This window comes from Amycolatopsis sp. NBC_00438 (genome assembly GCF_036026695.1).
Classification (GTDB): domain Bacteria; phylum Actinomycetota; class Actinomycetes; order Mycobacteriales; family Pseudonocardiaceae; genus Amycolatopsis.
The window spans coordinates 2,895,590-2,953,260 of sequence record NZ_CP107923.1; the positions used below are offsets into that span (position 1 = coordinate 2,895,590).

Annotated in this window: 46 protein-coding genes and 1 pseudogene (2 of these 47 running past the window's edge); 18 read left to right on the forward strand and 29 right to left on the reverse strand. The window is 71.7% G+C overall.

Annotation, left to right across the window (positions count from 1 at the left end; genetic code table 11):
- From OG494_RS13395 to OG494_RS13410, 4 genes are all read left to right on the forward strand, one after another.
- Positions 1-2,191, forward strand: partial view of a hypothetical protein gene (locus OG494_RS13395; RefSeq protein ID WP_328455464.1) — the 3' portion only. The gene continues 995 nt to the left of window position 1, outside the view; only the last 2,191 of its 3,186 coding nucleotides appear in the window; the start codon falls outside the window, past its left edge; the stop codon is at positions 2,189-2,191.
- On the forward strand, positions 2,188-7,419 hold the full coding sequence (locus tag OG494_RS13400; protein WP_328455466.1) for a hypothetical protein: 5,232 nt from the start codon (positions 2,188-2,190) through the stop codon (positions 7,417-7,419). The genes OG494_RS13395 and OG494_RS13400 overlap by 4 nt, the downstream gene beginning before the upstream one ends.
- Positions 7,412-9,178: a hypothetical protein gene (locus OG494_RS13405; protein WP_328455467.1), complete on the forward strand. Its 1,767-nt coding sequence runs from the start codon at positions 7,412-7,414 to the stop codon at positions 9,176-9,178. Before OG494_RS13400 ends, OG494_RS13405 begins: the two co-directional genes overlap by 8 nt.
- Before the next feature lie 147 nt (positions 9,179-9,325).
- Complete coding sequence (locus OG494_RS13410) at positions 9,326-10,114, forward strand: SGNH/GDSL hydrolase family protein (RefSeq protein WP_328455469.1); 789 nt, start codon at positions 9,326-9,328, stop codon at positions 10,112-10,114.
- Here OG494_RS13410 and OG494_RS13415 read toward each other — a convergent pair.
- The 6 genes from OG494_RS13415 to OG494_RS13440 all read right to left on the reverse strand — a co-directional run bounded on the left by OG494_RS13415 (position 10,094) and on the right by OG494_RS13440 (position 13,875).
- Entirely contained in the window at positions 10,094-10,708 is a 615-nt protein-coding gene (locus OG494_RS13415) for a TetR/AcrR family transcriptional regulator (RefSeq protein ID WP_328455471.1), read from the reverse strand. The two genes, OG494_RS13410 and OG494_RS13415, sit on opposite strands and share 21 nt — an antisense overlap.
- Positions 10,689-11,165, reverse strand: a complete 477-nt coding sequence (locus OG494_RS13420; protein WP_328455473.1) for an SRPBCC family protein — start codon at positions 11,163-11,165, stop codon at positions 10,689-10,691. The genes OG494_RS13415 and OG494_RS13420 overlap by 20 nt, the downstream gene beginning before the upstream one ends.
- Positions 11,162-11,482: a metalloregulator ArsR/SmtB family transcription factor gene (locus OG494_RS13425; RefSeq protein ID WP_328455475.1), complete on the reverse strand. Its 321-nt coding sequence runs from the start codon at positions 11,480-11,482 to the stop codon at positions 11,162-11,164. Before OG494_RS13425 ends, OG494_RS13420 begins: the two co-directional genes overlap by 4 nt.
- Positions 11,482-11,625, reverse strand: coding sequence for a hypothetical protein (locus OG494_RS13430; RefSeq protein ID WP_328455477.1), 144 nt, complete (start codon positions 11,623-11,625; stop codon positions 11,482-11,484). The genes OG494_RS13425 and OG494_RS13430 overlap by 1 nt, the downstream gene beginning before the upstream one ends.
- A gap of 26 nt (positions 11,626-11,651) precedes the next feature.
- A complete protein-coding gene (locus OG494_RS13435; protein ID WP_328455479.1) occupies positions 11,652-13,178 on the reverse strand; it encodes an FAD-dependent monooxygenase in 1,527 nt (508 codons plus the stop codon).
- A gap of 82 nt (positions 13,179-13,260) precedes the next feature.
- Positions 13,261-13,875 carry an acyl-CoA-like ligand-binding transcription factor gene (locus OG494_RS13440; protein WP_328455481.1) on the reverse strand — a complete coding sequence of 205 codons (615 nt, stop codon included), beginning with the start codon at positions 13,873-13,875 and terminating at the stop codon, positions 13,261-13,263.
- A 79-nt stretch (positions 13,876-13,954) separates the two neighbouring features.
- On the opposite strand from OG494_RS13440, the gene OG494_RS13445 reads away from it, so the two are divergent.
- Both OG494_RS13445 and OG494_RS13450 read left to right on the forward strand, forming a co-directional pair.
- Positions 13,955-15,190: an epoxide hydrolase family protein gene (locus tag OG494_RS13445; RefSeq protein WP_328455483.1), complete on the forward strand. Its 1,236-nt coding sequence runs from the start codon at positions 13,955-13,957 to the stop codon at positions 15,188-15,190.
- A 171-nt stretch (positions 15,191-15,361) separates the two neighbouring features.
- Complete coding sequence (locus tag OG494_RS13450) at positions 15,362-16,708, forward strand: MFS transporter (RefSeq protein ID WP_328455485.1); 1,347 nt, start codon at positions 15,362-15,364, stop codon at positions 16,706-16,708.
- Between the two features lie 64 nt (positions 16,709-16,772).
- Here OG494_RS13450 and OG494_RS13455 read toward each other — a convergent pair whose 3' ends face one another.
- From OG494_RS13455 to OG494_RS13485, 7 genes are all read right to left on the reverse strand, one after another.
- Complete coding sequence (locus OG494_RS13455) at positions 16,773-18,143, reverse strand: SPFH domain-containing protein (RefSeq protein WP_442874478.1); 1,371 nt, start codon at positions 18,141-18,143, stop codon at positions 16,773-16,775.
- Positions 18,144-18,231: 88 nt separating this feature from the next.
- Positions 18,232-18,705 carry an SPFH domain-containing protein gene (locus tag OG494_RS13460; RefSeq protein ID WP_328455489.1) on the reverse strand — a complete coding sequence of 158 codons (474 nt, stop codon included), beginning with the start codon at positions 18,703-18,705 and terminating at the stop codon, positions 18,232-18,234.
- A gap of 11 nt (positions 18,706-18,716) precedes the next feature.
- On the reverse strand, positions 18,717-19,151 hold the full coding sequence (locus tag OG494_RS13465; protein WP_328455491.1) for an NfeD family protein: 435 nt from the start codon (positions 19,149-19,151) through the stop codon (positions 18,717-18,719).
- 84 nt (positions 19,152-19,235) lie between these two features.
- Entirely contained in the window at positions 19,236-20,048 is an 813-nt protein-coding gene (locus OG494_RS13470; RefSeq protein WP_328455493.1) for a DUF3097 domain-containing protein, read from the reverse strand.
- Positions 20,049-20,099: 51 nt separating this feature from the next.
- A complete protein-coding gene (locus OG494_RS13475; protein ID WP_328455495.1) occupies positions 20,100-20,987 on the reverse strand; it encodes an aminoglycoside phosphotransferase family protein in 888 nt (295 codons plus the stop codon).
- A complete protein-coding gene (locus OG494_RS13480; RefSeq protein WP_328455496.1) occupies positions 20,987-21,802 on the reverse strand; it encodes an SCO1664 family protein in 816 nt (271 codons plus the stop codon). Before OG494_RS13480 ends, OG494_RS13475 begins: the two co-directional genes overlap by 1 nt.
- Before the next feature lie 2 nt (positions 21,803-21,804).
- On the reverse strand, positions 21,805-22,380 hold the full coding sequence (locus OG494_RS13485) for a DUF3090 domain-containing protein (RefSeq protein WP_328455497.1): 576 nt from the start codon (positions 22,378-22,380) through the stop codon (positions 21,805-21,807).
- Positions 22,381-22,456: 76 nt separating this feature from the next.
- Here OG494_RS13485 and OG494_RS13490 point away from each other — a divergent pair, with 76 nt between their 5' ends.
- The 3 genes from OG494_RS13490 to OG494_RS13500 are packed head-to-tail and all read left to right on the forward strand — an operon-like array spanning position 22,457 to position 25,694.
- Positions 22,457-24,382, forward strand: coding sequence for a prolyl oligopeptidase family serine peptidase (locus OG494_RS13490; protein ID WP_328455499.1), 1,926 nt, complete (start codon positions 22,457-22,459; stop codon positions 24,380-24,382).
- Positions 24,379-25,284, forward strand: coding sequence for a S66 peptidase family protein (locus OG494_RS13495; RefSeq protein WP_328455501.1), 906 nt, complete (start codon positions 24,379-24,381; stop codon positions 25,282-25,284). Before OG494_RS13490 ends, OG494_RS13495 begins: the two co-directional genes overlap by 4 nt.
- Entirely contained in the window at positions 25,281-25,694 is a 414-nt protein-coding gene (locus OG494_RS13500) for a TIGR03668 family PPOX class F420-dependent oxidoreductase (RefSeq protein WP_328455503.1), read from the forward strand. Before OG494_RS13495 ends, OG494_RS13500 begins: the two co-directional genes overlap by 4 nt.
- A gap of 24 nt (positions 25,695-25,718) precedes the next feature.
- On the opposite strand, the gene mptB is transcribed toward OG494_RS13500, so the two are convergent.
- The 5 genes from mptB to OG494_RS13525 form a co-directional block, all read right to left on the reverse strand.
- Positions 25,719-27,254, reverse strand: a complete 1,536-nt coding sequence (gene mptB / locus OG494_RS13505) for a polyprenol phosphomannose-dependent alpha 1,6 mannosyltransferase MptB (RefSeq protein WP_328455505.1) — start codon at positions 27,252-27,254, stop codon at positions 25,719-25,721.
- Positions 27,255-27,335: 81 nt separating this feature from the next.
- Positions 27,336-28,985, reverse strand: a complete 1,650-nt coding sequence (locus OG494_RS13510; protein ID WP_328455507.1) for an ABC transporter ATP-binding protein — start codon at positions 28,983-28,985, stop codon at positions 27,336-27,338.
- On the reverse strand, positions 28,982-29,884 hold the full coding sequence (locus OG494_RS13515; RefSeq protein WP_328455509.1) for an ABC transporter permease: 903 nt from the start codon (positions 29,882-29,884) through the stop codon (positions 28,982-28,984). The genes OG494_RS13510 and OG494_RS13515 overlap by 4 nt, the downstream gene beginning before the upstream one ends.
- A complete protein-coding gene (locus tag OG494_RS13520; RefSeq protein ID WP_328455510.1) occupies positions 29,881-30,900 on the reverse strand; it encodes an ABC transporter permease in 1,020 nt (339 codons plus the stop codon). Before OG494_RS13520 ends, OG494_RS13515 begins: the two co-directional genes overlap by 4 nt.
- A 2-nt stretch (positions 30,901-30,902) precedes the next feature.
- Entirely contained in the window at positions 30,903-32,735 is a 1,833-nt protein-coding gene (locus OG494_RS13525) for an ABC transporter substrate-binding protein (protein WP_328455511.1), read from the reverse strand.
- A 179-nt stretch (positions 32,736-32,914) separates the two neighbouring features.
- Here OG494_RS13525 and OG494_RS13530 point away from each other — a divergent pair, with 179 nt between their 5' ends.
- Together OG494_RS13530 and OG494_RS13535 are read left to right on the forward strand one after the other, a co-directional pair.
- Complete coding sequence (locus tag OG494_RS13530; RefSeq protein ID WP_328455513.1) at positions 32,915-33,742, forward strand: M55 family metallopeptidase; 828 nt, start codon at positions 32,915-32,917, stop codon at positions 33,740-33,742.
- Positions 33,735-35,042: a M20/M25/M40 family metallo-hydrolase gene (locus OG494_RS13535; RefSeq protein ID WP_328455515.1), complete on the forward strand. Its 1,308-nt coding sequence runs from the start codon at positions 33,735-33,737 to the stop codon at positions 35,040-35,042. The genes OG494_RS13530 and OG494_RS13535 overlap by 8 nt, the downstream gene beginning before the upstream one ends.
- Here the strand turns inward: OG494_RS13535 and OG494_RS13540 are convergent.
- Complete coding sequence (locus OG494_RS13540; protein WP_328455517.1) at positions 35,039-35,311, reverse strand: hypothetical protein; 273 nt, start codon at positions 35,309-35,311, stop codon at positions 35,039-35,041. The two genes, OG494_RS13535 and OG494_RS13540, sit on opposite strands and share 4 nt — an antisense overlap.
- Before the next feature lie 30 nt (positions 35,312-35,341).
- Entirely contained in the window at positions 35,342-35,989 is a 648-nt protein-coding gene (locus OG494_RS13545) for a bifunctional class I SAM-dependent methyltransferase/NUDIX hydrolase (RefSeq protein WP_328455519.1), read from the reverse strand.
- Between the two features lie 448 nt (positions 35,990-36,437).
- Between OG494_RS13545 and OG494_RS13550 the strand changes: the two genes are divergently transcribed.
- Together OG494_RS13550 and OG494_RS13555 are read left to right on the forward strand one after the other, a co-directional pair.
- A complete protein-coding gene (locus tag OG494_RS13550) occupies positions 36,438-40,748 on the forward strand; it encodes a GH92 family glycosyl hydrolase (protein WP_328458935.1) in 4,311 nt (1,436 codons plus the stop codon).
- Between the two features lie 92 nt (positions 40,749-40,840).
- Positions 40,841-41,380 carry a YciI family protein gene (locus tag OG494_RS13555; protein ID WP_328455521.1) on the forward strand — a complete coding sequence of 180 codons (540 nt, stop codon included), beginning with the start codon at positions 40,841-40,843 and terminating at the stop codon, positions 41,378-41,380.
- A 5-nt stretch (positions 41,381-41,385) separates the two neighbouring features.
- Here OG494_RS13555 and OG494_RS13560 read toward each other — a convergent pair whose 3' ends face one another.
- On the reverse strand, positions 41,386-42,159 hold the full coding sequence (locus tag OG494_RS13560) for an alpha/beta fold hydrolase (RefSeq protein WP_328455523.1): 774 nt from the start codon (positions 42,157-42,159) through the stop codon (positions 41,386-41,388).
- A 67-nt stretch (positions 42,160-42,226) separates the two neighbouring features.
- On the opposite strand from OG494_RS13560, the gene OG494_RS13565 reads away from it, so the two are divergent.
- Entirely contained in the window at positions 42,227-45,349 is a 3,123-nt protein-coding gene (locus OG494_RS13565) for a GH92 family glycosyl hydrolase (RefSeq protein WP_328455525.1), read from the forward strand.
- Positions 45,346-47,433: an FUSC family protein gene (locus OG494_RS13570; protein ID WP_328455527.1), complete on the forward strand. Its 2,088-nt coding sequence runs from the start codon at positions 45,346-45,348 to the stop codon at positions 47,431-47,433. The genes OG494_RS13565 and OG494_RS13570 overlap by 4 nt, the downstream gene beginning before the upstream one ends.
- A gap of 51 nt (positions 47,434-47,484) precedes the next feature.
- Here OG494_RS13570 and OG494_RS13575 read toward each other — a convergent pair whose 3' ends face one another.
- The 3 genes and pseudogenes from OG494_RS13575 to OG494_RS13585 all read right to left on the reverse strand — a co-directional run bounded on the left by OG494_RS13575 (position 47,485) and on the right by OG494_RS13585 (position 49,717).
- Positions 47,485-48,114: a DUF4360 domain-containing protein gene (locus OG494_RS13575; protein WP_328455530.1), complete on the reverse strand. Its 630-nt coding sequence runs from the start codon at positions 48,112-48,114 to the stop codon at positions 47,485-47,487.
- Positions 48,115-48,356: 242 nt separating this feature from the next.
- Positions 48,357-49,200 (reverse strand): annotated as a pseudogene (locus tag OG494_RS13580) (TIGR03560 family F420-dependent LLM class oxidoreductase).
- Between the two features lie 115 nt (positions 49,201-49,315).
- Positions 49,316-49,717: a nuclear transport factor 2 family protein gene (locus OG494_RS13585; protein ID WP_328455532.1), complete on the reverse strand. Its 402-nt coding sequence runs from the start codon at positions 49,715-49,717 to the stop codon at positions 49,316-49,318.
- A 104-nt stretch (positions 49,718-49,821) separates the two neighbouring features.
- On the opposite strand from OG494_RS13585, the gene OG494_RS13590 reads away from it, so the two are divergent.
- Together OG494_RS13590 and OG494_RS13595 are read left to right on the forward strand one after the other, a co-directional pair.
- Positions 49,822-50,262 (forward strand): MarR family winged helix-turn-helix transcriptional regulator, encoded by a 441-nt coding sequence (locus OG494_RS13590; protein ID WP_328455534.1) that lies wholly within the window; start codon positions 49,822-49,824, stop codon positions 50,260-50,262.
- Between the two features lie 99 nt (positions 50,263-50,361).
- Positions 50,362-51,342 (forward strand): malate dehydrogenase, encoded by a 981-nt coding sequence (locus tag OG494_RS13595; protein WP_328455536.1) that lies wholly within the window; start codon positions 50,362-50,364, stop codon positions 51,340-51,342.
- Between the two features lie 57 nt (positions 51,343-51,399).
- Here OG494_RS13595 and OG494_RS13600 read toward each other — a convergent pair whose 3' ends face one another.
- Positions 51,400-52,263 carry a Vgb family protein gene (locus tag OG494_RS13600; protein WP_328455538.1) on the reverse strand — a complete coding sequence of 288 codons (864 nt, stop codon included), beginning with the start codon at positions 52,261-52,263 and terminating at the stop codon, positions 51,400-51,402.
- A 121-nt stretch (positions 52,264-52,384) separates the two neighbouring features.
- Between OG494_RS13600 and OG494_RS13605 the strand changes: the two genes are divergently transcribed.
- Positions 52,385-52,954, forward strand: coding sequence for a ClpP family protease (locus OG494_RS13605; RefSeq protein WP_442874479.1), 570 nt, complete (start codon positions 52,385-52,387; stop codon positions 52,952-52,954).
- A gap of 131 nt (positions 52,955-53,085) precedes the next feature.
- Here OG494_RS13605 and OG494_RS13610 read toward each other — a convergent pair whose 3' ends face one another.
- From OG494_RS13610 to OG494_RS13625, 4 genes are all read right to left on the reverse strand, one after another.
- On the reverse strand, positions 53,086-55,140 hold the full coding sequence (locus OG494_RS13610) for a M3 family metallopeptidase (RefSeq protein WP_328455542.1): 2,055 nt from the start codon (positions 55,138-55,140) through the stop codon (positions 53,086-53,088).
- 93 nt (positions 55,141-55,233) lie between these two features.
- Positions 55,234-55,953, reverse strand: a complete 720-nt coding sequence (locus OG494_RS13615) for a histidine phosphatase family protein (protein ID WP_328455544.1) — start codon at positions 55,951-55,953, stop codon at positions 55,234-55,236.
- A 293-nt stretch (positions 55,954-56,246) separates the two neighbouring features.
- Positions 56,247-57,089: an undecaprenyl-diphosphate phosphatase gene (locus OG494_RS13620; RefSeq protein ID WP_328455546.1), complete on the reverse strand. Its 843-nt coding sequence runs from the start codon at positions 57,087-57,089 to the stop codon at positions 56,247-56,249.
- Between the two features lies 1 nt (position 57,090).
- On the reverse strand, positions 57,091-57,671 hold the 3' portion of the coding sequence (locus OG494_RS13625; RefSeq protein WP_328455548.1) for an LLM class F420-dependent oxidoreductase. The gene runs 457 nt beyond the window's last position; 581 of the gene's 1,038 nt are visible here — the last part of the coding sequence; its start codon lies off the right edge, out of view — the gene reads right to left on this strand; its stop codon occupies positions 57,091-57,093.

Consider the following 57,671-nt stretch of genomic DNA (forward strand, 5'->3'; position numbering starts at 1 on the left):
CCCGGCGGACAACTGGGACCACTTCGTCGACACCGGAGAAGCCCCGCCCTACCCGCACCCGTTCGAGCAGGCCATGGCCGGCCTGCTCAACCTGGCCGACGACTACCAGCGCCACGAGCCGGAGGCGGCCCACGCCGCGAGCCTCGCGGCGACCGCCGGCCCGGACCCGGTGATCACGCCGCCGCTGTACGGACGCTGGCACGCGCTGACCACCCGGCTGCTGGACGACGAGGACGGCAACCCGGTCTCGCCGGAGGTCCTGCGCGGCTGGCTGCACCGGCTCAACCTCGACCCGCGCTTCCGGATCGCGGCGAACCTCGGCACCCAGGTCGTGCGCGCCCGCGACGAGGAGCTGATGGCCGCGGCCTGGGCCCAGGTCGGCGACGTCCTGGTCGCGAACGGCCGGATCCGGGCCGCCCAGCTCGCCCGCGAGGTCGGGAACGTGTTGCAGGCCAAGCACATCGACCCGCCTTCGGGTGGTGGGCCTGCGGCGCTCGCGGCCGCGCCGGCTTCGGCGCCGGGCCGGTCGCTGACGCTCACCGCGCCCGCGCATTCCCGGGTGACGACCGCGGCGAGCAGCGGAAACTTCGCCGCCGCCGCCGCGGGCGAGGCCGGCCTCGTCGCCGATCCGGCGAACCAGGTCGCCGTCGGGTTCCGGGTGGCCAGCAGCCGGGTCGCGACCGCGCCCGTGTCGCCCGCGATGCGCCGCATCACCCGGCCCGGCTCGCGGCTGATGCGCACCCTGCCCTTCCCCGGCCAGTCCGCGGCCGCGCTGCTGTCCAGAATGGACGCTCCCGTCGACCCGGTCGTCGCGGCGCCGGTCAAGGTCACCCCCGGTGCGCTCGTCACGCCCCGGGACCTGGTGGCCACCCTGCACCCGACCCGGCCACCCGACGCGGATCCCGTCGGTTCGCTGCCGCTCAGCCCGGACTTCGTGCTGCGCGGTATCGGTACCGGGCCCACGCCGCACGCCGGTACCGCCGACAGCGCCGAGGCGCAGCGGTTCAAGGCCGCGCTGCGCGAACTCCACCAGGGCTTCGACGCGGGCGTCGCGGTCGGCCACGTCAAACCCGCGCCGCCGCTGGACCTCGTCGAGACGACCACCTCGGTGCTCAGTGGGCTGCGCGCCGACGAGACCGTGCCTCGCGCGCTGCTCGAAGGTTCGGTCAGCCTGCCCGAGCGGCTCCGGCCGTTCGCCGCCGCGTTCATCGAGGCGATGGCCTATCCGGTGTTCGACGTGCCCACCTACCGGACGCTGCTGGACACCTCGGTCGACAGCCTCGTCCCGAACCTGAGCCTGCTGCCGCCGAACTCGATCACGCTGCTGGCGAACAACCGCGAGTTCATCGAGTCCTTCCTCGTCGGCCTCAACCACGAGATGGCCCGCGAACTGCTGTGGCGGGAGTACCCGACCGACCAGCGCGGGACGCCGTTCCGGCAGTTCTGGGACCCGGTCGCGACGCTGCCCGTACCGGACGAGACCGCCGGGCAGCGGCGGGAGCGGGGCTACGACATCCCGCCGATCCACGAGTGGCCGCCCACGACCCCGTTGGGGGACAACGAAAACCGGCGGCCGGACGACCCGCGCCCCGGTGGCCCGCAACGCGACGACCTCGTCCTGGTCGTGCGCGGCGAGCTGCTCAAGAAGTACCCGACGGCCGCGATCTACGCGCAGCGCGCGCAGTTCCCCGGGAACGACCCGAGCCGGCCCCGGGAGCTGGTGGACCTGCCGGCCGGCGGCCTGCCGTCGCCGGAACAGGTCCGGCTGCCCCGGTACGAGGCGAAGGTCGAGCCGGACATCTACCTGCTCGGCTTCGACCTCGACGCCGACGAGGCGCTGGGCACGCCGGGCGTCGACCCCGGCTGGTTCTTCGTGCTGAAGGAACGCCCCGGCGACCCGCGCTTCGGCGTCGACGACGGGCCGCCCACCCACGTCGAGGTGTGGAACGACCTCACCTGGGACGACGTCGACCCCGGCCGGAGCGGGTTCCTCGAGCTGGACCCGGCCGTCCAGGTCGCCCTCGGCGACTTCGACCACTCGGGCGACGACCGCGAGAAGCAGGACCAGCGCGCCGAAGACGAGAACCTGCCGCTGTGGTTCTCGGGCCTCGGTTCGGCCGACCTCGCCTACATCCTTTTCCAGGTCCCCGTGATGGTGGCCGTGCACGCACAGGAGATGTTGCCGCGATGACCGCCTTGAGTGACGACTTCCCGGTCCTGCTCGGGCCGGTCCGGCTCGAAACCCGGTTCACGCCGACCGAGCTGCTGGTCCGGGTGTTCCCCGACGAGTGGTCGGTGGACAAGTTCGAAACGAAGCCGACGGCAGCCGAGATCGGCGCGGTCGACGCCTACTGGACCGCCCGGTGGGCCGCCGCGAAACGGCCGGTCCCGCTGGACGCCGCGTGGCGGGAGCTGACCGGGCGGGTGGCCGCGGGGCGCGCCGCCTGGCTGCTGACCACCCGGGTTCCCGCCAACCCCGCCGACGAGCCGAGCGGGCTTCCCGCCACCACGGTCGTGCTCGTCGTCCGGAGCACGGCCGCGGTGGCCACGAACGACCGAGCACCGACCGTCGCCTACTGGACCGCGGTGTGGCGCGCCCACGGCGACCGGCTGCTGCTGCGGCAGGCCGACGCCGCCCTGCGCGTCGCGGTCGGCGGCAACGACACCCGGGCGAACGCGATCCGCGCCCGCCGTCCGTCCGGAGTGGACGGTGCGCCGGTGACCCCGGGCGACGACGTGTCGGTCGCGTTCCTCGTGCTTGCGGCGCCCGCCGCGAACAGCACCGCGGCGGATTCGTGGACCCAGCCGGCGCGGGCCGGGCTGCTGCCGGACCGCTTCCAGGTGCGCGGGTACCTCGGGGGCCGTCAGGTCGTTTCGGTCACGGGGGCGGCGGTGCCGGCGACGCTGCCGGTCAGCCCGGACCCGCGCGCCACCGCCGCCGCCGACCAGATCAGCGTGAACGAGCAGACCGGGGCCCTGCACGTCCCGGACGAGCTGCGCTGGCTGACCGAGTTCGACCGCGCGGTCGCGGTCGGGATGGGCGTGCGGATCCCGCTCACCGACGAGATCCGCGGCGGGCTCGACCGGCTCGTCGCGTTCGGGCTGCGCGAGCAGTCGACACCGGTCAAGACCGCGACCGACCTGGCCGAGCTCATCAAGCGGCAGCTGCGCAGCCCGGACGGGTTCAGCCTGCTGCCGCAGGGCACGCCGACGAACAACACCGACGCGCTCGACGCCGGGCAGGACGCGGAAGACGAGGCCGCCGCGGCGCTGCGCAGCACGACCGGCGCGGCCGCGGCGGCGGCAGCGGACTGGACGACCCGGACCGACGGCCGGGTGTTCGCCGACCTGCTCGGCCTCGACGCGGGCGTGCTCACCGGGATGCCGAACGCGGACGGCACCGACCAGCGCGACGCGCGGGCCGCCAACACCGCGCTGTGGCCGGCGACCTGGGGCTACTTCCTGCAGACCGCGCTGAACCCGCTGCTCGGCCCGGCCGCGGTCGCCGCCACCCGTGACTTCTTCCTGAAGTACGTCTCCGGCCGCGGCCCGCTGCCGGCCGTCAAGATCGGGCGGCAGCCCTACGGCATCCTGCCGACGACGGTGTTCTCCAAGCTCGCCTACCCCGACTCCGCCACCCACCGCCGTGGGCTCAACAAGGTGCTGACCGCGGTGGGCGTGGACTGGACGGCGGCCGTCGAGCGGGTGCCGCGGCTGGACCCGGACGCGGCCGACCCGCACCAGCGGTTGCTGGACCTCCTGGCGCTGCACCCGACCTCGGCCGAGTACCACCAGCGGTACGCCCAGAGCGTCGAGGACCTCTTCAACCGGGAGAACCTCGGCGGGCTGGGCTCGACCGTGCTGCCGGCGCTCGACGCGCTGGGCCTGCCGGGCCCGGTACGCGCGCTGCTCGCGCGGTTCGGCGAGAGCACCGGCCGGGACCCGGACCTGCTGCGCCGGCTGTTCACCGACTTCCAGCAGCCGATCCTGGCCCCGCTCGTCGACGACCGACCGCTGTCGGAGACCGACCCGATCCGGGACTACACCCCCGACCACAAGAACTACGTGCGCTGGCTGGCCGACCTGGCCGGCGGCGACCCGGCGGCCACCGACCTCGACGCGATCCGGCTGGAGCTCGGTTTCACCGACGACACCCCGCCGGCGGCGTTGCTCTACCTGTTGCTGCGGCACGCGGTCCTGCTCGGCTGGGACGACGCGGCCCGGGCCCTCGCGGCCGCGGCCGGCGTGCCCGATCTGTCCACAGCGGACTCGCCGTTCGTGCACGTCCACCTCCCGGCGGACGGCGAGCCGACGGCCAGCGAAAGCCGGTTCCGGCTGCTGTACTCCCCCGCGCCCGCCGTCACCGGCGACCAGCAGCAGCTGCTCGTCGACTTCATCCCGGGTGTCCTGCACCAGCCCGGGCCGACCGCCGCGCTGGCCGAGCAGGTCACCGCGCTCGGACTGCTGGCCGGCCTGCCGACGGCCAAGCTGGAGCGGGTGCTCGCCGAGCACCTCGACCTGGCCGCCTACCGCCTCGACGCCTGGCGGCTGGGGCTGGCCACCGAACGGCTGGCCGAGCTGCGGTTCGGGCCTGGCGGCACCGGCACCGCGAAGCCGGGGCTGCACCTCGGCGCGTACGGCTGGCTGGAAGACGTCCGCCCGAGCACGGACCCGCTCACCCCGGTCACCCTCACCGGCCCGCTCGCCACGGTGTTCGCCGGCGGGAAACCGTTGCTGCACGACGAAAAGAACGAAGGCTTCGTGCACACGCCGTCGCCGGGACACGCCCGGACCGCGGCCGTGCTGCGCGCCGGCTACGCCGCCAACCGCACCCCCGAAAACCCCGGCACGTTCGCGGTGAACCTCGGTTCCGGACGTGTCCGCGTCGCGCTCGGCATCCTCGCCGGGATGCGGCAAGGCCAGTCGCTGGGCGCGCTGCTCGGCTACCGGTTCGAGCGCGGCCTGCACGACCGCCACCCCGAAGCCGAGGTCGACAAGTTCATCGCCGGGCTGCGGCTGAAGTTCCCGCTGCGCGCGGGGAAGATCACCGAGACCGCGGCCGAGCCGGACAAGATCACCCAGGTCGAGGCCGGGAACGTCGTCGACGGTCTCGCGCTGGTGCGGCACCTGGCCGGCGCCGGGGTGTCGCAGACCTACCCGTTCGACCTCGGCGGCCTGCTCGAGGCGAACGCCGACCAGGCGAAGGCGATCAGCGACGAAGCGGCCCTGCTGCTGCAGGCCAACGACGCGGTCGCCGACCTCGCCGTCGCCGAGTCCGCCCACCAGGCGCTCGCCGGCAACGTCGAACGGGCCTCGGCGACCCTCGACGCCTACGCCAAGGACGGCCTGCCGCCCGAGCCCACGGTGATCGAGACGCCGCGCAGCGGCACGACCCTCACCCACCGGTTCGGCCTGCGGCTCAAGACCGGCCTCAACCCCGGCGGCGGGGACTCGCCCCGCGCCAAGGCCGAGCCGGCGGTCGACGACTGGCTGCCCAGCCTGCTGCCCCCGTCGCGGTCCGTCGCCGCGCGGGTCACCTGGACCGACGTCAAGGGGAACCCGCACCACCACGACGTCACCCAGGACGAGCTCGACCTGTCCCCGATCGACCTGCTCTGGGTGGTGCGGCCCACCGGCGACCCGGCCATGGCCGAACTCGACGACCGGATCATCGGGGTCGTCGTCGACCGGGAGCACCCGAGCGCGGACGCCGAGCTGACCATCCGCTACACCGAGCGGATCGACGGGAAGATCACGTTCTTCGAGCTGTCCCCGCTGATCACCGCCCTGCGGACGCTGCTGACGACCGGACGGCCGCTGCGCCCGACCGACCTCGTGCCGGCGGCCGGAACCGCCGCGGTGGACCGGAGCCTCGACGACGCCGTCACGGTGCCGAAGAAGCGGCCGGAAGCGGTGCAGGACGCGCTCGACGATCTCGTCGACGACGTGGCCGACTACATCGACGACGTGGCCCGGCTGTACCCGCCGGCGCCCGCGCAACCGCGACGCGCCGAGGTGCTCGATCGCATCGACACGCTGCTCACCCGGTACGCCGGGCTGGTCACCACCGCGGCGGGCTTCGGCGTGGTCCGCAGCGGCTGGGGTGAGCTGATCGCCTGGCGGCGCGGGGTGGCCACGGCGGTGCTGGCCGCGGTGACCGCGACCACCGACCGGATGGCCGGAGCGCTCGCCGCGGCCAACACCCTGCTCACCGCGTACGACGCGCTGCCGAAGTCCACTTCGGACACCGAGCGGATCCGGGTGCTGCGGCAGGCGGAACGGCTGGTCGTCACGACGCCGGCCCTGGATCCGAAGACACCGCCCGAGTTCCGCACGGCGGTCCGCAGGAAGCGGGACGACTTCGCCGAGCGGCTCAAGGACCTGAAGGCGATCCCCGCGGCCGAGCGGCCGACGCTGAGCGAACTGCTCGACGACGTCGGCGACCTGCTGCCGCTGACCGCCTTCGACCCCACCGGGCTCGACCTGACCGCCACCCGGGACCGGGTGGTCGAGTTCGGCCGGGAACTGCTCACCCGGGCTCGCGCGCTGCGCACCGAGATCACCGGCCGGCTGACGGCGGCGGACGCGGCGCTCACCGCGTTCGACCACGCCGAGACCGCGCCGGACCACGCCAAGGCCGCCACCGAGGCGCTGCAGGCGATGCTCGGCACCGACGTCCTCGTGGTGCCCGAGTACGCGCTCCCGAAACAGCTGGCCGAGGACCTGCACGACGCCCTCGACGACAGTGACGACCTGGTCAAGCACCTGACGCAGGCGCCGGTCAACCGGGACTTCCCGGTGGACGACTGGCTGCACGGCATCGCCCGGGTCCGCGACCTGCCCCGGCTCTGGGAACGCGTGGTCCTGCTCAGTGACGCGCTGCGCGGCGACGACGGCCTGCTCGGTGGCAACGCCGACAAGGACGAGGAAACGCGCCTGCAGCCGATCCAGCTGCCGCGGCGGTCCGGCGACCACTGGCTCGGCATGGAGTTCGCGACCGGTGCCGACCTCTCCGAAGACCGGTTGCTGTTCACGGCGCACTACGCGACCGAGCCGTCGCGCAACGCCGGCAGCGAGTGCGGCCTGCTCTTCGACGAGTGGACCGAGGTGATCCCCGCCGAGCGGGAGACCACGAGCATCGCCGTCCACGCGGACAGCCCGGATTCCGAGCCGCCGCAGGCGATGCTGCTGGTGACCCCGCCGGTGAAGACCGGGACCTGGGCCGCCGACGACCTCGTGGCCGCCGTCAACGAAACCTTCGACCTGGCCAAGACGCGGCTGGTCGAACCGGCGCACCTGGACGACACCGGGTACGCGCAGCTCCTGCCGGCCACGGTGCTGTCGGCCACCCGGCAGCCGATCACGATCAGCACCGACCTGGCGATCGCCAACTCCCGCTGGAAGGCAGACCATGAGTGAGCCCCGTATCGCCGATCTCGCCGGCGCGCTGACCCGCCGCGAAAACCCGACGGTCGGGGTCTGGAACCGGCTGGAAGGCCGGCCGCGCACGACCGACTTCTCCCGGGCGTTGCGGGCCGAAGTGCGTGACCCGCTGTGGCTGCTGGCCCGGCAGTGGCAGCTCGGCGAGTTCCAGGGCAGCGACGCCGGTTCACCGGTGACCGCCACCTACTCGGTCACCGCGAGCGCGCCGGGCCGGTTCCGCTCCGACGTCACGCCGGACGGGTCACCGGGCCCGCTGCCGCCGGACCGTCCACTGGAGACGGTCGCGGAGCGCCGGCCGCTACCGTTCGCGTTCGGCGCCGAGCCGATCTCGTTCGACCTGCGCCTGGCGCTGGGCCGCCGGTGGCTGCGGCTGCTCGCCCGGTCGTCGTCGGGGCTGCGGGACTCCGCCGGGCAGTTCGTCACGCTGTACCCGATCGCGGCGCCCGGCCCGGACGACGCCGCGCTGCTCGCCCACCCCGAGGTCTGGGCGGCGACGCTGGCGGTGGCCGGCCGCCGCCTGGACGGTTACCTGCTCTACCAGCACGTCAAGGGAGGCGGACGCGCCTCCGACGGGGTCCGGCGGCTCTCGCCCCAGGAGCGGACCCAGCTGGACGCGCTGGGCTCCCGGCTGACCGGCTGGTTCGACGACCTCATCGACCAGCCCGGCGGCATCAAGCCGGACCGGCCGTCGGGCGATTCGGCGTGGGACCCCCGGCGGCTGGAGCACCGGTTCTCGATCGCCGCCGGCGGTCAGGTGCTGTCCGCGGCGGAGTACCCCGGCGGGGAGCTCGACTGGCACGCGTTCTCCGCCGCGCCGGGGTCGCTGGGCAGCACGCCGGCGCCGGTCACGCTCAACCGGACCGTGTTCCCTTCGCCGGTGCGCTATTCGGGCATGCCGCTGCCCCGCTGGTGGGCGGTGGAGGACGGCAAGACGAACTTCGCCGCGGTCACCCCGGACAGCACCGACCTGGCCCGGCTGATCTTCCTCGAGTTCGCGCTGGTGTTCAGCAACGACTGGTACCAGCTGCCGTGCGACCTGCCGGCCGGCACGCTCGCGTCGGTCCAGGGCCTGTGCGTGACCGACGTGTTCGGCGAGCGGCGCTGGATCACCCCGGCCGGCGCCGCCGAGCACTGGTCGATGTACACCCTCGGCGGCGGCCCCGGCATCCTGCTGCCGCCCGGCACCCCGAAGGTGGCGACCGGCCCGGCGCTCGAGGACGTCGCCCTGGTCCGCGACGAGAGCGCCAACCTGGTGTGGGGCATCGAGCAGACCGTCCGCACGACGACCGGCGAAGGCCGGGCGGGCGACGAGATGGCGGCCGAATCACTCGCGTTCCGCCGCCGGCAGCACCAAGCTCCGGCCACGGACGACGCGCGCGCGCCGATCGCGTACGAGGCGATGAGCTCGGTGCCGGAGAACTGGATCCCGTTCATCCCGGTCCACGTACCCGGGGACAGCCGGGCCGTCCAGCTGCAGCGCGCGGCGATGCCGAGTGAGGTGGACGCGAGCCTGATCCGCCCGAGAACGGCGTTGCTGCGCGAGGGTTTCGACCACGGCGACTCGTACTTCGTCAACGAGGAGGAGGTCCCGAGGACGGGCACCCGCCTGACGGTGGCGTACAACCGGACCCGCACGAAGACCGGCCGGGTGGCGCTCTGGCTGAGCGTCCGCCGCGACGTCGGCCGCGGTGAACGCTCGAGCGGCCTGTCGTTCGACCTGGCGAAAGGAACGTGACCGGGCAACACGGGAGGTCCCGGTCGCGCACGCGGCCGGGACCCGCTCCGGGTCACCGCCGGCTTCGCGACCCGGCGGAGGTTCCGCTCAGGCAGGACCGGCGCACCGGGAAAATCCGGGAAGGCGGGGTTGCTTAGACTGGATCACATGAGCAAGCGCTTAGTAGCCCGTTTCGTAGCACTGGGGGACTCGTTCACCGAAGGCGTCGGGGACGACGACCCGGCCGCTCCGAACGGCGTGCGCGGCTGGGCCGACCGCACCGCCGAGGAGCTCGCGGCCCACGAGCCGGGCTTCCGGTACGCGAACCTGGCCATCCGCGGGAAGCTGATGGGGCAGGTGCTCGCCGAGCAGCTGGAGCCGGCCTTGGCGATGGAGCCCGACCTGGTGACGCTCTACGCGGGCGGCAACGACCTGATGCGGCCGAAGGTCGACATCGACGCGCTGATGGACGCCTACGAGGCCGCCGTCGCGCGGATCCGGGCGACCGGCGCCCGGTTGGTCCTGTTCACCGGGGTCGACGGGGTCGAGGACCCGCTGTTCCGCACGATCCGCGGCCGGGTGGCGATCTACAACGAGCACGTCCGGGGCATCGCCGCCCGCCATGGCGCGCTGCTGGTGGACATGTGGGGCATGCGGCAGCTGCGCGACCGGCGGCGCTGGGCCCCGGATCGCCTGCACCTCAACGCTTTCGGGCACACCGAGGTGGCCATGGCGGTGCTGGACGTCCTCGGCGCGCCGCACCCGTTGACCGCGGCCGAGCTGGGCCCGCGTGAGGTGCTCAGCCCCGCCGAGCGGCGCAGCCGGAACCTGCGGTGGGCGCAGGAACACGCCGTGCCGTGGGTGCGGCGGCGGCTGCGCGGCGAGTCGTCCGGGGACACGATGACCGCGAAGCGGCCGACGCTGGAGCCCGTGGGCTCAGCCGCGCTCCCCCGCTGACGCGCGCGGGCGGAGCCCGTCGAAGAGGATCGCCACGGCCCGGTCGCGCAGGCGCGCGTCCTGGCCGGCGTATTCGGCGGCCCGCGCGGTGCCGATGATCACCGTGATCAGCTCGCCGACGACGAGGTCGGCACGGACCGCCCCCGCGCCCTGCGCCCGGGAGAGCAGCACGCCGAGCGAGGCGATCAGCCGGGCGCCGACGGCGGACTCCGTCTTCGGCACGGTGACGCCGGCCGCGGTGAGCGCCTCGAAGTAGGCGTTCTTGGCACTGGACATCTCGATCCAGCTGGTCAGGAAGCCGAAGAAGGCGCCACCAGGGTCGGCGGACTGCGCCGCGACGACGGTTTCGGCCTCGTCGACGAACCGCTGCAGCCGGGCGTAGAGCACCGCTTCGAGGAGCGCTTCCTTCGTCGGGAAGTGCCGGAAGACGGTGCCGATGCCGACCCCCGCGGCGCGCGCGACCTCTTCGGTGGGCGCCCCGGTGCCCCGGGTGGCGAAGACGCTCTCGGCGGCTTCCAGCACGCGCGCCCGGTTGCGCCGGGCGTCGGCTCGCAGCGGCTTCGACTCGGTGGGCTCAGCGGCGGCGGGGGTCACCACCCGATGGTAGCCGTGCTTCGCCGGGCAGTGCGTCCAGCAGCCGGGCCAGTGCCCGCGGCACGTGGGAGCGCCAGCCGCCGCCCATGATCCGCCGCGACATCCGCTGGAACTCGTCGCCGGGGTCGAAACCCTCGTGGCTGAGGAAGAGCCGGGTGCCGGTGCCTTCGGGTTCGAGCCGCCAGGTGACCGTCCACTGCGGACCCCAGCGGATGCTGAGCTTGCGCTCGGGCTCCACTTCGAGGACCTCGCACGCCACCGGGCCGCCGGCGAACCCGGCCGCGGGCACCGGCTCGGCCAGCAGCTCGAACCGGTGTCCCACCACGGGTCTGATGTCGTTCGGCATGCTGATCCAGCGCTCGAGCAGGTCCGGTTCGGTGAGCGCGCGCCACACCTTGCGGGCCGGGTGGGCGAGGAACTGGTCGACGTGGATCGCGGTCGGGTCGTCGTCGGTCACAGGTCCTCTTCCTCGTCGAGCAGGTCACGCAGGTTGGCGAGTTTGCTGCGCCAGAAGCGTTCGTACGGGGTGAGCCAGTCCGCGACCTCTTCGAGGGGGGCCGCCTCCAGCCGGTAGACGCGGTTGCGGCCGTGGCGTTGTTCGTCGACCAGGCCGGCCTCCCGCAGCACCCGGAGGTGTTCCGAGAGGCTGGGCCGGGCCATCTCGAACCGCTCGGCGATCGCGCCCGCGGCCATCGGGCCGTCGAGCAGCAGCCGCAGCACCTGCCGCCGCGCGGGGCTGGCCAGCGCGGCGAAGACGTCGTCGTTGACCGGCATCAGCGGGGCCGGTTGCCGAAGCCGGACGCCTCCAGAAGGCCGATGCCGTGCCCGTCGAGGTCGGTGGTCCGCAGCTGGAAGTGCCGCGCGCGGGCGTGGTCGGCGACGGGCAGGGTCAGGAACCGCACGTGGATGATCGGCATGCGGCCGACAATACGTAGGATATCTCCTACATGTCAACCGGGCTGCCGAACCACCGCTCCGCGGCTTCCCGCAGCGCCTTGCGCTCGGTGTCGCCGGGGTCGGTCGAGCCGCTCGCCCAGGCCACGTACCCGTCGGGCCGAATCAGCATCGCGGTCGCGTCCTGGGCGGCTTCGCCGGTGACGATGTCGACGCGGTCCGTCCAGCCGCTCAGCTCGTCGCCGAGCGAGGCCGCCGGGGTCAGGTCGAGCAGCAGCGGCCGGGCCGTCCTGGTCAGTTCGGCGAGCCGGCGCCCGTCGGCCAGCACCAGATCCGGGGCCCAGCGGCCGTCGAGCGGGTGGTCGGTAGCCGGCTCGTAGCGGATGTCGGCGCCGGACATCAGGTCCGCGATGTGCTGCACCGTGCTCGGCTGCCGCAGCAGCTCGCCGAACAGCTCCCGCAGCGCCGTGATGTCACTGCCCGGCGCGATGAGCGCGGACTGGGCCTGCGAGTGCATGACGACGCGCTCGGCGACCGGGCGGCGTTCGGCCTCGTAGGTGTCGAGCAGCCCGGCCGGTGCCCGGTCGCCGAGCGCGTCGGCGAGTTTCCAGCCGAGGTTGACGGCGTCCTGCAGGCCGAGGTTGAGCCCGGGCCCGCCGATCGCGGAGTGGACGTGAGCCGCGTCGCCGACCAGCAGCACCCGGCCGGCGCGGAAGCGGTCGGCGAGCCGGGTGTTGCGTCCCTTCAGCCGGCGCAGCAGGTGCGGGCCGTCACCTTCGGGCGGCCCGATCGGCAGGTCGTGGCCGAGGACCCGGTGGATGCTCGCGCGGACCTCGTCGAGGGTCACCGGGCGGTCGTCGTCTTCCCCGTCGTCGCCCCATTCGATGGCGGTGACGCCCGTGCCGGTGGGCAGCGGCGCGTAGACGAAGAGCCCGTGCTCGGTGCGGTAGTGGAACAGCGGCGGGATCACGCCGTGGCCCGGCACGCGCAGGCCGCCGCTCGCCGGATCGATCAGCTCGGCGGGCACGGTGGCGCTCGCGCTGTAGGAGGTCGTGCGGTCGTCGGTGACGCCGGGGAAGCCGATCCCGGCGAGCTTGCGGGTGACGCTCTTGCCGCCGTCCGCGCCGACGACGTACCGCGCGGTCAGCGCGTAGGGACCGTCCGGGCCGGCGATCTCGACGGTGACCTGCTCGTCGTCCTGGACCAGGCCGGTCACCGCGTGGCCCCGGCGGACCTCGACGCCGAGTTCGGCCGCGCGCTCAACGAGTGCCCCTTCGATCCGCCTCTGCGGGACGGGCAGGATGTTCAGCGAGTTGTGCTCGGTGAGGGTGAGGTCGAGCCGCATGGCCCCGAACACGAAAGCGGGCACGGGCGGGCCGATCGGGCCCGCCAGCCGCTCGTGCAGGCCGCGGCGGTCGAGCAGCCGCACGACCTGGCCGACGAGGCCGTTCGCGCGGGGTGTCGGGCTCGGCTCGGGCAGCTGCTCCAGGACGATCGGGCGGACTCCGGCCAGGGCCAGCTCGCAGGCGAGCATCAGCCCGTTGGGGCCGGCTCCGGCGATGACGACGTCTTCCATGGCGAAACTCCTTGCGGTGAAAGGAAAAGGGCACGACGAACTCGCCCGGCGGGTGCCGGGCGCCCCAGGTGGTGCGAAAAGGTCAGCGCGGTTCGGGCAGGCCGGCGGCGAGCCGGCCGAACACGTCCCGCAGCAGGGCTTCCATCGACGGCGGCGGCTCGGCGCTGAGCCACTGCTGGATCACGACGTGGTGCGCGGCCCCGACCACGGCCGCCACCAGCTGCGGGTAGACGTCCGCGGCGGCGTCGGTGCCGGTGCGTTCGGCGACGGCGAGGGCGAACTCGGCCTCCCCCGCGGTCACCGCTTTGTGCATCTCGCCCTGCAGCGCGGGCTCGGCGACCATCAGCCGGACGCCTTCGATCCACGCCCGGTCCGGCTTCTGCCCGGACTCGCCGAGCGCGAACCCGGTGAGCACGGCGTGGGTGACGGCCTCCCAGAGCGGCTCCCCGGCCGGCCGCTCCCGCAGGGCGGCCGCGATGGCCCGCGACCGGTCGTACTGGCGGGCCGCGATGGCCTCGCCCTTGCTGCCGAAGTAGTTGCTGAAGGTCCGGGTGGACACCCCGGCCTCGGCGGCGATGTCCTCGACCCGGACGTTGTCCAGCCCGCGTTCGACGGTGAGCCGGATGGCCGCCCAGCTCAGCGCGACGCGCGTTTCCTGCTTCTTGCGTTCACGCAGCCCGCCGGTGTCGAGGTCCATGTCTCCAAGGTACAGAAACTTGCCGATTCTGCAAACATGCCGATTCGGCAAACTTCGCCCATCCTGGAAAGATCACGCCATGACCACGCCGCACGCCTTCCCCCTGGAGCCCACCCCGATCCACGTACCCGACGACGTCCTCGACGACCTGCGCACCCGTCTCGCGCTGACCCGGCCGCCACTGGACGAGGGGAACGAAGACTGGTCCTACGGCGTCCCGGCCGGCTACCTCGGTGAGCTGGTCGCGTACTGGCGCGACGCCTACGACTGGCGCAAGGCCGAAGCCGCGATCAACGCCTACGAGCACTACGAGGTGAGCGTCGCCGGCGTCCCGGTGCACTTCATGCGCAAGCCCGGCCGCGGCCCCCGGCCGATCCCGCTGCTCCTCACCCACGGCTGGCCGTGGACGTTCTGGCACTGGTCGAAGGTGATCGACCCGCTCGCCGACCCGGCCGCGTCCGGCGGCGACCCCGCGGACGCGTTCGACGTCCTCGTGCCGTCGCTGCCCGGCTTCGGTTTCCCGGGCCCGCTCACCGGCTTCCCGGACGTCAACTTCTGGAAGGTCTCCGACCTCTGGCACACCCTGATGACCGAGACCCTCGGCTACCCGAAGTACGCCGCCGGGGGCTGCGACATCGGCGGGATCGTCACCAGCCAGCTCGGCCACAAGTACGCCGACGAGCTGTACGGCATCCACATCGGCTCCGGGCTGCCGCTGGACTTCTTCACCGGCCCGCGCGCCTGGGACTTCGCCCGCCACCGGCCCCTGACCGACGACCAGCCGGCCGACGTCCGCGCCCGCATCGTCGAGCAGGACCACCGCTCGGCGTCCCACCTCACCGTCCACATGCTCGACGGCGCCACCCTGGCCCACGGGCTGAGCGACTCCCCCGCCGGGCTGCTCGCCTGGCTGCTGGAGCGCTGGAACGCCTGGAGCGACAACGGCGGCGACCTCGAGTCGGTCTTCACCAAGGACGACCTGCTCACCCACGCGACGATCTACTGGGTGACCAACTCCATCGCCACGTCGATGCGCTACTACGCCAACGCCAACCGTTACCCCTGGTCCCCCGCCCACGACCGCACCCCGGTGGTGCAGGCCCCGGTCGGCCTCACGTTCGTCACCTACGAGAACCCGCCGGGCGTCCACACCGCCGAGGACCGGGTCCGGGCGTTCGAGACCGGCCCGCAGGCCGGGTGGTTCAACCACGTCAACGTCACCGCCCACGAGCACGGCGGCCACTTCATCCCGTGGGAGAACCCGGACGCCTGGGTGAGCGACCTGCGCCGCACGTTCCGGGGCCGCCGCCCCTGAGCGGCCGACACACCGCCGGACTGCTCTCACCTGGGCGAGGACTTCGCCGGGACCCTGGTCTGCGGGGGCGGGGGTCCTTCACGGGTTGAACAACTTCTCCGTCATCGATCGCCGAATTCGTCGAGGACGGTCACACTGTTGTGTGACGTCGGTCACCGGAGGTGTTGATAGATGGTCCTCGGAGACAATGGAATCACTCACAAGGTGGAACCGGACAGCAAGTCAGGGCGGGTGCAGGTACGGCGTGCGGCGCTGGCGAGCGCGATCGGCACGACCATCGAGTGGTACGACTTCTTCCTCTACAACACAGCGGCGGCCCTGGTCTTCCCGCACCTGTTCTTCCCCGCGTCGAGCGCCTACGCGGGGGCCATGCAGTCGTTCGCGACCTACGCGGTCGGCTTCGCGGCCCGCCCGGTCGGTGCCGCGATCTTCGGGCACTGGGGCGACCGGATCGGCCGCAAGACGACGCTGATCGTCACGTTGCTGCTGATGGGCGTCTCGTCCGGGGTGGTCGGGCTGCTGCCCGGGACGTCGGCGATCGGGTTCGCGGCGCCGTTGATCCTGGTGCTGCTGCGGCTGGTCCAGGGCATCGCGATCGGCGGCGAGTGGAGTGGCTCGGTGCTGCTCGCGATGGAGTGGGGTGACCAGAAGAAACGCGGGCTGCTCGGCAGTTCCGCGCAGATCGGCGTGCCGGTCGGGCTGGTGCTCGGCACCGGCGGCATGACCCTGCTGTCGGCGACGCTGTCCCCCGAGGACTTCGACTCGTGGGGCTGGCGGCTGCCGTTCCTGGCCAGCCTGATCCTGGTCGCGATCGGCCTGGTGATCCGGCTGAAGATCCTCGAGACGCCGATGTTCGCCAAGCTCGTCTCGAAGGGCGAAACCGCGAAGACCCCGGTGCTCGACGCGATCCGCCACCACTGGCGCGAGATCCTGCTCTCGTCCGGGGTGCGCTTCAGCGAGCAGATGCCGTTCTACCTGTTCACCAGCTACGTGCTGATCTACGTCGTGGCGCGACACGAGTTCAGCAAGACGTTCGTGCTCAACGCGGTGCTCGTCGGCGCCGCGCTGGAGCTGCTGATGATCCCGTTCTTCTCACACCTGTCCGACCGGTACGGCCGCAAGAAGGTCTACCTGTGGGGGGTCGTCCTCACCGGCCTGATCGCGTTCCCCTACTTCGCGATCCTGACCAGTGGCGGGCACGCGCTGGTGTTCGTGATCGTCGTGGTGTCGTTCATCCCGCACGCCCTGCAGTACGGCCCGCAGGCCGCGCTCATCGGCGAGAGCTTCCCGACACACCTGCGCTACGGCGGCGCGGGCCTGGGCTACCAGCTGGCGTCGGTGTTCGCGGGCGGCCCGGCGCCGCTGCTGGCGACGTGGCTGCTGCACCAGACCGGCACGCCGTACTCGATCTCGGGCTACATCGTGCTGTCGGCGGTCGTCTCGGTGTTCTGCGTGATCCGCCTGAGGGACCGCTCGCACGCCGACATCGACGACGCGAGCGTCTACCGCCGCGCCTGAAACGCCGTGAAGGCCCCCTTACCGGCCACAAGAGCCGGTAAGGGGGCCTTCACGGACCACAACGTCAGCGGCGCGGGCCGCCCTGGGGGCCGCCGAACGGGGGCTGCTGCGGGAACGGCCCGCTGCCCGGGTTCTGCTGACCGCCGAACTGCCCCGGCGGCGGGGACTGCGGCGGCGGGCCCTGGTAGGCACCACCCTGCGGCGGACCGGACTGCTGCTGGGACTGCAGGGGCGACTGCGGCTGGGGCAGACCGGCCGGCGGCGTCGACGGCTGCCTCGGCGGCGCGGGGGTGACCTCGGTGCCGCGGTCCTCGTCGGCTTCGGGTTCCGGCGCGGGAGCCTGCTGCTGTGACGGACGCGGGATCTGCGGCCGCGCGGGCGGCGCGCTGCTGGGCACCCCGAGGGCCGGGACTTCCTGACGTGCCACGGCTTCGGCGGCCGCGACGGCCTCGGCGACCTTCGGGTCGCTCTTCGTCTCGAACCAGTCGGCGACCTCTTCGTCTTCGAGCTCGGGCTTGGCCGGGACGTCGTCGTCCTTCGGCGGCTCGTAGCGGAAGACGCCGTCGTCGCCCGGGGCACCGAGCGCGCGGGCGAAGCCTTCGAGGGCCTTGCCGTAGTCGCTCGGGATCATCCAGACCTTGTTCGCGTCGCCCTGCGCCATCTGCGGGAGCGTCTGCAGGTACTGGTAGGCCAGCACCTCCGGCGTCGGGCGGCCGGCCTTGATCGCGGCGAACACCTTCTCGATCGCCTTCGCCTGGCCCTGCGCCTGCAGGTAGCGCGCGGCGCGTTCACCCTGCGCCCGCAGGATGCGCGACTGCCGCTCGGCCTCGGCGGCGAGGATGGTGGCCTGGCGGGCACCTTCGGCGGAGAGGATCTGGCTCTGCTTCTGGCCTTCCGCGGTCTTGATCGCGGATTCCCGCTGACCTTCCGCGGTGAGGATCATGGCGCGCTTCTCACGGTCGGCGCGCATCTGCTTCTCCATCGAGTCCTGGATGGAGGGCGGCGGGTCGATCGCCTTGAGCTCGACGCGGCCGACGCGGATGCCCCAGCGGCCGGTCGCCTCGTCGAGCACGCCGCGCAGCTGGGTGTTGATCGAGTCGCGCGAGGTCAGCGTCTGCTCGAGGCTCATGCCACCGACCACGTTGCGGAGCGTGGTGGTGGTGAGCTGCTCGACACCGACGATGTAGTTCGAGATCTCGTAGACCGCGGCACGCGAGTCGGTGACCTGGAAGTACACGACGGTGTCGATCGACACCGTCAGGTTGTCCTCGGTGATGACGGGCTGCGGCGGGAACGAGACGACCTGCTCGCGCAGGTCGATCCGGGCCCGTACCTTGTCCAGGAACGGAACCAGGAAGGTGAGGCCCGGTGACGCCACCGTGCGGAACCGGCCCAGCCGCTCGATCACGGCCGACTGCGCCTGCGGCACGACCATGATCGCCTTGGCCACCACGACGATCACGAACAGGACCAAGGCGATGACTACGACGATCGCTGCTGTCCCCAAGAGCTTTTCCCCTTACCTAGTACCATTCTTGCGCGGTTGACGGTGTTCCGGGCGCCGCGGGCGGGCGGACCGCGAGCTCGAGCTCCTTCGCGGTGATCCCCCAGCGTCCCGTGGTGTCCCGCAGGACCGTCCACACTGTACGGTGCAGGTCCCCGGGTGCGGTGACGGCGCGCTCGGCCGTGGTCAGGCCCGCCTCCTGCCGCAGCGCGGTCAGGGTCAGCTGCTCGATCGCGATCGCCGGGTTGCTGATTTCGTAGGTGGCCGGCCGTGGATCCGTGATCGCGAAGGTGACCGCGAACTCGACGAAGACCTCGTGTCCGTCGCCGGCCTCGATCGCGCGTGGCGGGCTGGTCAGGATCTGGTCGCCGAGGTCGACCCGGGTGCGGACGCGGTCGGCGAACGGGAGCACGAAGTGCCGGCCGGGGCCGAGGACGGTGCGGAACCGCCCGAGGCGCTCGATCACCGCGGCCCGGCCTTCGGGCACGCGCACCAGGCCGAGGCTCACAGCTCGGCCGACACGACGGCGGTGGCCCCGGCGATCTCGACCACGGTGACCGCGGTCCCGGGTGCGATCGGCTCGTGCTGTTCGGAAATGCTGCGCGCGGACCAGACGTCCCCGGCGAGTTTCACCTGCCCCGCCTCGAAATCCACTGTGGACACCACGACGGCGCGGGCGCCGATGAGCGCGTCGATCCCGGTGCGGTGGCCGGAGCCGGCGAGGAACCGGCGTTTCAGCGCGGGCCGGACCAGCGCCAGCATCCCGACCGAGGTCACGGCGAACACGGCGACGTCGACGAACAGGTTTCCGGTGAGCACGTCGGCGCCCGCGCCGAACAACGCGGCGATGCCGAGCATGATCAGCACGAAGTCGCCGGAGAGGACTTCGGCGATCATCAGGGCGATGCCGACGATCAACCAGACCAGTGCCCATGCCATGGCTTCATGCTCTCAGATCGTGCCGGTTCGCACCGGCGCAGTGACGGGACGTGACCCACGCGTGACCTTGGACAAATCAGACATTCAGCCCTCTTCCGTCGGCTCCGTGACGAAGTCGATGAGCCGTTCCACGGCCCCGATGAGCGGGGTCTCGAGGTCGCGGAAACTGCTCACCCCGCTCAGGACACGTTGCCAGCCTTCGAAAGGTTGCCCCCAGCCGAGCGCGTCGCAGATTCCCTGCTTCCACTCGGTGCCGCGCGGGATCTTCGGCCACGCCCTGATCCCGACGGCCTCGGGCCGCACGGCTTCCCAGACGTCGATGTAGGGATGCCCGGTGACCAGCACGTTCTCGTCGCGGACGCCCTCGACGAGCCGGGATTCCTTGCTGCCGGGCACCAGGTGGTCGACCAGCACGCCGAGCCGCCGGCCGGGGCCGGTGCCGAACTCGGCGATCCGGTCGGACAGCACGTCCACCCCGTCGAGGGGTTCCACGACGACGCCTTCGACGCGCAGGTCGTGGCCCCAGACGCGTTCGACCAGCTCGGCGTCGTGCTTGCCCTCGACCCAGATCCGCGAGTCGCGGGCGACGCGCGCCTGCAGGCCCTGGACCTTGACCGAGCCGGACGCGGAGACCTGCTTGACCGGTGCCTGCACCGTCTTGACCGGCACGAGCGTGACCGGTTTGCCTTCCAGGAGGAACCCGGCGGGCTCGAGCGGGAACACGCGGTGGCGGCCCTTGGCGTCTTCGAGCACGACGTTGCCGTACTCGATCTTCACCACCGCGCCGCAGTAGCCGCTGGCCGGGTCTTCGACCACGAGACCGCGCTCGGCGGGGACTTCCGGCACCTTCTTGCGGCGCCGGCCGGCGAGCACGTCGTCATAGGAATGGGAGCGCACGACCAGCGAAGGTAGTGGTCCGAGGGACCTGGGCAGGTGACGCCACGCCGGTCAGCGTGCCATCTCCAGCAGGGCGTCGATGAACGGCGTGTGCTCGCCGCGGCGCAGCGGGCCGTGCGCGAGCAGCGGGGCCAGCGCGACGCACCAGGCGTGGACGCGCTCGGCGTCGAGGTGCGGCACGTGCGGGGCGAGCAAGCTGATGCCGTCGTCGATCGTGCCGCCCGCCGCCATCGGCAGGAAGGCCCAGTCGACGGCATCCATGGCCGGGTCGCCGACGCTGGGCCGGGGGTCGATGGCGACCACGCCGCGATCGGGGCCGGCGTCGAGGACGTTGCCGGGGTGCAGGTCGCCGTGCACGACCGCGACCGGACCGCCGGCGGCGGCCAGGGCGAGCGCCCGGTGCCGGGCCCGCGCGAGCAGGTCGCGGGTCAGGTACTGCTCGGCCGCGGACCCGGGGACAGTGCGGTCGGTGATGTCGTACATGAACGTCACCCGGTCGGTCAGCGGCGGGAGGTCGGCCGGGGTTGCGACGCTGTGCAGCTGGGTGAGCAGGTCGCCGATCTCGGCCCACGGGACGTCGCGGCCGCGCAGTTCGGTGCCGGGAACCAGCCCTTCGAGCAGGATCGCACCCGCGTCGAGATCGGTGTCGAGGAGCTGCACGGCCCGGGGGCAGCCGGCCCACGCGCGCAGTCCCGCGGCCTCGAGCCGGGCGATCTCGGGGTCCGGGGTCAGTTTCAGGACCTGCAGGTCACCGCCGGGGCCGGTGCACAGGAGCGTGCGGCCCGTGTTGCCGGGCCGGGCCTCGCGGACCGCCAGGCCCCAGCGAGCGCTCAGCCGGGCCACCAGGTCCGGGAGCACGTCACACCACGGGCCGGCCACGTCCGCGCCGAAGCGGGTCACCAGCCGGGCGCGCGCGGCGTCGTCGAGGACCGACGTCATCAGAACAGGGGCCAGGGAACCGCGCGCCAGTCGTCGCCGGGCTCGGGGAAGATGCCTTCCGCGAGCAGCAGGTCGGTGCGCTCGGCCAGGGCCCGGATCTCGAACTTGGTGATGTGCTCGGCCAGCTGTTCGCCGAGCTTCCCGTCGATCTCCGAGCGCAGCTTCCGCAGTTTCTCGACGGTGTCCGGCGGCACCGGTTCGCCGATCCAGCCCCAGAGCACGGTCCGCAGCTTGGGGTCGGTGTGCAGGCAGATGCCGTGGTCGACGCCGTAGACGCGGCCGTCGACGCCCGGCAGGAGGTGCCCGCCCTTGCGGTCGGTGTTGTTGACGACGATGTCGAGCACGGCCAGATCGCGCAGGCCGGGGTGGTCGGCGTGGGCCAGCACCGCGGGCTCCCCGAACCGGTCCTGGGCGTGCAGCACGACCCGCCAGCCGTCGGGCAGGTCCTCGGGGGCGCGGACCTCGACCAGGTCGTCCTCGGTGGTCTCGATCCACAGCTGGACCATGCCGGGGCCGAACGGGCCGTCGCGCAGCACGGTCGGCGGGATCCCGCCGATACCGCTGGCCTCGGCGATGATCGCGGTGGCGACCTCGCGGCCGGCGAGCGTGCCGTCGGGGAAGTCCCAGAGCGGCTTCTCCCCCGACACCGGCTTGTACACGACGGTGCCGGTGACGCCGTCGAGCTCGATGGCGCAGAACAGCGTCACGTTGGAGGCGTCGACGAGCCGGCCCTCGACGTCGATGCGGCCGTGCGTGACGAGCTCACGCGACGCCGGGTCGGCCGGGTCCGGCTGTTCCGCCGGCGTGTCGGCCATGGTCAGTCTTCGCCCGCGTCGGTGTCGCGCCGGTAGCCGTTCTGCCGGGGGCAGATGTGCCCGGCCGGGTCGAGCGGCTCGCCGCACAGCGGACACGGCTTGCGGCCGGCGTTGACGACGCGGTCGGCGCGCTCGGCGAAGGCCCGCGCGGCGGCCGGGGTGAGGAAGACGCGGACGGCGTCCGGGCCTTCCTCGGTGTCGTCCAGCACGACCGTTTCGTCGACCTCGCCCTCGGTGATGGCGAGCAGCTCGATGACGACGGCGCTGGAGTCGGCGTCCCAGCCGAGGCCCATGGTGCCGACGCGGAACTCCTCCTCGACCGGCACGGTGAGCGGCTCGAGGTCGACGAGGTCGTCGGGAGCGTCTTCGGGCACATCGGCGCCGAAGCGGCTCGCCACCTCTTCGAGCAGCGAGCCGAGCCGTTCCGCGAGGACGACGACCTGCTGTTTTTCGATGGAGACGCTGATCGTCCGCACTTCCTCCGAGGCCTGGAGGTAGAAGGTGCGGTCGCCGGGCTCGCCGACGGTGCCGGCGACGAAGCGATCCGGCTGGCGGAAGACGTGGATTACGCGAGACATAGCACCAACGACCCTAGGCCACCGGCGCATGATCGGCATCCGCCGCCCCTCGTTCCCGGGCCGCTAGCCTCTGGGGGTGTCTCCGATCTCCCCGTACGGAACGTGGCCCTCGCCCATCTCCGCCGCCGAGGTGGCCGCCGCCGGCGGCGGCCCGCAATGGCTCGACGTCGTCGGCGAAGAGGTGTGGTGGGCCGAAGCAAGGCCTGGTGAGCAGGGTCGGGTGGCCCTCGTGCGCGCGCTGCCGGGCGGCGGGACCGAGGACGTGCTCCCGGCGCCGTGGAACGTCCGCAACCGGCTGCACGAGTACGGCGGGAAGCCGTGGGTGGCCGTCGGCGGTGTGGTGGTGTTCACGCACTGGGCCGACCAGCGCGTGTACGCCCAGGGGCCCGACGGTGTGGTCGCGCTCACTCCGGAGCCCGCGGTGCCTCAGGCCGTCCGCTACGGCGACCTCGGACCGGGGCGGCCCGGCGAGGTCTGGGCGGTGCGGGAGCGCAGTGCCGGCGAGCGCCCGGCCGACGTCGAACGCGAGCTGGTCGCGATCGCGGTGGCCGGCGGCGCCGAGCGGGTGCTGGGCGCGAGCCACCACTTCCTGACCGTGCCGAAGCTGTCGCCGGACGGGCGCCACGCGGCGTGGTTCGGCTGGGACCACCCGGCGATGCCGTGGGACGGCACCGAGCTGTGCGTCGCTCCCGTGCTCGACGACGGCACGTTCGGCCCGCACCGGGTTCTGGCGGGCGGCCCGGACGTCGCCGTCTGCCAGGTCGAGTGGGAGTCGGCGGACACGCTGCTGGCGCTGCTGGACCCGGACGGCTGGTGGAACCTGCACCGCGTCGGCCTCGACGGGACCCTGACGAACCTGGCGCCGGTCGAGCGGGAGCTCGGCGGCCCGCTCTGGAAGCCGGGCGGGCGCTGGTTCGTCCCCCTCGGCGGCGGCCGCCACGCGGTGCTGGCGGCGAGCCGGCTGGCCGTGCTGGACGAGGCGGACGGCTCGGTGACCACCGTGGCCCACCAGCTGACGGCGTGGTCGAGCTCCGGGTTCGCGGCGTACGAGGGCGGGGTCGCCGGGGTCGCGGCCGGGCCGATCCGCGAATCCGGCGTCGTGCACTACGCGATCGACGCGGACCTGCTGACTGACCTGACTCAGCAGCCGGAGCTGGCCGTGTCCCACGTGCCGGTGCCGGACGAGCGGGTGTTCACGACGACCGGCGGCGAGACCGTGCCGGTGGTGCTCTACCCGCCGTCCAACCCGGAGTTCACCGCGCCGGATGGCGAGGTGCCGCCGCTGCTGGTGCACGTCCACGGCGGCCCGACGGGCCAGCACCTGCCCGTGCTGGACCTGGAGATCGCGTACTTCACCAGCCGCGGGTTCGCCGTCGCGGCCGTCAACTACGGCGGGTCGACCGGGTTCGGCCGCGCCTACCGGGAGCGGCTGCGCGAGCAGTGGGGCTTGGTCGACGTCGCGGACTGCGTCGCGGTGGCCGAGGCGCTGGTGGCGGCCGGGCTGGCCGACGGCGAGCGGCTGGCGGTCCGGGGCGGCAGCGCCGGCGGGTTCACCGCGGCGGCGTCGCTGACCACGACGAAGACCTACCGCGCGGGCACCGTGATGTACCCGATCGTGGACCTCGCCGGGTGGACCGGCGACGGCGGCGAGACGCACGACTTCGAGTCGCGCTACCTCGAAGGGCTGGTCGGGGCGCTGCCCGCGCACCGGCAGCGCTACGTCGACCGGTCGCCGCTGGCGAACGCCGGGGCGCTGGCCGGGCCGGTGCTGTTCCAGCAGGGCCTGGAGGACCGGATCTGCCCGCCGGAGCAGGCGGACCGGTTCGTGGCCGGCCTCGCCGGGCGCGGGATTCCGTACGCCTACCAGCGGTTTCCCGGTGAGCAGCACGGGTTCCGCCGCGCGGAGACGATCATCGCGGCGCTGGAGGCCGAATTGTCCTTCTACGGCCAGGTGTTCGGGTTCGACGTGCCGGGTGTGCCGCGGCTGGAGCTGTCGTCGTGAGGCCGCCGCGGTTGCGGGCCGGCGACACCCTGGCCCTGGTGGCGCCGGCCGGTCCGGTGCCGGCGGACCTGCTGGAGAAGGCGCTGCCGGTGCTGCGCGGCTGGGGCGTCGAGCTGCGGATCGGGCCGTGTGTGCGGGCCGAACCGGGATCGCCGCCGTACCTGTCCGGTTCGGACGCCGCGCGGGCGGCGGAGTTCACCGACGCGTGGCTGGACCCGGGTGTGCGGTGCGTGCTGGCCGCGCGCGGCGGCTACGGCGTGCAGCGGATGCTGGACTTGGTCGATTGGGCGGTGTTGCGCGAGGCGGGGCCGAAGGTGCTGGCCGGGTCGAGTGACATCACGGCGTTGCACCGGGCGGTGGACGTCCACTTGGGACTGTCCAGTTTGTTCTCCCCGATGCCGGCGAGCGTGCTGTTCGACGACGTCGCGGTGGAGCACCTGCGGCGGGCGTTGTTCGAGCCGGAGCGGAACCTGGTGGTCCGGGGAGCCGCGGCGTCGGCGTTGGTGCCGGGGCGGGCTTCCGGACGGCTGGTGGGCGGGAACCTGTCGTTGCTGGCGGGTGGCATCGGGACGCCGGAGCACGGGTCGGCGCGGGACGCGGTCGTGCTGCTGGAGGACGTCACCGAGAGCGTGTACCGGCTGGACCGGATGCTGACGCAGCTGCTGCGCAGCGGCTGGTTCGCCGGCGTCCGCGGCATCGTGCTGGGCTCCTGGGCGGCGTGCGGCGCCCCCGCGGACGTCGAGGCGCTGCTGCTGGAGCGGCTGGGGCCGCTCGGAGTGCCGATGCTGAGCGAGTTCGGGTTCGGTCACGTGGCGTCGTCGCCGACGTTGCCGTTGGGTGTGCCGGTGACCCTGGACGCGGACCTGGGGACGCTGACGTTCGACTCCCCGGCGCTGACATGAGGCTGCTTCCCGCGGAGGCTCGCTCCCGGTTCGCCGCCGCACGGGTGGCCCGGCTCGCGACGGCGTCGGCGGCCGGGGTGCCGCACCTGGTCCCGGTGACGTTCGCGGTGCACGGCGACCGGATCGTGTTCGCGGTGGACCACAAACCGAAGTCGACGACGGCGTTGCGGCGGCTGGCGAACATCGCGGAGAACCCGGCGGTGTGTTTCCTGGCCGACGGCTACGACGAGGACTGGTCCCGCCTGTGGTGGACCCGCGCGGACGGCGTCGCGCGGGTCCTGTCCGACGCCGACCGCGCGGAGCCGGTGTCGTGGCTGGTGGCGAAGTACGGCCAGTACGCGGAGCGGCCCCCGGAGCACGCGGTGGTCTCGACGCTGATCCACACCTGGCGCGGCTGGACCGGGTCGTGAGTGTTCAGGGCGGTTCTGACCGCTCTAGTCGCGGAGGAACTTCTCCGGGCGGCGCCAGGCGTCGATGAGACCCAGGGGGTCCGGGCGCAGCAGCGACGCCGCCGAGTACAGGCTCGCCACCACGACGAGGGCGATGAACCACCAGTCGTAGAGCGCCTGTTCGCCTGTCGGGTAGTAGACCAGGGTCACGAACACCACGACCGCGACGACGACCGCGAGGTGCCGGGGCTGCCACTTGAACGCCGACAGCAGCACAAAACCCCAGGTCAGGTACCACGGCAGGGTCGGCGGCATGAGGATCGCCACCGCGAGCAGGGAGATGCCGGCGCGGTAGACGGCCTCGTTGCCGCCACTGCGGGCGAGCCACCACTGGCGGACACCGATGCCGATCAGCAGGAGCATGCCGGCCGCGCGGGCGACCGTGACGAACGGCGAGACCTGGACGTCGACGACCAGGTGGACCAGGTTGTAGAAGACCTCGCCGATGCCGGTGGGGATGTTGAGCCAGTTCGCGATGAGCTGCGGGGCCTTGAGGCCGGACCACCAGCCGAGGTTGAGCGATCCCAGCGAGATCCACGTGCCGGCGACGAACACCGGCAGGAACAGCCCGACCGAGGCGGCGCCGGCGCGCAGGAAGTTGCGGACCTTCGACTCGCCGGCCATGTGGTTGGCCCACATCCAGACGATGAACGGCAGGGCGATCGCCGCGGTGGGCTTGATCAGCATGCCGATCGTCACCAGCACGACCGCGACGACGTGTTTGCGTTCCAGGGCGGCGAGGACGCCGATGGTGAGGAACGCGAGCATCATCAGGTCGTTGTGCGGGCCGCCGAAGAGGTGGATGACCATCATCGGGCTGGCCACGGCGAGCCACAGCGCGACCGGGAGCTTGCCGCCGAGGTGCTTGACCAGCCGGGGCAGCGCCCACAGCGTGCCGGCGAGGCCGACCAGCAGGACCAGGCGCATCAGGATGACGCCGAGGATCATGTTGTCGCCGGAGACGGCGACGACGCCCTTGGAGATCAGCAGGAACAGCGGCCCGTACGGCGCGGGGGTGGTCTGCCAGAGCGGGTGGACGTTCTGCACCACGTTCGGCAGCACGTCGAGCTCGGCGGGGCCGTTGGCGTACGGGTCGAGGCCGTAGAGCAGCTGGGCGCCCTGGCCGAGGTAGGAGAAGACGTCGCGGGTGAACAGCGGCGGCGAGATGAGCAGGGGCGCCATCCAGCAGCCCGCGGCGACCAGGATCGGGCGGCTGCCGATGCGGCCGGCCAGCACGTAGCGGCCGAGCCGGACCCAGGCCCACACCACGAGGCCGAAGCCGGTGTAGAGGACGGCGTTGGCGAGCATGCGCCCGTGGCCGTAGCGGATCCACGAGAGCGGGCCGTGGCCGAGCACGGGGTCCTTGATCAGGATGCCGCCGGCGCCGAAGGCGGCGATCATGAGCAGCGTGCTGCCGACCGTGCCCATCGCGATCGTGCGGTACGGGAATCGCGAGGGCGTGAGAAGTCGCTCGGCCAGTCCGGTCGAGGACGTCTGCGCGGGGTCGGTGGTGGTCGCCATTTCCGTTCGGAGGTTACACAACGCGCCTGGGTGACCTTTCCGCAGTGCCGGTTTCCCGCGAGCGGGTCCGGCACCGCGGGTTCAGGCCTCCGCGGTGCGGCGCTGGGCGGTGCCGCCGGGCAGGGCGGCCAGCAGGGACTTCGTGTACTCGTGGTGCGGGTCGAGCAGGACCTGTTCGACGGTCCCGGTTTCGACGAGCTCGCCGCGGTACATCACGGCGACCCGGTCGGCGATGTTCCAGGCCAGCCCGAGGTCGTGGGTGATCACCAGGCCGGCCAGCCCGAGCTCGCGCCGCAGGCGCAGCAGCAGGCCGAGGATCTCACCGCGGACGGACGCGTCGAGCGAGGCGACCGGCTCGTCGGCCACCACCACCGACGGTTCCAGGGCCAGGGCCCCGGCGATCACGACGCGCTGGCGCTGGCCGCCGGAGAGCTGGTGCGGGAGCCGGTCGGCGTACTTCTCCGCGGGCCGCAGCTCGGCGGCCTCCAGCGCCCGGTGCACGACCGCGCGCTCGTCGCGCAGGCCGTGGATGCGGGGGCCTTCGGCGACGGCCTCGTAGACGGTGTGGGCCGGGTTGAGCGCGCTGGTCGGGTCCTGCAGCACCAGCTGGACCCGACGGCGGTAGGCCTTGAGCCCGGCCCCGCCGGCCGGCACCGGCTTCCCGGCGTAGCGGACCACACCGGAGTCGGGTTTCTGCAGGCCGAGCAGGGTGCGGGCGAGCGTCGTCTTGCCGGAGCCGGACTGCCCGACCAGCGCGACGATCTCGTCGCGCGACACCGTGAGGTCGACACCGGCGACGGCGTCGATCCGCTTGCCGGTGCGGTCGCGGAACGACACCCGCAGGTTCTCCGCTTCCAGCAGCGGCTTGCTGTCGGCGCCGCGTGAGGCCGGTTCGGGCGGCAGCGGGGTGCTGGTGGCCGGGGCGAACCGGGACACCGGGTCGCCGACGGTCGGGAACGCCGCCGCCAGCGCCTGGCTGTGCGGGTGCCGCGGGTCCGACATCAGCTCGGCGCTGGGCCGTTCCTCGACGATCTCGCCGTCGTACATCACGGCGATGCGCTCGCAGGTGGCGGCGAGCACGGACAGGTCGTGGCTGATCATGATCAACCCGATGTCCTGTTCGGCGACCAGCCGCGAGAGCAGGGCGAGGACCTGGGCCTGGACGATGACGTCCAGCGCGGTGGTCGGCTCGTCGGCGATGATCAGCCGGGGCGAGCAGGCCAGGGCCATCGCGATCATGACGCGCTGCTTCTGCCCGCCGGAGAGCTCGTGCGGGTAGGCGCCGGCGCGGCCCGGCGGCAGGTCGACCTGGCTGAGCAGGTCGGCGACGCGGGCGTCGACCTCGGCGTCGGACAGCATCCTGCCGTCGCTCGGGTGCAGCCGCAGCGGCTCGGCGATCTGCTCGCCGATCCTGCGGACCGGGTTGAGCGCGTGCATGGCGCCCTGGAACACCACGGACGCCTCGGCCCAGCGGACCGCGCGCAGCCGGCCCCACTTCATGGCGGTGACGTCTTCGCCGTCGAGGAGGATCTCGCCGCTGATCTTCGCGGTGCGCGGCAGCAGCCGCAGCACGCTCATCGCGACCGTGGACTTGCCGGAGCCGGACTCCCCCGCCACGCCGAGCGTGCCGCCCGGGTCGAGGGTGAGGCCGACCCCGCGCACGGCCGGGATGTCGCCGCCGGCCGTCTCGTAGGTGACGGTGAGGTCCTTGAGCTGCAGCAGCGGGGTCACTTCTTCAACCTCGGGTTGAGCACTGTCTCCAGTCCCCGGCCGACCAGGGTGAAGCAGAGCACGACGAGCACGATGGCGATGCCCGGCGGGAGCAGGTTCCACCAGGCGCCGCGGGTGACGGCGCCGTTGTTGAGCGCGGTCTCCAGCATCGCGCCCCAGGAGACGGCGTTCGGGTCGCCGACGCCGAGGAAGGCCAGGGTGGCGTCGGCGATGACGGCGTTGCCGACGACCAGGGTGGTGTTGGCGAGCACGAGCGGCAGCACGCCGGGCAGGACGTGCTTGCCGACGACGTGCAGGTGTCCCCCGCCCAGTGCCCGGGCCCGCTCGATGTAGGGCCGGCTCTCGATGGTCAGCGTCTGGGCGCGGACCAGCCGCGCGGTGGTGGGCCACGCGGTGAGGCCGATCGCGACGATGACCGTGGTGGTGCCCTGCGGGAGCACCGCCGAGAGCGCGATGGCCAGCACCAGCGACGGGAGCACCAGGAAGAAGTCGGTGAACCGCAGCAGGATCGTCGAGGTCCAGCCGCCGAAGTGGGCAGCCGTGATGCCGATGAGCGTGCCGATCAGCACGGACAGGACGGTCGCGGAGAACCCGACGAGCAGCGAGATCCGGGCGCCCCAGAGGGTCATGAGCAGCACGGACCGGCCGTCGATGTCGGTGCCGAGCCAGTATGCGCCGCTGGGCGGGTGCAGCGGGCCGCCGTTCGCCTTGGTGACGTCGAGACCGCTCTCGTCGCTGATGAGTGGCAGCAGCAGCGCCATCACGACGGTGACGGCGAGCAGGATCAGCCCGGTGAGCGCGCCCTTCTGGGTGGCGAACTCGCTCCAGGTGCGCGCCACGGCCTGCCGGCGGCGCCGCCAGGCGATCGCCCGCGGCGATTCGATGGACTCGGTGGTCATGAGGTGCGCACCCTCGGGTCGAGCACGCGGTAGAGCAGTTCCGCGAGCAGGTTCATCAGCACGACGGCGCCGGCGAGCACCACGAAGACCCCTTGCAGCACCGGCAGGTCCGGCCCGTGCAGCGATTGGTAGGTCAGCTGGCCGAGACCGGGCCAGCTGAACACGGCCTCGACCGACACGGCGCCGGCGACGACCCCGCCGAACTGCATGAACACCAGCGTCGTGGTGGGCAGCAGCGCGTTCGGCACGGCGTGGCGACGGCGGACGAGGTCGTCCTTGAGCCCCTTGGCGCGGGCGGTGGTCAGGTAGTCGGCGTTCATCTCCCCCAGCAGCGACGAGCGCATGATCAGCATGTACTGGGCGTAGAACACGGCCAGCAGCGTCACGCACGGCAGCACCAGGTGGTGCAGCACGTCGAGGGTCTGGGAGAAGAAGTCCGGTGCCGCGTCCGGGGAGTGCATGCCGCGGCTGGGGAACAACCCGTTCGTGGCGACCAGCAGGATCAGGCCGAGCCAGAACTGCGGCACCGACCACAGGGTGAGCGCGATGCCGGTCTGGGTCCGGTCGAACGCGCTGTCGCGGCGCCAGGCCGCGCGCGTGCCCAGCCACAGCCCGAGCGCGACGGCGAGCACGGTCGCGCTGCCGACCAGCAGGATCGTCGGCCAGAGGCGTTCGCCGATCATGTCGGCGACCGGGCGCTGTTCCAGGTAGGACGTGCCGAAGTCGCCGTGCAGCAGCTTCCACAGGTAGTCGCCGAACTGCTGGAACACGGGCTTGTCGACGCCGAGGCGTTCCCGCAGCTCCGCGATCTGCTTCGGGTCGGTGGGCCGGTCGCGGATCATCGTGGCGACCGGGTCGCCGGGCAGCATCCGGAACAGGAAGAAGAACAGCACGATCACCAGCAGGATGCTGACGAGCGCTTCGACGACCTTCTTGAGGACGAACCGGGCGGTGCCGGTCCCGCCGTGGCGCTCGTCGGGGTCGACGAGCGCCACGGCTTGTTCGGGGGCGGTCATTCCTACTCGCGGTCTTCCGAGGTCTTGGTGCGGCGGCTGATGATGACGAGCCCGCCGATGACGATCACCACGACGATGACGCCGACGACGATCCACACGACGGTGCCGCTGTCGCCGGAGTCGGCCGCGGCCTCGGTGCCGGCCGGGGTGGCGCCGTAGACGCCCCAGTAGCCGGACTGCTCGAGGATCGCGCCCTTGGGCTGCGGCTGGGTGGTGAAGCCGGAGAACTTGTCGGAGCGGTAGGCCTCGAGCGCGTTCTGGTAGTCGAGCACGACGTTGACGGCCTGGCTCGCCAGCCGCGCCTGGGCCTGCTTCACCGTGGTGGCGCGCTGGGCGTCGTCGGTCTCGGTGAGCTGCTTGGCGCGCAGCGCGTCGAACTCGGGGTCGCAGAAGAACGTGTCGGTCGTGGCGCCCTTACCCTGGGCGTTCGGCCGGGCCGCGCAGGTGTGCAGCTGCAGCGCGGAGTCCGGGTCCGGGTTGGTCGCGTAGCCGGAGATGGCCAGGTCGTAGTTGCCGGCGGTGGTGCGGTCGTTGAGCTCGTCGTCGGAGACGAGCTCCTGCTTGACCGTGATGCCGATGTCCTTGAGCCAGCCGGAGACGTACTGCGCGAGCCGCTGGTCGTAGGGCCGGTTCGAGTGCCCGGTCAGGCGCAGCTCCAGCTTCGCGCCGCCGGGGGCGGTGCGGACGCCGTCGGCGCCCTTGACGTAGCCGGCCTGGTCGAGGGCGGTGTTGGCGGCGGCCGCGTCGAACTTGACCTGGTCGGCGCCCTGGGGTTCCCAGTGGTAGGCCTGGTAGATCGGCGGGACGATGCCGGTGCCGAGCTCGGCGTGGCCGCCGGTGACGCGGTCGACGATCGTCTGCTTGTCGATGGCCTGCACGATCGCCTTGCGCAGCCGGATGTCCTTGAGCACCGGGTTGCCGTTGCCGATCGGCTGGTTCTGGTTGTTCTGGACGCCGAAGTTGAGGTTGATCTCGTCGTAGCGGCGGCTCGGGGCGGCGTTGGTGGTGATGTTCGGCTGGCCGTTGAGCGAGTCGTACTGGGTCGGGGTGAGCCGGTTGATGACGTCGACCTCGCCCTGGCGCAGCGCGTTCACCGCGGCCTCGGCGTCCTTGAAGATGAGCAGCTGCAGTTCGTCGACCTTGGGCGCGCCGCGCCAGTAGTTCTTGTTGGCCTTGAACTTCACGTACTCGTTCTGCTTGTACTCGGTGAGCTGGTAGGGCCCGTCACCGACGCCGACGACCGAGATGTCGTCGGTCTTGGGGTCGTTGAGGTCCTTGATCGGCGCCCAGACGTGCTCGGGGACGATCGGGACGTCGAGCAGGTTCATGTCCGACTGCACGGTCTTGGTCTTGATGACCAGCGTGGTGTCGTCGGGGGCGGTGACCGTGTCGAAGTTGGTCACGTAGCTGCCGTTGGCCGTGCGGGCGTTCTCGTCGGTCAGCATCCGGTTGAACGTGAACGCGGCGTCCTTGGCCGTGACCGGCTGCCCGTCGCTCCACTTGGCCCCGGAACGGATCTTGAACGTCCAGGTCAGCTTGTCCGGCGAGGGCGTCCACGACTCGGCGAGCGCGGGCGAGGCCTGCGCGGTCTCGGCCGAGGGGATGGTCAGGAACTCGTAGACGAAGCGGCCCACCTGGGTGGACGCGGCCAGCGACGCGGTGAACGGGTTCAGGTGGTCGATGCCGGTGGTCAGCGCGACCCGGAGCACCTTGCCCTGCTGCGCCTGTGCGGGCGCGGCGAGCGGGATCGCCGCCAGTGTCGCCGCGGCCAGGACCGCCGCCAAGCGGCCGAACCGGCCGACTCTGCCGTGGAAATGCACCAAAAACCACCCCATCGTCTCGCTGTGAGCCTCCCCAAGGACGAGAAGTAACCACATACCCGGACAACCGCGCAATATGTTGCCGCCTCGGCAGGTGTCCGATCGTTATCGACGAGACATTGCTCACGCAGCGTGACATCGGGAAGGCGGGATTCGGTGCTCGCGGGTCGCGCGGGCTGGTTAGAGTGCCCCGCATGCGCATCATGATCTCGGCGGACATGGAGGGCGCCACCGGCGTCACCTGGACCGACGACGTCGTGCCCGGTTCGCCGCAGTGGGACCGCTTCCGGCGGCTGTTCACCGGCGACGTCAACGCGGTGCTGGCCGGGCTGTTCGACGCCGGAGCGGGCGATGTCCTGGTGAACGAGGCGCATTCCTCGCAGCGGAACCTGCTGCTGGAGGACCTGGACCCGCGGGCGCGGCTGCTGACCGGGCGGCACAAGCCGCTGTCGATGATGCAGGGGATCGACTCCGGGGTGGACGGTGTCGTCTTCCTGGGCTACCACGCCGGTGCCGGGTTCGACGGGGTGCTTTCCCACACCTACCTGGAGAACCAGATCACCGGGGTGTGGCTGGACGACGTCCCGGCGAGCGAGGGCCGGTTGAACGCGGCGATGGCCGCGGAGTACGGCGTACCTGTCCTGCTCGTTTCGGGTGACGACGAAACGTGCCAGGACGCGCGTGATTACGCACCGGACGCGGAGCTGGTCCAGGTGAAGGAGTGCGTCAGCCGGTACGCCGCGATCTGCCTGCCGCCCGCGCGCACGGCGGAGCTGCTGAGCACCGCGGCCGCCGACGCGATGGCGCAGGCCGGCCGCCTGGAACGCCGCGTCGGGCCGCACCGGATCGAGGTCGAGTTCGACGCGAGCCACCTGGCCCAGGCCACCGCGGTGATCCCGACGGTGGAGCAGATCGGCGTGCGGCGCGTCGGGTTCGACGCGGTGACGATGACCGAGGCGATGAAGGCGTTCAAGGTCGTGACGGCGATCGCGGCGGGGGCGGTGCAGGGCATCTATGGCTGACGTGGCGGACGCTGTACAGATCTGCGCGGACCTGATCCGGTTCGACACCACCAACCGCGGCGGGGGTGACGCCGAGCCCGAGCGGCCGGCGGCGGAGTACGTGGCCGCGTTCCTGGACGGCCTCGGCATCCCGTCGAAGATCTACGAGGCCGCACCGGGCCGGGCCAGCGTGATCGCGCGGGTCGCGGGCACCGACCCGGCGCTGCCCGCGCTGCTGGTGCAGGGCCACCTCGACGTCGTCCCGGCGGACGCCGCGGACTGGTCGGTGCCGCCGTTCTCCGGCGAGGTCCGCGACGGCTACCTGTGGGGCCGCGGCGCGACCGACATGAAGGATTTCGTGGCGATGGTGCTCGCCGCCCTGGCCGGCGGTGTCCGGCCGCGCCGCGACGTCGTGCTGGCGTTCGTCGCCGACGAGGAGGACCGCGGCGACTACGGCGCGCACTGGCTGGTCGCCGCGCACCCCGAGCTGTTCGAAGGCTGCGCGGCGGCGATCAGCGAGTCGGGCGGCTACACCTACCACGTGCCCGCCGCCGACGGCCGGATCGTGCACCTGTACCCGGTCGGGACGGCCGAGCGCGGCACCGCGCACCTGCGCCTCACCGCCCGCGGCCGCGCCGGGCACGGCTCACGGCCCAACGACGAGAACGCCGTCACCCGGTTGGTGGATGCGTTGCACCGGATCGCGGCCCACCGCTGGCCGGTGTCGCTGACGCCGACGGTGCAGGCGTTCCTGGAGCGCACCGGTGCGGCTTTGGGTGTCCCGGTGGACCTGTCCGATGGGGACGCGGTGGACGCCTCGGTGGCGGCGCTGGGCCCGGCGGGCGGGCTGGTGGTGCCGACGGTCCGCAACAGCACGACCCCGACGATGCTGGACGCGGGCTACAAGGTGAACGTGATCCCGACGACGGCGACCGCCCAGGTCGACGTCCGGGTGCTGCCGGGCACCGAGGACGCGTTGTTCGCGGAGCTGGACGAGCTGCTCGGCGAGGGCGTCACGCGGGAGTTCGTCGCGCACCAGCCGCCGGTGCAGGCCCCGGTGGACTCGCCGTGGTTCGCCTCGATGGCCACGGCTTTACAGGCCGAAGACCCCGAGGCCGTGGTGGTGCCGTACTGCATGGGCGGCGGCACCGACGCGAAGGCGTTCGCCCAGCTCGGGATCGTGAACTACGGCTTCGCGCCGCTCTGGCTGCCGGCGGGCTTCCCGTACCGCGCGATGGCGCACGGGGTCGACGAGCGGGTCCCGGTGGCCGGCTTGCACTTCGGGACGCGGGTGCTCACCCGGTTCCTGGAGAGCTGCTAGACCTGGGACTCCGCGCCGACCTCGGCGACGGCCCACACGACGCACCGCACCCCGGGTTGGTCGGTGAACCCCTGGGCCAGCATGTCGTCGTAGTAGCGGCGCGCGTTCGCTTCGTCGGCGTAGACCTGCACCATGTGGCCGTCGAGGGTCCAGGTCCCGTGGACGAACCCCGGCGTGCCGACCTTGCTCGAGGCCATGAGCGGCACCTGGGCGCGCAGCTCGTCGAGTTTCTCCGGCGCGATGTCCCAGACTCCGATGACGGCCCACATGCCCTGTGAGTCGCGGGCGGACCGGACGCGTTACCGGGTGAAGGTGGCCCAGTGGCGGGCGCCGTCGCGGACCGTGCCCAGGTCGGCCAGGCGCAAGCCGTCCTGGGCGATCGACTCGATCTCCGCCCGGCTGAACGGCCAAGGCGGGCTGACCCACGTCTCGACGTCCGTGCTCTCCTCCGCGACCTCGCTGACCACCAGCGTGCCGCCCGGGGCGACGAACCCGGCCAGCGACGTGAGGGCCGCCGGGCGGAAGTCGCGGGGCATGGCCTGGATGTTCATGATCTCGACGACCAGGTCGAACGCGTGGTGCCACTCCCCCGGCGGCTTCAGCAGGTCGGCCACCACGTAGTCCACTGTGGACTCCGGGAAGCGGGCGCGGGCGGCCTTGACCGCGGTCGGGGCGACGTCGAAGCCCGTGACCGCCCAGCCCGCGGCCGAGAGCAGCTCCGGGTCGTCGCCGAGGGCGCTGCCCACGACCAGGGCGCGGCGGCCTTCGCCCGGGTGCTCGGCCGCCCAGGTCACCAGGTCGGCCTGGGGTTTGCCGCGGGTCCACGGGACGACGGCTTCGCCGCGTTCGGCGGCGGTGTAGAGCTGGTCGAACCACCCCGTCGGGTTGCCGTCGGCGAGGGAGGCGCGGGAGAGGGCACGGTCGGCGATGGGGTCCGGGGTCGACATGATCACGACCTTAGCGACGGCTCCGGACCCGCGTGACCGCTTTTCCCGCGCGACCGGCCTTGGCGCCTGCCGTAGAGGGAGCTGCCGGCCCAGTCGACGATGCCGCAGAAGCTTCGAACGGACGGCCGGTTCGACATAGCCTGATGACGTCCGTGGTGGCGCCCGGCAGGGTGAACCCGCGGACCAGGTCGCCGCAGGCGGTGATCGGCCGGACGGCCGAGTTCGCGGCGGCGGTCGCCGCGGGGGTCGATCCCACGGTGGCCAGCAGGAGCGGCGAGGGGTCCGGACGGTTCTCACCAGGTCCCCCGGTGGTTGGGTTGTCCAGTTCTGGCCAGGTTTGCCGACCGGCCTTGACATCGATGTCACCCGCGCGTTTGTCTTCCTAGCGCGCCGCCGGTTCCCCGTCGCGCGGTGCCGTTGTTCATCCCCTCCAGAGCTTGGAGCAATGATGCCCCGAAGCGCCAGACCACCGGTCGCCATGATGCTGGCCGCCACCGTGGTCGCCGCCGGCCTGGTCGCCCTCCCCGCGGCCGCCTACGCCGCCGAGGACGCCCTCCCCGCCGACTTCTCCTCGTCGTTCGAGCCGGGTGACCCCCAGCCGACGTGGACCGACACCGTCGACACCGACGCGGCGGGCAAGCCGCGCGCGTTCGGCGTCAACGGCGCGAACGGCACCGCGATCCCCGGCGACATCCGCGGCAAGGTCACCGAGACCAGCGCGAGCAGTGAGAACACCGACGGCGGCGAAGTGGTGTCGAACCTCGTCGACGGCACCACCGACACCAAGTGGCTGTCCTGGGACCCGACCGCGTGGGCGCAGATCTCGCTGTCGGAACCCACGTCGATCACGCACTACGCGCTCTCTTCGGCCAACGACTTCGACAACCGCGACCCGAAGGACTGGACGCTGCAGGGCTCGAACGACGCCCTCGCCTGGACCGACCTGGACAAGCAGGCCGCCCAGGCGTTCACCGCGCGGTTCCAGCAGAAGGACTACAAGCTGGCCGCGCCGACCGCGGCGTACAAGTACTTCCGGCTGAACGTCACGGCCAACAACGGCGGGCCGATCCTGCAGCTCTCGGAGCTGCTGCTGGCCAACGACGACCCGACGCCGCCGCCGCTGCCGAACATGCGCAGCTTCACCGACTCGGGCCCGACCAGCGGGTACACGAACAAGAACCGCGTCGGCTTCACCGGTATGAAGGCGTTCCGCTACTCCGGCAGCCAGACCGAGGCCGGGCACGGCTGGTCGTACAACAAGATCTTCGACGTGAACGTCCCGGTCGTGGCCTCGACCGAGCTCTCGTACAAGGTGCAGCCGCAGTTCATCACCGGCGACCTGAAGTACCCCAGCACCAACGTCGCGATCGACCTCGCTTTCACCGACGGCACGTACCTGCGCAACCTCGGCGCGACCGACCAGTACGGCTTCCCGCTGACCCCGGAGGGCCAGGGCGCCTCGAAGGTGCTTTACGCCAACCAGTGGAACCTGGTGCGTTCGGCGATCGGGCAGGTCGCCAAGGGCAAGACGATCGACCGGATCCTCGTCGGGTACGACAACCCGAACGGCCCGGGTTCGCTGCAGGGCTGGCTGGACGACGTGAAGGTGTCGGCGACCCCGACGCCGCCGTCGAGCACCCGCCCGAGCGACAACGTGGTCACCACGCGGGGCACGATGGCCAACAGCACGTTCTCCCGGGGCAACAACTTCCCGGCCACGGCCGTGCCGCACGGGTTCAACTTCTGGACCCCGGTCACCGACGCCGGCTCGGGCAGCTGGCTCTACAACTACAGCACCCAGAACAACGCGCAGAACCTCCCGCAGCTGCAGGCGTTCAGCGTGAGCCACGAGCCGAGCCCGTGGATGGGTGACCGGCAGGCGTTCCAGGTGATGCCGTCGGCGGCCGCCGGGGTACCCGACGCCAACCGCGACGCGCGGGCGCTGCCCTTCAAGCACAGCGACGAGGTCGCGCGGGCGCACTACTACGGTGTGCAGTTCCAGAACGGGATCAAGACCGAGATCACGCCGACCGACCACGCGGCGATGATGAAGTTCTCGTTCCCGGGTGCGGACTCGAGCCTGATCTTCGACAGCGTCAACAACTCGGCCGGACTGACCCTCGACCCGGCCACCGGCACGCTCTCGGGCTACACCGAGACCAACGTGTACGCCGGCGCGGGCCGGATGTTCGTCTACGCGACGTTCGACAAGCCCGTCACCGCGGGCGGCAAGCTCACCGGGCAGGGCCGCGACAACGTCACCGGCTACCTGCGGTTCGACGCCGGCGCCGACAAGACCGTGAACATGCGGATCGCGACGTCGCTGATCAGCGTCGACCAGGCGAAGAAGAACCTCGCCCAGGAGATCGCCCCGGCCGCGACCTTCGACACCGTGCGCGACGCGGCACAGAAGGCGTGGGACGACCAGCTGAAGGTGATCGAGGTCGAGGGCGCGTCGAAGGACCAGCTCACGACGCTCTACTCGAACCTGTACCGGCTGTTCCTGTACCCGAACTCCCAGTTCGAGAACACCGGCACCGCCGACAAGCCCGCCTACAAGTACGCGAGCCCCGTGTCGCCGAAGACCGGCGCGGACACCGTGACCCAGACCGGGTCGAAGGTGGTCGACGGCCAGATGTACGTCAACAACGGCTTCTGGGACACCTACCGCACGACGTGGCCGGCGTACTCGCTGCTCACACCGGACATGGCCGGGAAGATGGTCGACGGGTTCGTGCAGCAGTACCGCGACGGCGGCTGGATCGCCCGCTGGTCCTCCCCCGGCTACGCGGACCTGATGACCGGCACGAGCTCGGACGTCGCGTTCGCCGACGCCTACCTCAAGGGCGTCAAGAACTTCGACGTCAAGTCGGCCTACGACGCGGCGCTGAAGAACGCCACGGTGACGCCGCCGAACTCGGCGGTCGGCCGCAAGGGCCTGGACCAGGGCATCTTCCTCGGCTACACACCCAACACCGCCAGCGAGGGCTTCTCGTGGGCGATCGAGGGCTACGTCAACGACTTCGGCATCGCCAACCTGTCGAAGAAGCTGGCCGACGAGGCGGCGCCGAGCGACCCGCGCAAGGCGGAGTACCAGGAGAACTACGAGTACTTCACCAGCCGCGCCCAGCAGTACGTGAACCTGTTCGACCCGAGCACCGGGTTCTTCCAGGGCAAGGACGCGAGCGGGAAGTTCACCAAGACGAAGGACCAGTACGACCCGCGCTCGTGGGGTGGTGACTACACCGAGACCGACGGCTGGGGCATGGCGTTCACCGTGCCGCAGGACGGCAAGGGCCTGGCGAACCTCTACGGCGGTCAGGCGGGCCTGGCGACCAAGCTGGACCAGTTCTTCGCCGACCAGGAGACCGCCGACTACCCGGGGTCCTACGGTGGCGTGATCCACGAGATGCGGGAGGCGCGGGACGTGCGGATGGGCCAGTACGGCCACTCCAACCAGCCTTCGCACCACCTGCTCTACATGTACGACTACGCGGGTCAGCCGTCGAAGACGCAGGCGAAGGTCCGTGAGGCCCTCTCGCGGCTCTACAACGGCGCCGAGATCGGCCAGGGCTACGCCGGCGACGAGGACAACGGCGAGATGTCCGCGTGGTACATCTTCAGCGCGCTGGGCTTCTACCCGCTGCAGATGGGCAGCCCGAACTATGCGATCGGGTCGCCGCTGTTCAAGAAGGCCACGATCCACCTGGCCGGCGGCAAGAACCTGGTGATCAACGCGCCGAAGAACAGCGCGAAGAACGTCTACGTCCAGGGCGTGAAGGTCAACGGCAAGGCGTACAGCTCGACGTCGCTGCCGCAGGATGTCATCGCCAAGGGCGGGACGATCGACTTCGACATGGGCCCGAACCCGTCGAAGTGGGGCACCGGCCCGAACGACGCGCCGACGTCCATCACCAAGGACAACGCCGTTCCGACACCGCTGCACGACGAGACCGGCGACGGCAAGGGCACGCTGTCCACTTCGGACGGCTCGAACGCGGGTGCGCTGCTCGACAACACCTCGCGCACCCAGGCCGCCGTCACCGGCGCCCTGCAGTACCAGCTCAACTCGACCGACGAGGCCGTCAGCCACTACACGCTGACGTCCCAGACCGGTGCGGGCGACCCGAAGAGCTGGACGCTGAAGGGCTCCTACGACGGGAAGACGTGGGCGGTCGCGGACCAGCAGACGAACCAGGCGTTCAGCTGGCGGCAGCAGACCCGCGCGTTCAAGGTGGCCAACCCGGCGCACTACGCCTACTACAAGCTCGAAGTCACCGCGACCAGCACCGGCGCCCCGGCGCAGCTGGCCGAGTTCGAGCTGCTGGGCAAGCCGGACGCCTCCTGCACGCAGACCATCACCGGTGACCACAAGGGCCCGCTGACGGTCTCGAGCGGCACGGTGTGCCTGCAGGACGCGACGGTGTCGGGTCCGGTGACGGTGGGCCGCGGCGCGAACCTGATCGTCCGCGGCGGCGAGATCAAGGGCCCGCTCGCGGCGACGGGCGCGGGTCAGGTCGTGCTCAACCGCACGAAGGTGGACGGTCCGGTGGCGATCACCGGGGTGACCGGGCAGGTGTCGATCGAGCTGACGAACGTCGGCGGCCCGGTCGCGCTGACCGGCAACCACGGGCCGGTGCTCACGTCGAGCACGGTCGGCGGTCCGCTGGCCTGCGCGGCGAACTCGCCGGCTCCGACGGACTACGACCTGCCGAACACCGTCCGCGGTCCCTCCGCCGGGCAGTGCGCGAAGATCTAGTCCCGCAGTAGGTTCGAGGTAGGTCCGTGAAGGCCTCCTCACCGGCTCTTACCGCCGGTGAGGAGGCCTTCACGGCTTTCGGAGGGGGCGAGATGGAGTTCTTCTGCTACCACCGGGACCGGCCCGGGTCCGCGGGGCTGCGCCAGGAGCTGCGGGAGGCGCACTGGTCCTACATGGACCGGTTCCCGATGATCGCCCGCGGCCCGACACTCGACGGCGACACGCCCACCGGCAGCGTCCACGTCCTCGACCTGCCGGACCCCGCGGCGGCCCGCGCGTTCGCCTTCGACGAGCCGGGGTACCAGGCCGGGGCGTACCGGGACGTCCTGCTGCGCCGCTGGCGCAACACGCTGGGCCGCACGATGGGGGACTTCCCGGGCGGCCGCGCCGGCGGGCACCGGTACCTGGTCCTGGGCCTCGGCTCCGGGGCGCCGGCCGACCTCGACGTCCCGCCGGGACGCGACGAGCTGATCGCGTACGGGCCGCTGCTGTCCGACGACGGCGAGGCGTGGCTGGGGACGGCGGTCCTGCTGCGGGCCCCGGACCCGGACGCCGCGCGCGCCGTCCTCACCGCCGAGCGGTACGCGGCGATCGAAGTCCACACCTGGCAGTCCGGCGGCCGCCCGGCCTGAGCAGGTCAGACCCGGCGCAGGCCGGCGAGTTCCTTGGCGAGCGCGTCGGCGAACGGGCCCGGCTCGGCCACGAAGCCGAGGTGGTCGCCGGGGAACTCGACGTACCGGCAGGCCAGGTGCTCGGCCTGCGCCCGCGCGGCCCGCGCGTGACAGGTGTCGAGGCTGCCGGCGCCCCCGGCGGTGACCACCGGGATGCCGGTGCGGCGGACCGCGTCCAGGTCCGGGGCGTACAACGCGATCGGCAGGAACTCCCGGCGCAGGAAGTAGTCGGCGGCCGCCGGTTCGGCGAAGGTGCCGGGGGACGCGCCGAACAGGTCCAGGGCCGGGGACAAGCCCCGCTGGTCGTAGGTGGCCCGGACCTTCCGGGCGAACGCCAGCCGCTGCGGGGCGTCGGGCAGCAGCGGCACGCTCGGGGCTTCGTGCACGACCAGCTCGGTGACGACGTCGGGCAGGTGCGCGGCCAGTTCGAACGCGATCGAGCCGCCGCCGCCCTGGCCGAACACCGCCGCGCGGGCGGTGGCGGGGCGGGCCGAGCGGATGACCGCGGCCGCGTCGCGGGCCTGCTGCGCCATGTCGAAGTCGGCGTCACGGCCCGTGCTGCGCCCGGTGCGCCGCCGGTCGTAGGTCAAGACGGTGTAGTCGTCCGACAGGTGCTCCGCGAGGCCGGTGTAGCGGGCGGCGTCACCGCCGAGCCCGGCGATCAGGAGCAGCAGCGGACCCGCGCCGCGGAGGTCGTAGGTGAGTTCGGCGCCCTCGTGCCGGACGGTGTGCGTGCTCACTCGCCCCTCCCCCCGCGTCGAGTCTGCCGGGCCACACGCTACGCCGTTCGGCCGATACGGTGGGCACATGTCCGACGCCGTGTTCTTCTCTTCGTTCGAAACCGGTGACCCTCAGCCGGCGGACCCCGCGCTGACGGTCGACCGCGGGCCGGACCGCTCCCCCACGGCCAAGACCGGCGTCGGCTTCACCGGGGCCCAGGCCCTGCGCTACACCGCGCGCCCCCGGAGCGTCCTGTTCGAACTCGACGCGCCCGTCACCGGCCGCACCGAGCTGTCCTATGTGGTCTTCCCGCGGTCGGACGGGAAGATCCCGGCCTACCACGCGACCCACGTCAGCCTCGACGTCGAGTTCGCCGACGGCACCACGGCCGGGTTCACCCCCGTGGACGACAAGACGCTCTGGGTGGACCAGTGGAACCCCGTCCGCCGCCCGCTGGGCGCCTTCACCGGGCGCCGGATCGCCCGGATCGTGCTGCGGACCGCGTCCCCCGAAGGCGAGATCACCGGCTGGGTCGACGACGTCCGCGTCGCCGAACGCGCCGACGCGCCGCGCGAGCCAGCCGACCTCGTCCGCACCACCCGCGGCACCCACTCCAGCGGCGACTACTCCCGCGGCAACAACTTCCCCGCCACGGCCGTGCCGCACGGGTTCAACTTCTGGACCCCGGTGACCGACGCCGGTGTCACCAACTGGATCTACTCCTACCACCGCCACAACGACGAGCAGAACCGCCCGGCGCTGCAGGCGCTGGCCCTGAGCCACCAGCCGAGCCCGTGGATGGGCGACCGGCACACCTTCCACATCATGGCGGGCACCGGCCCGGTCGAGCCCGACCGCCGCAAGCGCGCGCTCGCCTTCTCCCACGACGACGAGACCGACTCACCGCACCACTACGGCGTCCGCTTCGCCAACGGCATGACCGCCGACCTCGCGCCGGCCGACCACGCGGCGATCCTGAAGTTCACCTTCCCCGACAAGCACGGCTGGCTGCTGTTCGACAACGTCGGCCACCGCGGCGGCCTCCGCCTGAACGCCGACACCGGCGTCGTCACCGGCCACACCTGGGTCCGCAGCCGCCTCTCGGCCGGCGCGCGCCGCATGTTCGTGTACGCGCAGACCGACGCCCCGGCCACCCGCGGCGCCAAGTACCACCGGCCCTGGCGGCGCGTCTCGGGCTACTTCGAGTTCGACGGGCCCGAGGTGACGCTGCGGATCGCGACGTCCCTGATCAGCCTCGCCCAGGCCAAGCGCAACCTCGAACTGGAGATCCCCGCCGGGACGACGTTCGAGCAGGTCCGGGCGCAGGCCCGCGAGCTGTGGCAGGAGCAGCTGGGCCGGATCGAGGTCGAAGGCGCCACCGACGACCAGCGCACCACGCTCTACTCGAACCTCTACCGGCTGTTCCTCTACCCGAACCGCGCGCACGAGAACACGCCGAAGGGGATCCGGCACGCGAGCCCGGTCATCCGCCGCCGGTGGCCGAGCACCCGCAGGCGCACCGGCGCGAAGGTCGTGGACGGCGAGATGTTCGTCAACAACGGCTTCTGGGACACCTACCGCACCACCTGGCCCGCCTACGCGCTGCTGACCCCGGCCCACTGCGGCCGGATGATCGACGGGTTCGTCCAGCAGTACCGCGAAGGCGGCTGGATCTCCCGCTGGTCCTCCCCCGGCTACGCCGACCTGATGACCGGCACCAGCTCCGACGTCGCGTTCGCCGACGCCTACCTCAAGGGCGTCAAGAACTTCGACGTCGAGGCCGCTTACGACGCCGCGCTGAAGAACGCCACCGTCACCCCGCCACACCGCTCGGTCGGCCGCAAGGGCCTCGACCGGTCGATCTTCCTCGGCTACACCCCGACGTCCGTCCACGAAGGACTCTCCTGGGCGCTGGAAGGCTGCATCAACGACTTCGGCCTCGCCAACCTCTCCGACGCACTCGCCCGGGAAAGCGACGGGCCGCGCGCCCGGATGTACGCCGACTACGCCGCCTACTTCCGCGAGCGCGCCAAGCACTACGTCCACCACTTCGACCCGAAGATCGGCTTCTTCCAGGGCCGCAACCGCGACGGCAGCCGCAAGTTCGCCCCCGAGGGCTACGACCCCGCCGCGTGGGGCGGCGACTTCGTCGAGACCAACGCCTGGAACACCGCCTTCACCGCCCCGCACGACGGCCCCGGCCTCGCCGCGCTGCACGGCGGCAACGCCGGCCTCGAAGCGAAGCTCGACACCTTCTTCGCGACACCGGAGACCGGCCAGCGCCCCGGTGCGTACGGCGGTCTCATCCACGAGATGACCGAGGCCCGCGACGTCCGGATGGGCCAGTACGGCCACTCCAACCAGCCCTCGCACCACATCCCCTACATCTACAACCACGCCGGCGCGCCCGCGAAGACCCAGCGCGTCGTGCGGGAGGTGCTGCGCCGGCTCTACCTCGGCAGCGAGCTCGGCCAGGGCTACCCCGGCGACGAGGACAACGGCGAGATGTCGGCCTGGTACGTCTTCAGCGCGCTGGGCTTCTACCCGCTGCAGATGGGCAGCCCGCGCTACGCGATCGGCTCACCGCTGTTCGAAAAGGCGACCGTGCACCTAGGCGACGGGAAGAAGCTCGTCGTCCACGCGCCCGGCAACACCGACGAGACGGTCTACGTCCGCGGCCTCACCGTCGACGGCGAACCGCACGACACCACCACGATCTCGCACGCCACCCTCGCCGGCGGCGCCGAACTCGTCTTCGACCTCACCACCGAACCGGCGGCCTGGGGCGCCCCGCCACCGGAGGCCGGACACCCGGAGCCGAGCACCGACCTCACGGGGACCGCGACCGCCTCCGACGGCACCGGCGTCGACGCGCTGTTCGACGACACCACCGGCACCCAGGTCACCTTCCGCGGCGCCACCGCCGCCGTCGAGTTCACCGTCACCGGCGACCCCCGCGAAGTCACGATGTACACCCTCACCTCCGGCACTCGCGGCGGCGACCCCAGCGCCTGGACCCTCGAAGGCTCCGACGACGGCGTCGACTGGACCACCCTGGACGAACGCACCGGCGAGCTGTTCCGCTGGCGCCGCCAGACCCGCCCGTTCGTCCTCGCCACCCCGGCCGCGCACCCGCGCTACCGGCTGCGGATCACCGCCGCCCACGGCCGCCGGGCCACCCTCGCCCAGTGGGAGCTGCTCGCCCGATGAACCACCTCCGCACCGCCGCGCTCGACCGGTTCGCGGCGGCCGACCCCGGCCTGGTCCGGCTGCGCCTGGCCGGCTCCGCGGTCCTCGGCATCATCCTGGCCGTCGGCGCATTGCTGCCCGTCCACCTGCCGCTCACGGTGATGCTGGTGGGCGCGATCGCCGCGATGATGACGGCGTTCACGGTCAACGACGCCACCCCCGGCGGCCAAGCCGGCACCCTGGCCCTCGCGTTCCTCACCGGCGCCGCGTCGATCACCGTCGCCAGCCTCGGCGCGGTCCTGCCGCCGCTCGACACCGTCGTCTTCGTCCTGCTGATCTTCGTCGCGGTCTACGCCCAGCGCTTCGGCCCGCGCGGCACCGCGCTCGGCTCCATCGGGTTCTTCCTGTTCTTCTTCCCGATGTTCCTGCAGACCCACCTCAAGCAGGTACCGCAGCTCCTGCTGGCCTTGACCGTCGGGATCCTGGCCAACGCGCTCGTCCGGTTCGTCCTGCTGCGACGCAACCCCGAAGCCGAGTTCCTCCGGGTCCGGCGGGCCTTCCGCGCCCGCCTCGCCGCCGTCGTCCGCGCCGCCGAGGCCCACCTCGCCGTGGGCGGCAGCGAACGCACCCGCAAGCAGCTGCGCCGGTCGATCAACCGCCTCCACGAATGCGTCCTGCTCATCGAGGACGCCGCCCCCGACGTCGTCGACGCCCGTGCCGCCGACCGGCTGCGCCGCCGCGCCATCGAGGTCGAGCTGGCCGTCCAGTGGCTCGTCAGCACCGTCCAGCGCACCTGTTCCGACGAACTGACCGCCGGGACCCGCGACGACCTCATCGCCCGGCTCGCCCGCTTCCGCGCCCTGATGGAACGCGACCCGCGCGAACTGCCGCTGATCAGCCAGACCGGCGAGTACAGCCGGATGCTGGTCGAGGGCAGCCGCATCGACGAGCACGCCGCCCCCGGCGACGGCGTCCGCAAGGCACTGGCCGAACTGGCGCTGGCCGACGACCGCGCCCAGCGCGCCGCCGACCCGGAGACCTCGACCGACCCGCTCGACGCCGAAGAGGACGACGACGAGCCGACCCGCAGGTTCGCCTACGACAACCAGACCCGCAGCGCCATCCAGGCCGTCGTCGGCGGCGGCCTGGCCGTGCTCGGCGGTGAGCTCGTCTCCCACCAGCGCTGGTACTGGGCCGTGCTCACGGTGTTCGTCGTCTTCATCGGCGCCTCCAGCGCCGGCGCGACCTTCGTCAAGGGTGTGCGCCGCCTCGGCGGCACCGTGATCGGCATCTTCGGCGGCGTCCTGCTCGCCCTGCTGGTCGCCGGCAGCACCCCGGCCACGCTCGCCCTGATCCTCGTCTGCGTGTTCGGGATGGTCTACACCGCGCGCGTGTCGCAGGTGGTGATGGCGTTCTTCATCACCAGCATGCTCGGCCTGCTCTACAGCCTGCTCGGCACGTTCAGCATCGAGGTGCTCTGGATCCGCGTCGCCGAGACCGCCGTCGGCGCCACCGCCGGCATCCTCGCCGCGGTCGTCATCGTCCCGGTCCGCACCCGCTCGGTCATGCTCGACAACATCACCGAAGTCCTCGACGAGCTCACCGAGTTCCTCGAACACGCCTCGGGCCTGCTCGCCGGCGAGGAGAACGTCAACATCATCGAGCTCTCCCGCGACCTCGACCGCGCCGTCGAGCAGGTCCGCACCACCATCGAACCCCTCACCCACCCGGTCAACCTGCGCAGCGCCCGCCGCGACTACGGCTGGCACGTCCTCACCACCCTGGAGACCATCGCCTTCCGCGCCCGCCACGTCGCCGCGCGCGCCCAGCCCGGCCAGCTCGCCGGCGGCGACGTCGACCGGCTCCGGCTGTTCACCGGCCGGCTGCTGGCCAACATCGACGTCCTGCGCAAGGCCCTCGACTCCCCGGGTGGCGCCACCCCCGGCACGCTCGTGCGCGACGACGGCACCCCGGTCTCCGACCGTGTCGAGCAGGCCGAGACCCGCGCCGTCCTCTCCAGCCTCAGCCACCTCGACGAAGGCCTCGTCTCCCTCGGCCGCGTCTTCCACGTCGAGGCCACCGATCCCCGCGTCCCGGCGAAATGACGGCCGGGGTGGCGCGGTCCCCGACGACCGCGCCACCCCGCTCGTCCCGCGTTACGGGCAGACCAGCCACGCGAAGTGGTACGTCGTGGTGATGCTGCCGTCGGTCGAGTCCATCGTCACGTAGCTGGTCGTCTTCTTCGGATCCGACGTCCCGGCCGCCGCACGCAATTCCGTGTTGATGTTCAAATTACGTTCCTCACCGCACGGCTTGAACACGATCGCACCGACCTCGGTCGAATCCGTGAAATGCCAATCATCCTCGAACGGACCCGTCAGCGGATGCTGGATGTAAGCCGTCGGGGAATTCCCCTGAAAATAGTAGTTCGCGCGTTCCAGGCCGGTCGCGCCGCGTTCCAGGTGCGTGAATCCGCGGTAGTCGGCCTGCGCGATTCCGTAGGTGAACCCCTGCGGCACGTGCACCCGCAGGCCGATCTGACAGTTCTTCCTCGCGTCCAGCGGCCCGGCGCCGACACCCACCAACGCCGTGTAGGCGCTGTAGGTCACGGTGAACGCCGTGTTGTCCTGCGAGACCGCCACCGCGGACGTGCCGATCGGGCAGCCCGTGCCGTTGGCGTTCACGACGTCGATGACGATTTTGTCGGGCGGCGGAGGATTGTTCCAGGAATGGGGCGATACCACGGAGGACAACGCCATCACGGCAGCAACGACCGCAGAAAGCATCAGATTCCTTCCCAATACATTCCGATTGGGGATGGGGGCGTCGACCATGGTAGCGAAAGGATCATGGATCGAAACCCCGCTGAACGGAGTAACGCGCCGTAGTCGCCCGGGTACACCTGAATGGCGCACGTTCCGCCGCCGACCGAACCTATTTAATACCCGGCGAACGAAAACGTATCAGGAAAACGATTTCGCGCCGGTGGATCACCGTTCCGCGGAACGATCACCCCCACGACGTCCGGTCAGTCCAGTAAGGCCGCGGCCCGCCCGAGCGTCCCGACCCCCGCCACCGACCACGGGCCGGCCGAGATGACGACCGCGTGCTCGATGCCCCACGCACCGAATTCCGTGCACCGGTGCGCGAACGACGCCGCGGACTCGCCGGGCGAGAGCCGTGTGCTGATGGTCTTCTCGATCTCCCCGTACGGCCGCCCGACGTCGTCACAGTGGCGCGCCAGGACGGCCAGCTTGTGCCGGACCGTGCGACCGCCGTCCGGGACGTCGAAGACGTTGCACGCGTCGGCGTACCGCGCGACCAGCCGGAGCGTCTTCCGCTCCCCCGCGCCGCCGATCAGCACCTTCGGACGCCGCGCCGGCCGCGGGTTCCCGATCGGGTGCTCCAGCCGGTAGTGCGCACCCTCGAACGGCGACTCGTCCCCGTCCCACATCCGGAACGCCAGCCGGAGGGTCTCCTCCAGCCGCTCGAACCGTTCCCCCGCCGGCGGGAAAGGCAGGCCCATCGCCCGCGCCTCGCCGTCGTGGTGCCCGGCGCCGATCCCGAACCGCGCCCGACAGCACGTCCAGCGTGGACACCGCCTTGATCAGCAGCGCGGGCGGGCGGAACGTCACCGCCGACACCATCGTCCCCAGGCCGACCCGGCTGGTCCGCGCGGCCAGGAACCCCAAGGTCGTGTACGCCTCGAGCATCGCCGCATCTGCGGTGCTGCGCGGATCGGCCTGCAGCAGGTGATCCGCCACCCACACCGTGTCCAGGCCGGCGTCCTCCGCGGCCACGGTCACCTCCGCAAGCTCCCCGGCGAGCTTGTCCGGCCACGAAAAGTCCGTGATCCCGATGCTGAACCGCATGACTTCTCCCCTCAGGCCCGCGTGAGCAGGTCGGTTGCGCCCGTCCGGGTCGGCGAAGCAGACGCCCCGGCCGGGAACCGCGCCCACACGATGGTGTGGTTCAGCTCCACGCTCATCACGCCGCTCCCGGCGTGAACGGCAACGGGCCGCCGATCGCGCTGAGGTGGATCCCGGCCAGCCGCCACTCGCCGCCCTCGCGGACCAGGACGTGCGTGGCGCGGAACGTCCCGTCCGCGGGGGTGCCCTTGAAGGACGCGGTCTGCTCGTGGACGCCGATCGCGATCGCGGTGTCCCCGAACTCCCGCACCTCGACCTCACGCCAGTCGAGCGTCTTCGTGACCAGGTCGCCGGTGCCGTACCGCGCCAGCCACTGCGGCCGCTCCAGCACGAACCCGACCGGCCCGACCAGCCGGAACCCCTCGGTCACCAACGCGCCCAGCGCGTCGGCGTCCCCACGCACCTCGGCGTCCGCCCACCGGCGCCCCACGGCCTTGACCTGCTCTTCGACGCTGCTCATGATCCCGCTCCCACTGGACAGTGACTGGACGGGACAAACGTTAGAAGTCTAACCGTTCGATGTCAAACGCTTAGACTTCTCGCCCTCTGCGATACGGTCACCCCGTGCCACCACCCACCACCGCCCCCATCGGCGTCGTCCTCGCCCGCACCGCCAAAACCGCCAGCCGCGCCTTCGACCACGCCCTCACCGCCGCCGGCAGCTCCCAGCCCATCTGGCAGATCCTCATCTCCCTCAAAACCCGGCCCGTCGCCAACCAGCGCGAACTCGCCGACGCCGTCGGCATCCAAGGCGCCACCCTCACCCACCACCTCAACGGCATGGAAACCACCGGCCTCGTCACCCGCCGCCGCGACCCCGACAACCGCCGCATCCACGTCGTCGAACTCACCGAGCACGGCGAACAGCTCTTCCACCAGCTCGCCACCGCCGCCATCGCCCACGACAAAAAACTCCGCACCGGCTTCACCGACGACGAAATCACCCTCCTCGCAAGCCTCCTCCAGCGCCTCGCCGCCAACGTCACCGACGAACCCGCACAGTGAATCGATCCAGCGAGAGTGACTGGACGCACCCGGACGGCGACCACGGAGAGGGATAGGCTCCAACCACTAGCCAAAGTCGTCTCAAGCTGGAGTACCGCAATGACCCAAGCCCCTGTCAACGTGACCGTCACCGGCGCCGCCGGCCAGATCGGCTACGCGCTGCTCTTCCGCATCGCGTCCGGTCAGCTCCTCGGCCAGGACGTCCCGGTGAAGCTGCGGCTCCTCGAGATCCCGCAGGCGGTCAAGGCGGCCGAGGGCACCGCCATGGAGCTCGACGACGGCGCCTTCCCGCTCCTGGCCGGCATCGACATCTTCGACGACCCCAAGCAGGCCTTCGAAGGCACCAACATCGCCCTCCTCGTCGGCGCCCGCCCCCGCAGCAAGGGCATGGAACGCGGCGACCTCCTCGAGGCCAACGGCGGCATCTTCAAGCCCCAGGGCGAAGCCATCAACGCCGGCGCCGCCTCCGACATCAAGGTCCTCGTCGTCGGCAACCCCGCCAACACCAACGCCCTCATCGCCCAGTCGCACGCCCCCGACGTGCCGGCCGACCGCTTCACCGCGATGACCCGCCTCGACCACAACCGCGCACTCGCCCAGCTCTCCAAGAAGCTCGGCGTCTCCGTCACCGACATCAAGAAGCTCGCCATCTGGGGCAACCACTCCGCCACCCAGTACCCCTCGGTCCAGCACGCCGAGGTCAACGGCAAGACCGTCGACCTCGACCAGGCCTGGCTCGAAAGCGACTTCATCCCCACCGTCGCCAAGCGCGGCGCGGCGATCATCGAAGCCCGCGGCCTCTCCTCGGCCGCCTCGGCCGCGTCCGCCGCCATCGACCACGTCTACACCTGGGTCAACGGCACCAACGACGGCGACTGGACCTCCGCCGCCGTCGTCTCCGACGGCTCCTACGGCGTCCCCGAGGGCATCATCTCGTCCTTCCCGGTCACCGCCGAGAACGGCCAGTACCAGATCGTCCAGGGCCTCGAGATCGACGACTTCTCCCGCGCCCGCATCGACGCCTCCGTCGCGGAGCTCGTCGAAGAGCGCGACACCGTGCAGAAGCTCGGCCTCATCTGAGCCGCGTCACCGCAGCGAAGGGGCCGCTGTCCGATGTGGACGGCGGCCCCTTCCGCGTCAGAAAGAGATCCGCGCCAGCTTCCCGATCTCCAGCGCCGTCCACAGTGCACCGTCCGGCCCCACCGCGATCCCGTGCGGCTCCGACCCCGGCGTCGGCAGCTCCACCTCGGTGATCACACCGTCCACCGTGATCCGCCCGATCCGGTTACCACCCCACACCGTGAACCAGCAGGCCCCGTCCGGGCCCGCCACGATCGCGTGCGGCCGCGACCCGCGGTCCGGCAACGGGAACTCGGCAACCGTCCCGCCGATGTCGATCCGCCCGATCTGACCCTCCCCGATCTCCACGAACCACAACGCGCCGTCCGGCCCGGCCGTGATACCCACCGGCGCCGCGGCCTCCGTCGGCAACGGGTACACCGAAACCGCACCGGACGTCGTGATCCGGCCGACGGCGTTCGCCTGGTTCAAGGTGAACCACAACGCCCCGTCGGAACCCGGGACGATCATGGAGGGGAACGCACCCGAAACCGGCAGCGGAAACTCCGTCACCACCCCGTCCACGGTGATCCGGCCGACCCGATCGGCGTTGATCTCGGTGAACCACAACGCCCCGTCCGGCCCCGCCGTGATGCCGTACGGCGTCGGCACCGCGAACGACGACACCGCACCCTCGGTCGTGACCCGCCCGATCCGGTTCCCCTGGTACTCCGTGAACCACAACGCGCCGTCCGGCCCCGGCGTGATCACCGTCGGCCCGGTCGTCGCCGGGGCCAGCTGGAACGTCGTCACCTCACCGGCAGCGCTCAGCCGGCCGATCTGTCCGCTGTGGACCAGCGTGAACCACAACGCCCCATCGGACCCGGTCACGATCCCGTACGGCCCCTTGCCCGGCACCGCGAACTCTTCGATCGACACCATCGCGCACCCCCATCCCCGGTGATCGCCCGGAGCGAAACTTCCACGCCCACAGCGAACGACGATCACCGTCACACCCCCAGCACCCTACGGTCGGGCCATGACCCTTCTCGCCGTACCCGACATGCAGACACCCGGCCAGACCTTCACCGACTCCGTCAACGAGCAGCTCCTGCGCGACCGCATCGTCTTCCTCGGCACCGAAGTCACCGACGAAGTCGCCAACCGGATCGTCGCCCAGCTGCTCCTGCTCGCCGCCGACGACCCGGACAAGGACATCACCTTCTACATCAACTCACCCGGCGGCTCCGTCACCGCCGGCATGGCCATCTACGACACCATGCAGCTCGTCAAACCGGACGTCTCGACCTGGGGCCTCGGCTTCGTCGCGTCCATGGGCCAGTTCCTGCTGTCCTCCGGCACCCCCGGGAAGCGCTACCTGCTGCCCAACACGCGGATCGTGATGCACCAGCCCTCGGCCGGCATCAGCGGCGCCGCCACCGACATCGCCATCCAGGCCGAGGTGTTCGGGAAGATGAAGCGCCGCATGGCCGAACTCACCGCGCAGCAGACCGGGCAGAGCGTCGACCACATCACCGCCGACGCCGACCGGGACCGCTGGTTCGACGCGGACGAAGCCCTCGCCTACGGATTCATCGACCACATCGTCGTCCGCGAACAGGCGACGGCCTGATCCCCTCGCTCTTTGCCGGTCTTGAGAGCTGAATCCGTCGACGGATTTTCGAAGAAAGCCCCGGCGTATAGGGCGTTATACACTTGAAGGTGCTGCTGGACCCGGTGGTGGTCCGGGTCCAGCAGGGTTGGTCAGACGCCGTTGATGCCGCGGCGGGTGAGGAGGGGCTCGATCTCGGGGTCGCGGCCGCGGAAGGCGCGGAAGGCGTCCATCGGGTCGACGCTGCCCCCCTTCCCCAGCAGGGTGCGGCGGAAGTGGTCGCCGTTGTCGCGGGTCAGGCCGCCGCTCTCCCGGAACCACTGGACGGTGTCGGCGTCGAGGACTTCGCTCCAGATGTAGGAGTAGTACCCGGCGCTGTAGCCGCCGCTGAAGACGTGGGCGAAGTACGTGGTGCGGTAGCGCGGGGGGACGCTTTCGAGAGCGACGCCGGCTTTCACGAGGGCGTCGGTCTCGAACCGCTGCACCTCGGCCACGTGGTCGTCGACGCCGAGGCCGTGCCAGGCCTGGTCGAGCAGGGACGCCGCCAGGTATTCGGTGGTGGAGAAGCCTTCGCCGTATTGCTGGGCGGCGAGGAGCTTCTCGACCTGCTCGGCGGGCAGCGGCTCGCCGGTGACGTGGTGCTTGGCGTAGTGGGCCAGGACCTCCGGCCACAGCATCCACATCTCGTTGACCTGGGACGGGTACTCGACGAAGTCGCGCGGCACGTTGGTGCCGGAGAACGTCGGGTAGCGCACGGCCGAGAGCAGCGCGTGGAGCGCGTGGCCGAACTCGTGGAACGCGGTGACGACCTCGTCGAAGGTCAGCAGGGTGGGCTCCCCCGCCGGCGGCTTGTTGACGTTGAGCACGTTCACCACGACCGTGCGGTCGCCGAGCAGGTCGGACTGGTCGACGAAGGTGTTCATCCAGGCGCCGCCGCGTTTGGCGTCGCGGGTGTAGAGGTCGAGCAGGTACAGCCCGAGCGCGGTGCCGTCGGTGTCGAAGACCTCGAAAGTCCGGACCTCCGGGTGGTAGACGGGCAGGTCGTGGCGCTCGGCGAAGGTCAGGCCGTACAGCTTGCTCGCGGCGTAGAAGACGCCGTCGAGGTACACCCGGTCGGCCTCGAAGTACGGGCGCAGGCCCTCGGTGTCGACGTCGAAGCGCTCGCGGCGGACCTGGGCGGCGTAGTACGGCCAGTCCGACGGCCGCAGCTTCGCGCCCGGGACGTCGGCCTCCAGCAGTGCCTGCAGTTCCGCGGCTTCGGTGCGGGCGTTGGCGACGGCGGCCGGGGCCAGCCGCTCGAGGAGCCCGGCGGCGGCTTCGGCGGTCTTCGCCGTTTCGTCCGCGATGATGTACGAGGCGTGGTCCGGGTAGCCCAGCAGTGTGGCGCGTTCGGCGCGCAGGTGCGCGATCTCGGCGACGACGGCGTTGTTGTCCTGGTCGTTGCCGCGGTTGCCCCGTGCCATCGACGCGGTGTGGATCCGCTCGCGCACGTCACGGTCGCTGAGCGTCTCGAGCGGCGAGGCCTGGCTGGTCGGCAGGGTCAGGTTGATGACGTACTTGCCGGCTTCGCCGCGGGCGGTCGCCGCTTCGGCGGCGGTGGCGATCGCGCCGTCGCCGAACCCGGCCAGTTCGGCGCGGTCGTCGATGACGACGGCCAGCTCGTTGGTGTCCTTGAGCAGGTTCTGCTGGAACTTGGTCTGCAGCGTCGAGAGCTGCCCGTTGAGCTCGCGCAGGCGGGCCTGTTCGGCGTCGCCGAGCCCGGCGCCGGCGCGGCTGAAGTCGGTGTGCCGGCGTTCCAGCAGCCGCAGCGACTCCTCGTCCAGCCCCAGCTCTTCGCGCTGTCCGTGAAGCGCGTCGATGCGGGCGAACAGCCGCGGGTTGAGGTGGAGCGCGTCGTGGTGGGCGGCCAGCTTCGGCGCGAACTCCGCCTGGATCGCCTGGATCTCGTCGGTGCTGTTGGAGCCGGCCAGGTTGTAGAACACGCTCGCCACGCGGCCGAGCAGCTCGCCCGCGCGTTCGAGGGCCACGATGGTGTTCTCGAACGTCGGCTCGGCGTCCTGCGCGGCGATCTGCTCGATCTCCGCGGCGTGCTCGGCCAGGCCCGCCTCGAACGCGGGCCGGTAGTGCTCGTCGGAGATCCGGTCGAAGGGCGGCAGGGCGTAGGGCAGCTCGCTGGGTGCGGCGAACGGATTGTCCGGCGAAATCATCGGGGCAGGCTCCTGGTCGGGGAAAACACTCGGTCCCGCCACCCTACGGGCTCCCCCGGTGACGATGTCAGCGCTTTCCGTAGGTGGCCCCGGTCACCTGCCGGTGGTACCGCCGACCACCGCGTCGCTGCTCGCGGCGTCCTTCGCGGCCTTTTTGCCCCGTTTCGCGGGCTTCGGCTCCGGCGGCACGATGCCGCCGAGGTCATTGCTGTGGTCGTTGACCCGCAGGACGAACGGCCGGGTCTCGGTGTACCGCACGACGGAGATCGACGAGGGGTCGACGACGATCCGCTGGAAGGCGTCGAGGTGCTGGCCGAGGGCGTCGGCGATGATCGACTTGATCACGTCGCCGTGGCTGCACAGCAGCCACACGGCGTGGTCGCCGTGCTCGGCGGCGATCCGCCGGTCGTGCGCGCGGACGGCGGCGACCGAGCGGGCCTGCATCTGCGCGAGCCCCTCCCCGCCCGGGAACACCGCGGCGGACGCGTGTGCCTGCACGACGCGCCAGAGCGGTTCCTTGGCCAGGTGCTTGAGCTCCTTGCCGGTCCAGTCGCCGTAGTCCACTTCGGACAGTCCGGCCTCGACGGTCTTCCCGATCCCCCGCGCCGCCAGCAGCGGCGCGACGGTCTGCTTGCACCGCAGCATCGGCGAGACGACCACGCCGGCCAGCGGGACGCCGTCGAGGCGTTCGACGAGCTTCTCCGCCTGGGCCCGGCCCGTGTCGTCGAGATTCACCTTCGGGGACCGCCCGGCCAGGATGCCGGATCCGTTGGCCGTCGACTTGCCGTGCCTGACCAGAATGACCGTACTCACAGGACCCACCCTACGTTGCCGCCGATCACCCGCCCGGCCGCTGGGCGGCAACGCGGGGTGACCCGCGACGATCAGCCGCCGACTGGCCCTGCGGCGACGGCTCTCCAGTCACCAGGATTACCGGCGTGTTGGCGGTTCCGGGCCGTGAGTCGGCCATCGCGGAGCCACGACTCCGCCCCTGCAACGGCCAACACACTGCCCGGAACGGCCAACACGCGTGTGGACTGTGGCGTGTCGGCCGTTCGGGCGAAGCCGGGGCGGCCGGGGCGGCAACGCGGGGTGACCCGCGTCGATCAGCCGCCGACCGGGCCCGCGTTCGGGTCGAGGGCGCCGGTGAAGATGAGCACGAACAGCAGCACGCCCAGGACCAGGCGGTAGATCACGAACGGCACGAAGCTGCGCTTCTTGATGTAGGCCATCAGCCAGGCGATCACCGCGTACCCCACGCCGAAGGCGACCAGAGTGGCCAGGATCGTCGGGCCCCACTGGGCCGGCACGCCGCCCGAGCCGATGTCCTTGAGCTTGTACACCCCCGAGCCGAACACCGCCGGCAGCGCCAGCAGGAACGAGTACTCCGCCGCTTCGGCGCGGGTGTAGCCCATCAGCAGGCCCGCGCTGGTCGTGCCACCCGAACGGGACACACCGGGGATCAGCGCCAGCGCCTGGGCGAACCCGAACCCGAGGCCGTGCGGCACCGTCAGGTCGTCCAGGCCGCGCTCCTGCTTCCCGATCCGGTCGGCGACCAGCAGGATCAGGCCGAACACGATGAGCACGGTCGCGGTGATCCGCAGGTCGCGGAACGCGCTGTCGATGGCGTCCTGCAGCAGCAGGCCGAGCACCACGATCGGCAGTGAGCCGACGATGATCAGCCAGCCCAGCCGGGCGTCCGGGTCCTGCCGCCAGTCCGGTTTGTACAGCGAGAAGAACCAGGCCTGCAGGATCTTCCCGATCTTCTTGCCGAAGTAGAGGATCACCGCGAGCTCGGTGCCGATCTGGGTGACGGCGGTGAACGCCGCGCCCGGGTCGTCCCAGCCCACGAGCGCCGCGACGATCCGCAGGTGCGCGCTCGAGGAGATCGGCAGGAACTCCGTCAGCCCCTGGACCAGGCCCAGGACAAGCGACTCGAACCATCCCACGTCAGGCCACCCCCGCCAGGTCCAGGGCCTCGACGGCCGTGGTCAGCGCGGCTGCCGGGTCGGGGCTGAACGGCGACACCGACAGGGTCGTCACGCCGGCTTCGGCGAATTGGGTCATCTTCTCCGCGATCCGTTCCTTGGGTCCCAGCAGCGACGTCGCGTCGAGGAACTCCAGCGGCACCGCCGCCATCGCCCCCGCCCGGTCGCGGGCCAGGTACTTCTCCTGCACTTCGGCGGCTTCGGCTGCGAAGCCCATCCGGCAGGCCAGCTGGTTGTAGAAGTTCTTCTCCCGGCTGCCCATGCCGCCGAGGTAGAGCGCCGCGTACCCGCGGACGGCGTCCGCGCAGGCCCGCCAGTCGTCGCCGACGACCAGGGGCACGGTCGGGACGACGTCGAAGCCGTCCATCGACCGCCCGGCCGCGTCGGCGCCGGCCCGGATCTGCGCGAGCTGCTCACCCGCGTGGGCGGGCGAGAAGAACACCGGCAGCCAGCCGTCGGCGAGCTCGCCGGTCAGCGCCAGGTTCTTCGGCCCGATCGCGGCCAGGTACAGCGGGATGTGCTTGCGCGCCGGACGGACGGTCA

Coding starts and splice junctions, on each gene's coding strand:
- OG494_RS13400 (WP_328455466.1), top strand. CDS start 2,188: ATGACCGCCTTGAGTGACGACTTCCCGGTCCTGCTCGGGCCGGTCCGG.
- OG494_RS13405 (WP_328455467.1), top strand. CDS start 7,412: ATGAGTGAGCCCCGTATCGCCGATCTCGCCGGCGCGCTGACCCGCCGC.
- OG494_RS13410 (WP_328455469.1), top strand. CDS start 9,326: ATGAGCAAGCGCTTAGTAGCCCGTTTCGTAGCACTGGGGGACTCGTTC.
- OG494_RS13425 (WP_328455475.1), bottom strand. CDS start 11,482: ATGCCGGTCAACGACGACGTCTTCGCCGCGCTGGCCAGCCCCGCGCGG.
- OG494_RS13430 (WP_328455477.1), bottom strand. CDS start 11,625: ATGCCGATCATCCACGTGCGGTTCCTGACCCTGCCCGTCGCCGACCAC.
- OG494_RS13435 (WP_328455479.1), bottom strand. CDS start 13,178: ATGGAAGACGTCGTCATCGCCGGAGCCGGCCCCAACGGGCTGATGCTC.
- OG494_RS13440 (WP_328455481.1), bottom strand. CDS start 13,875: ATGGACCTCGACACCGGCGGGCTGCGTGAACGCAAGAAGCAGGAAACG.
- OG494_RS13445 (WP_328455483.1), top strand. CDS start 13,955: ATGACCACGCCGCACGCCTTCCCCCTGGAGCCCACCCCGATCCACGTA.
- OG494_RS13450 (WP_328455485.1), top strand. CDS start 15,362: ATGGTCCTCGGAGACAATGGAATCACTCACAAGGTGGAACCGGACAGC.
- OG494_RS13455 (WP_442874478.1), bottom strand. CDS start 18,143: ATGGTCGTGCCGCAGGCGCAGTCGGCCGTGATCGAGCGGCTGGGCCGG.
- OG494_RS13465 (WP_328455491.1), bottom strand. CDS start 19,151: ATGGCATGGGCACTGGTCTGGTTGATCGTCGGCATCGCCCTGATGATC.
- OG494_RS13475 (WP_328455495.1), bottom strand. CDS start 20,987: ATGACGTCGGTCCTCGACGACGCCGCGCGCGCCCGGCTGGTGACCCGC.
- OG494_RS13480 (WP_328455496.1), bottom strand. CDS start 21,802: ATGGCCGACACGCCGGCGGAACAGCCGGACCCGGCCGACCCGGCGTCG.
- OG494_RS13485 (WP_328455497.1), bottom strand. CDS start 22,380: ATGTCTCGCGTAATCCACGTCTTCCGCCAGCCGGATCGCTTCGTCGCC.
- OG494_RS13500 (WP_328455503.1), top strand. CDS start 25,281: ATGAGGCTGCTTCCCGCGGAGGCTCGCTCCCGGTTCGCCGCCGCACGG.
- mptB (WP_328455505.1), bottom strand. CDS start 27,254: ATGGCGACCACCACCGACCCCGCGCAGACGTCCTCGACCGGACTGGCC.
- OG494_RS13515 (WP_328455509.1), bottom strand. CDS start 29,884: ATGACCACCGAGTCCATCGAATCGCCGCGGGCGATCGCCTGGCGGCGC.
- OG494_RS13520 (WP_328455510.1), bottom strand. CDS start 30,900: ATGACCGCCCCCGAACAAGCCGTGGCGCTCGTCGACCCCGACGAGCGC.
- OG494_RS13525 (WP_328455511.1), bottom strand. CDS start 32,735: ATGGGGTGGTTTTTGGTGCATTTCCACGGCAGAGTCGGCCGGTTCGGC.
- OG494_RS13530 (WP_328455513.1), top strand. CDS start 32,915: ATGCGCATCATGATCTCGGCGGACATGGAGGGCGCCACCGGCGTCACC.
- OG494_RS13535 (WP_328455515.1), top strand. CDS start 33,735: ATGGCTGACGTGGCGGACGCTGTACAGATCTGCGCGGACCTGATCCGG.
- OG494_RS13540 (WP_328455517.1), bottom strand. CDS start 35,311: ATGTGGGCCGTCATCGGAGTCTGGGACATCGCGCCGGAGAAACTCGAC.
- OG494_RS13545 (WP_328455519.1), bottom strand. CDS start 35,989: ATGTCGACCCCGGACCCCATCGCCGACCGTGCCCTCTCCCGCGCCTCC.
- OG494_RS13550 (WP_328458935.1), top strand. CDS start 36,438: ATGCCCCGAAGCGCCAGACCACCGGTCGCCATGATGCTGGCCGCCACC.
- OG494_RS13555 (WP_328455521.1), top strand. CDS start 40,841: ATGGAGTTCTTCTGCTACCACCGGGACCGGCCCGGGTCCGCGGGGCTG.
- OG494_RS13565 (WP_328455525.1), top strand. CDS start 42,227: ATGTCCGACGCCGTGTTCTTCTCTTCGTTCGAAACCGGTGACCCTCAG.
- OG494_RS13570 (WP_328455527.1), top strand. CDS start 45,346: ATGAACCACCTCCGCACCGCCGCGCTCGACCGGTTCGCGGCGGCCGAC.
- OG494_RS13575 (WP_328455530.1), bottom strand. CDS start 48,114: ATGCTTTCTGCGGTCGTTGCTGCCGTGATGGCGTTGTCCTCCGTGGTA.
- OG494_RS13585 (WP_328455532.1), bottom strand. CDS start 49,717: ATGAGCAGCGTCGAAGAGCAGGTCAAGGCCGTGGGGCGCCGGTGGGCG.
- OG494_RS13595 (WP_328455536.1), top strand. CDS start 50,362: ATGACCCAAGCCCCTGTCAACGTGACCGTCACCGGCGCCGCCGGCCAG.
- OG494_RS13600 (WP_328455538.1), bottom strand. CDS start 52,263: ATGGTGTCGATCGAAGAGTTCGCGGTGCCGGGCAAGGGGCCGTACGGG.
- OG494_RS13605 (WP_442874479.1), top strand. CDS start 52,385: ATGCAGACACCCGGCCAGACCTTCACCGACTCCGTCAACGAGCAGCTC.
- OG494_RS13610 (WP_328455542.1), bottom strand. CDS start 55,140: ATGATTTCGCCGGACAATCCGTTCGCCGCACCCAGCGAGCTGCCCTAC.